Genomic DNA, 56,306 nt, shown 5'->3' with positions numbered 1-56,306 from the left:
TCCAGCGGGGCGATCCGCTATAGCTGGCGGTTGATCCTCTGCCCGCCGGAGGTGCGCCGGGCGACCGTGGCGCATGAGCTGGCGCATCTGCTGCACATGGATCACAGCCCTGCCTTTCACGCGGCCCACAAGCGGATATTGGGCGAAGACCCCCGGCCTGCGCGGGCTTGGCTGCGCACCCATGGGACCGCGCTGCACCGCTTCGTCGGGTGACAGGCCCATGGGCAGGAAGAAGCGCTATCTGACGGCGACGATGCCGGACGGCTATGTGAAGACCATCGGGCCCACGGCGGACGCCTTCACCCATTATTGGCGCATCGTCGCGATACTGGAGAATGGCAGGACGGAGGTTTTCTGGGGCCACAGCCGCTCGCTGGCCGAGGCGAAGAGGAAGCGGACGGCGGCGGAAGAAGGCGCGCGGATGCGCGGCTGGAAACGCTATGCGTTCGAGATAGCGGAACTGGTCGAAACGCCGGCCCGGTGAAGCGCAAGCTGCTCCTGCGAAGGCGGGGTCACGCTATGCCCTGGTCCTTCAGCCCTGGTTCCTGTGCGGCCAGACGCCCGACCCGTCCGCCGCGCAATCATGCGCGGCGTCCCGCACATGCGGCAAGCCGCAGGCCCGGCAGGTGACATAATCGCCCGCCTTCAGCCCATGGCCCACCGCCACGCGCTCGTCGAACACATAGCAGTTGCCCTGCCAAAGGCTGTCCTTTTCGGGCATTTCCTCCAGATAGCGCAGAATGCCGCCGCGCAGATGATAGACCTCCTCAAAACCGCGGGCCCTGACCAGCGCGGTCGATTTCTCGCATCTTATGCCGCCGGTGCAGAACATGGCGATGCGCGGCGTGCGGCCCTCCTCGCGCAGCTTTTCGGCAAAATCGTCGAACCAGGCCGGGAAATCGCGGAAGGAGCGGGTGCCGGGATCGATCGCCCCTTCGAAGCTGCCCACCGACACTTCATAGGCGTTGCGCGTATCGATCACGACCGTGTCCGGATCGGCTATCAGGGCGTTCCATTCCACCGGATCGAGATGCGTGCCCGCCTGATGCGCCGGGTCGAGATCGCCCGCGCCCAGCGTCACGATCTCCGCCTTCACCTTCACCTTCATCCGGGCGAAGGGCGGACTCTCGCCATGGGCATATTTGACGTCGAGATCGGCGCAGCCCGGATATGCCCGGATATGCGAGACCAGCGCCGCAATCGCCCTCTCGCTCCCCGCGACCGTGCCGTTGATCCCCTCCCCGGCGACGATCAGCGTGCCGCAGGTGCCAAGATCGGCGCAGAGCAGGCGCAAATCGCGGGCAATCGCCTCCGGATCGGCGAAGGTCGCGAAACGGTAAAGCGCGGCAATGGTGAAAGCGGATTCCATGGCAGCGCCCATAGCCGCTTCGCTGCCCTCTTGAAAGCGGCGGGGCAAGGGGGCATAGGCAGGCCATGGTTCCCCTTTCGTTCGCGGGTCATGATTTTCTGGCGTTGGCGGAGGCTGCGCTGTTCTGGCCGGCGCGCTCCGCCCTGCTGGTGGCCGACCTGCATTTCGAAAAGGCAAGCTGGTTCGCCCGATCCGGGCAGTTCCTGCCGCCCCATGACAGCCTGGCGACGCTGGACATGATCGAGATGCTGGTGGAACGGACGGGCGCGCGGGCCGTCTGGTCGCTGGGCGACAGTTTTCACGATGCCGATGGCGCGGCCCGGCTCGATCCGGCGGCGCGGGCAAGACTGGCCGTGTTGACGGACAGGCTCGACTGGGTCTGGATCACCGGCAATCACGATGCCGGCATGGCGCGGACGCCCGGCGGCACGCGTCGCACGGACATGCAGGTGGACGGCATCTGGCTGCGGCATGAGGCGGACCCTGCCGACCCCCGGCCGGAAATATCAGGGCATTTCCACCCCAAGTTCCGCCTGTCCGTGCGCGGACGCCACGTGTCGCGGCGCTGCTTCGTCGGATCGCGGACCAAATTGATTCTGCCTGCCCTTGGAGCCCTGACGGGCGGCCTCGATGCCGGTCATGGCGAGATTCGCCGGGTGATGGGATCGGGTGCGGCCGCCCTGGTGCCGGTCGCCGGCCGGCTGCTGCGTTTTCCCATTGCTTAGGCGGACGTAACGGAAACCGGAATTTAAGCTGTCTCCTTTAGGTGACAGTGCATGAGAATCCGGTCACCATGGGGGATCAAAGCCTCTGAAAAGCAGGCATATCTTGCCTTCATCCTGCTGTGGCAGCATAGTTCGACAATAATTCGACGCGACGCAAAGCCGCGCGGATAAGGAGAGGGAGCATCATCATGAAGAAGAGCCTTTGGCTGATTTCTGTCGGTGCCGTTGCATTGGGCAGCAGCGTTCCGGTCGCATGGGCGCAGGACGGTGGAACCGCGGTCGATCCGGAAAGCGTCAACATCATCGTCACCGCCACCCGGCGCGCCAGCCCGCTGTCGGACGTGCCGATCGCCGTGTCCGCCGTGACGGCGCAGGCGATGCAGAATAGCGGCGCGACGGATATTCGCGCGCTCAACCAGCTCGCCCCTTCGCTGCTGCTGTCCTCCACGGGGACAGAGGCCAATGCCTCTGCCCGCATCCGCGGCATCGGCACGGTGGGCGACAATCCGGGGCTGGAAAGCTCGGTCGCGGTGTTCATCGACGGCGTCTATCGCTCGCGCACCGGCGCCGGCCTCAACGAACTGGGTGAGATCGAGCGGGTCGAGGTGCTGCGCGGTCCCCAGGGCACGCTGTTCGGGCGCAACGCCTCCGCCGGCCTCATCAACATCATCAGCAAGGCGCCGGAGTTCAAGCTCGCGGGCAAGGCGGAGATCACTTACGGCAATTATGATTATTGGCGCCTTGCCGGCCGCATCACCGGGCCGATCAGCGATCAGCTGGCGCTGAGCCTGGACGGCGTCTGGTCCAGGCGCGACGGCTTCTACGATCTGGTGAACGCCAGCGGGGCCAAGGTCGGGGAAACCAATGACCGCGACCGCTATTTCCTGCGCGGGCAGGCGTTGTTCGAGCCGAACGACGCGCTCTCCATCCGCCTCATCGGGGATTATACCCATCGCGACGAAAGCTGCTGCGGCGCCGCCTATATGGAGACGCGGGAACGCCGTCCGGTCCCCGGCGGGGGCTACAGCACGGCGCCCTTCAACCGGATCGCCGCCATTCTGGCGGGGCAGGGCAGCGTCTTTGCCGCCGATCCCTATGACCGCGACCTCACCATCACGGCGGGCCGGAATTATGTGAGCAAGCTCAAGGATTGGGGCGTTTCGGGCGAGATCAATTATGATCTGGGCGGCGCCAAGCTGACCAGCATAACCGCCTATCGCGATTACAAGAGCCAGGACTATGGCGATTACGACTATAGCGGGGCCGACCTGCTCTACCGCGATCCCAACACCTATCGCCAGTTCAGGACCTTCACCCAGGAACTCAGGGCGCAGGGATCGGCCTTCAACGATGTGCTCGACTGGCTGGTCGGCGGCTATTATGCGCATGAGAAGCTGACGCTGGAGGATAATATCGTCTTCGGCGCGGACTATGGCCGCTTTGCCGCCTGCCGTCTGATGGCGGGGGCAGGCGTCAACAGCAATTTGACGGCGGCGCAGCTTGCCGCTTGCGGCAGCGGCCTTGCGACGCAGGCGCTGATCGCCGGTACGCAGGCGCAGCTCAACGGCGGCCTCGTCCTTGCCGGCGTTCCAGCCTTGCAGGCCGGGGCGATTTCGACCGGCCTGGGCAATGGTCTCCGCGCGCTGGCGGCGATCCCGTCGGGCACCGGCGACATTGCCTCGCTCTACCATCAGAAGAGCGAGAATTGGGCGTTGTTCACCCATAATATCATCCATATCGCAAAGCAGCTCGATCTGACGCTGGGTCTTCGCTACACCCATGAGAGCAAGCGTTTCTCGGCGGACCTCAACAATAACAACGCCACCTGCGCGGCCTTGCAGGCCTCCAGCCTGCCCGCCATCGCGACCAATGCGCAGCTCGGCAGCGCGGCGGCCCTGGCGGGCGGCATCCTGACCCTGGGCTGTCTCGGCAACGGATCGACCGGGCTGAACGCGCTCGACCTCAATGACAAGATCAGCGATGGGGAGTTTTCCGGCACCGCCGTCCTGTCATGGAAGCCGATCGACGAACTGCTGGTCTATGGCAGCTATTCGAAGGGCTATAAGGCGGGCGGCTACAATCTCGACCGCTTCCAGCTCGGATCGACGGGCCTGAACGCGGTGCCGGCCGTGTTCGCGCCGCGCACCAATGCCGACGTCACCAGCCTGCGCTTCGCCGCTGAAAAGGTCGATGCGTTCGAAGTGGGCCTGAAATATACCCGGCCCAAATGGAGCGCCAACATCGCCGCCTTCCGGCAGGAGTTCAAGAATTTCCAGTTGAACACCTTCAACGGCACCAGCTTCGTCGTCCAGAACATTAATGGCTGCGACGGCGCGCTGACGGCGGCGCGGACCTGCGCAGGCGGCGATGTGGGACCCGGCCTGATCAGCCAGGGCGTGGAACTGGAACTGTCGGCAACCCCGGTGCGGAACGTGCGTGTCGCGGGGGGCTTCACCTATGCCCGCGCCAAATTCGCCAACCGCCTGGTCGGCAGCGGCGACGGAACGGTGCCGCTCGATCCGGCGCTGTTCCTGCTGCCGGGTTCGATCAACTCCCAGGCGCCGGAAGTCGTGACGACGGTCAGCGCGTCCTGGACGCCTTCGCTCGGCTCCAACGGCCTGTCGGCGCTTTTCTATATCGACGGGCGCATGAGCAGCGACTTCAACACCGGATCGGACCTGTTCCCCGAAAAGCGGCAGGACGGCTATGCGGTGTTCAATGCCCGTGTCGGCATTCGCGGGCCGCAGCAGCGTTGGGCGGTTGAATTCTGGGGCCAGAACATCTTCAACCAGGACTATAGCCAGGTCGCCTTCAGCAGCCCGCTACAGTCGAGCAGCCCGTCCACCTCGACCACCGGCCAGTTCGCCCTGGGCGCACCGATGGCGAACCAGTTGATCTCCGCCTATCTGGGCGATCCCCGCACCTACGGCATCACCCTTCGCGGGAGTTTCTGATCATGCCCCTGCCGCTCCCCGGTGCCGGGCGAGCGGCAGGGCGCTCCCCGAACAGGGCCGTGCCGACGCGGATGTGCGTGGCGCCCAGCATGATCGCGGTTTCATAATCCCCCGACATGCCCATGGAGAGCTGTTCCATCCCCTCCTCCCGCGCCATCTTGGCGAGCAGCGCGAAGAAGGGCGCGGGTTCGATGTCGGCCGGCGGCACGCACATCAGGCCCAGCAGCGGAATATCCGCGTCCCGGGCCGATCGGATCAACGCGGGCACGTCGGCAATCGGACAACCGCCTTTTTGCGCTTCCGCACCGATATTGACCTGCACGAAGCAGGGCACCCGCCTGTCCGCCGCGTCCATGGCCTTGGCCAGCGCCGTCAGCATCGACGGCCGGTCGAGCGAATGGATGACATCGAACAGGGCGACCGCGTCGGCCGCCTTGTTCGACTGGAGCTGACCGACGAGGTGCAGTTTAAGGCCCTCATGCTCCTCCCGCAGGGCAGGCCATTTGCTTTCCGTTTCCTGCACGCGATTTTCCCCGAAGACCCGCTGGCCTGCCGCGATCAACGGGCGGATGGCGTCCGCCGCCTGCGTCTTCGACACGGCGATCAGGGTGATGTCGTCGGCGGTGCGGCCGGTAAGGCGGGCGGCGCGGCCCATGGCGTCGCGTATCTCGGCCAATCGGTTCGCGGCCAGCCGGTCTGCGGCTTCGATGCTGTCGGTCGTCATGGCGGCTGCTATAGGCGATGGCCATGCAACGCCGCCACCGCAAAAAATTGCCGACAATCTGGTTGATGACCGACGAACGCATTGGGGAGCCTGCCCTGCTGGCTGCTGTCGCCCGTCTGCCCAAGGGGAAGGCGGGAGTCATATTCCGGCACTATCGCACGGCCGCGGCGGAGCGGCACGCCCTGTTCGATCGGATCGCCCGGATTGCCCGAAGGCGGCGGCTGGTGCTCATGCTGGGCGGCACGGCGGCGCAGGCGCAGGCCTGGCGTGCCGATGGCTGGCACGGACGTGATCGGCGGCGGGCAGGAAAGGTGCTGCTCCACAGCAGGCCGGTGCATGATGGGCGGGAGATGGCGGAAGCCGTGCGCTATGGGGCAAATATCGTCCTGCTCTCGCCACTCTTCCCGACGCGCTCGCACCCCGGTTCACCCCTATTGGGGCGAGCGGGCTTCGCCGCCCTGGCCCGGCTCGCCCCGATGCCGGTAATCGCCCTGGGCGGGGTGAACGCGGCGCATCGGCATATGCTGAAGGCAATCGGCGCTTCCGGCTGGGCCGCCATCGATGGCCTGTCGGGCTGGTGACGGCGGTAAGAGGCGGTGGTCGGCGGGCGACCATCCAAAGGCCGCACCTTACTCTCGCGAGCTGTTTGTCTCCTGCGGATTCCTCCGCAGGGGCATGCCGCGCCGATGGCAGTTCATGACCGATATCCGCCAGCGCTCAGATCAGCCGATCCGCCTCCAACGCCGCCGCCAGGGAATCGCGGCCGCGCGGCATGCGGGCGTGAAGCCGCGCATCGGCTTCCGCCAACCGCTCGACGCCAGTGGTCAGTTGCTCCTCCGATAAGGTGAAGGGCAGGCGGAGGAAGCGCTCGAACGCCCCGCTCACGCCGAAGCGCGGCCCAGGCGCGACACGCACGCCATGACTCTCGGCAATGGCGGCCAGCGCCGTCGCCTCGCCGCGCGGCAGTTCCGCCCAGAGCGACAGGCCGCCGGCAGGGGATTCGGCACGCCAGTGCGGCAGGTGTCGTTCGATCAGCCCCAGCAGATGATCGCGACGCCCCCGCAGGATCGCCGCCCGCGGGCCAAGCCCTTCGTCGCTATCGATCAGATGCGCGACGGCAAGCTGCTCCACCACCGGGCTCGCCATGTCCATCGTCGTGCGCAGCCGTCCCAGCGCCGCGACGGTCTGCGGATCGGCGCGAATCCAGCCGACGCGCAGCCCACCCCAGAAGATCTTGCTGGCCGAACCCAGGGTGATGACCTGCCGCCCGGAAGGATCATGCACGGCGACCGGCGGCGGCGGCATATTGTCCAGACCCATCGCCGCCATGGTCTCGTCGATGATTAGCGGCATATGGCTGCGCGTCGCTGCGGCCACCAGCGCGCGGCGGGTGCCCGGGTCCATGCTGCGCCCCGTCGGATTGTGGAAATCCGCGATGATATAGGCGAAGCGCGGACTGGTCTGGCGGAAGGCCGCTTCCATCGCGTCGATGTCCCATCCCTGCGCGGGCAGGCCGACAGGCACCGGCACGACATGGGCGCGCTGCAAGGCCTGGATCGCATTGTGATAGGTGGGATGGTCGATCACCGCCCGGTCGCCCGGTCCCGCCAGCCAGTGGAGCAACAGCGAAAATCCCTGCTGCGCGCCATTGGTGACGATGATCTGGTCCGGACTGGTGGGACATCCCCGCCGCTCATAATAGGCGGCGATCGCCCGGCGCAGCGGCGGCAGGCCCAAAGGATCGTACCCCAACTCGCCCAGAAAGGCGGGCAGGGCCTCCACCGCGACCTGATAGGCGCGGCCCACGCCCGGCGCGGCCGGCAATGCGGCATGGGTCCAGTTCAGGATATTGCCGCCGTCGATCATGTCGATTTCCGGCAGGGCCTGTTCCATCCGACCGGGCGGCAGGCGGGTGACGCTGCCCGATCCCTGCCGGCTTTCCAGAAAGCCTTCGTCGCGCAGCCGGTCGAAGGCGGCGGCGATGGTCGTGCGGCTGAGGCCCAGCGCGGCGGCCAGTTCCCGTTCCCCGGGCAGGCGGACGTTCAGGCCGACGCGCCCATCCAGCACCAGCATCCGCAGCGCCTGCGCCAATTGGCGATAGGCGGGCTCCGCGCTGTCTTCGGCGCGCCAGGCGCCCAGCAGGCGAAGCAGGGAAGGCGGCCGCAACAGGGAAGTGGACATGACCATGGGTTCCAATCCGGAAAGGGAGGATGCCACTTACCCAATAATGGCCATTTTGTAAAAGGCCATTTCGGGTGATTTCAACCGCCATGATGATGCACCGCCGCCTTTTCCAGCTTTTCTGGGGCCTTGGCCTTTATGGCTTCTCCATGGCCCTGATGCTGCGCGCCGATCTGGGGCTCGATCCCTGGGACGTGCTGCATCAGGGATTGGCGCCGCGCTTGGGTCTGAGTTTCGGCATGACCGTCAATCTGGTCGGGGCGATCGTGCTGTTGCTCTGGTGGCCGCTGCGTCAGCGGCCCGGTATCGGCACGGTCTGCAACATTGCGGTGATCGGCACGGCGGTGGACCTCAGCCTGATGATCCTGCCCACGCCGGAGGGCTATGCCATGCGCTTCGCCTGGTTGGCGGCGGGGATCGTCCTCAACGGCATTGCGGGCGGCGCCTATATCGGCGCGGGATTGGGCCCGGGCCCGCGCGACGGGTTGATGACGGGCTTCTGCCGCCGGACCGGATTGCCGGTCAAATGGGTCCGCACCGGTATCGAGATCGGCGTGCTGGCGGTCGGCTGGCTGCTGGGCGGCACGGTGGGCCTCGGCACCCTGCTCTATGCGGCGACGATCGGCTGGATCGTGCACCATGCCTTGCCCTTCTTCACCATTGTCCCGCGCGAACGCCCCGCGCTTGGCTGATCCGGTTGCCCCCTGACCGGCCGGCATGGAGTCCGCCGGCCGGTCCTTTTATTTCGCGCGGGTATCGACTGTAGCGATCCACGCCATATCTAGGCGCCTCACGATCATGAGGAGAGCCTGGTGGCGACCGACCTGTACGACCTGACCGTTCCCGTCTTCATCCGCGGGCTGCGCAACCTTTCCGCCATTCTGGAGAAGGGCGCCGCCCATGCGGAAGAAAAGGGCATCGATCCACTGACGCTGACGCAGGCGCGCCTGATCGGGGACATGGCTCCGCTCACCGGACAGGTGCAATATGCCAGCGACAGCGCCAAGGGCGCGGTGACACGCATCGGTGGGCTCGATCCGGTTGCCATGCCCGATACGGAGCAGAGCTTTGCCGACCTGCAAGAACGGATCGGCAAGACCATCGCCTTCCTGGAATCCGTGCCTCGCGAGCGGATCGACGGGCGGGAGGATGCGGAAGTGATCCTCAAGGGCCCTCGCGGCGAATTCCGCTTTACCGGACGCAGCCATGCGCTGGGCTTTGCGCTGCCCAATTTCTATTTCCATGTTTCGACCGCCTATGCCCTGCTGCGGCAGGCGGGGGTGCCGCTGAGCAAGATCGATTATCTGGGTGGGATTTAGCGGCCGGGTGGCGATGGCCGTCATAAGGCATTCCCCTCCCGCCTGCGGGAGGGGTTAGGGGCGGGCGCAACCAGCCTCCAGCTTTGCCGTCAGCAAAACCACCGCCGATGTCGCGCCCGCCCGCTCCCGCCTGCGGAGGGACAAGGGCGGCGCATCCCCCTAACCCGCGATCAACCGGATGGCGGCGCTCGACACCCAGCCGCTGGGGCAGGGGCCGTCATAGGGCTGCTTGCGATCCACCGGTCCGGACACGCCGCAATCCACCGGGGCCGCGGCATTGTCGGCAGGAGGATCGGGGACCAGAACGACGCCCAGCCATTTCTGGTCGAGGCTGCGGGTGCAGACCCATGCGCGGCTGCCCTCCGCCATGCGGGCGACTTCTCCGGCGTCCGAAAAGGGCGCGGCCCGGACCGCCGCTCCTCCGGCGCCTACGCGCACCGCCTGGCCCATGGCGCCGCAGGCGTCGAGGCGCGGACCGTCCTCCCCAATGGTCACCGGGCGGACGAGGCGCGATTCCAGACGGGTTTCCGGCACCTCCTCCCGCGGTGCGCCGGCAAGCGAACTGTTGGGCAGTTCCTCCAGCACGTCGCTGCTCTTGGAGCAGGCGGCAAGCATCAGGACCAGGGTCAGGATCATGCGCATAGCCGCCTGATAGACCCTGCCCGGCGCGGGCGATAGCCGCCATGTTTCGCTTTAGTTTGCTGGCCCTTTTCCCTATATGCTCGGATATGAGCGAGGAAAGTCAGAACAACCCCAACAGCAATGCCTATGGCGCCGACAGCATCAAGGTCCTGAAAGGGCTGGATGCCGTGCGCAAGCGGCCCGGCATGTATATCGGCGACACCGACGACGGTTCCGGCCTGCATCATATGGTGTTCGAGGTCAGCGACAATGCCATAGACGAGGCGCTGGCCGGCCATTGCGACCGCATCCTGATCACGCTCAATCCCGACGGATCGGTCAGCGTGGAGGATAATGGCCGGGGCATCCCCACCGACATCCACAAGGAAGAGGGCGTCTCAGCGGCCGAGGTCATCATGACCCAGCTCCACGCGGGCGGCAAGTTCGAGAACACGTCGGACGACAACGCCTATAAGGTGTCGGGCGGCCTGCACGGCGTGGGCGTCAGCGTGGTGAACGCGCTCAGCGAATATCTCGACCTCAACATCTGGCGCGACGGCAAGGAGCATTATATGCGCTTTGCCTATGGCGACGCGGTGGCGCCGCTCAGGGTGATCGGGGACGCGCCCGCGGGCAAGAAAGGGACGAAGGTCACTTTCCTCCCCTCGACCGAGAAAGTGCCCGGCGACGGCGGCACGTTCAAGAACCACACCGAATTCGATTTCGAGAAGCTGGAGCATCGCTATCGCGAACTCGCCTTCCTCAATTCCGGCGTGCGGCTGTTCCTGATCGATGCGCGGCATGAGGAGAAGAAGGAGATCGAGCTGTTCTACGAGGGCGGCATCGCGGCCTTCGTGAAGTGGCTGGACCGCAACAAGCAGCCGCTGATGCCCGATCCGATCGCGATTTCGGGCAGCCGCGACGATGTCACCATCGACGTCGCGCTGGAATGGAACGACAGCTATTATGAAAATGTCCTCTGTTTCACGAACAACATCCCGCAGCGGGACGGCGGCACCCACCTTGCCGCCTTCCGCGCTGCGCTGACCCGGACGCTCAACAATTATGCCGACAAGTCCGGCCTGCTGAAGAAGGAGAAGGTCTCGCTGACCGGCGAGGATATGCGCGAAGGCCTGACCGCCATCGTGTCGGTCAAGCTGCCCGATCCCAAATTCTCCTCGCAGACCAAGGACAAGCTGGTTTCGTCCGAAGTGCGTCAGCCGCTGGAAAGCCTGATGGCCGACAAGATGGCGGAATGGCTGGAGGAAAATCCCCAGCATGGCCGCATGATCGTGCAGAAGGTGATCGACGCCGCCGCCGCCCGCGAAGCCGCGAAGAAGGCGCGCGAACTCACCCGGCGCAAGGGGGTGATGGACATCGCCTCGCTGCCCGGCAAGCTGGCCGACTGTCAGGAACGCGATCCCGCCAAATCCGAACTCTTCCTGGTGGAGGGTGACTCGGCCGGCGGTTCGGCCAAGCAGGGGCGCAACCGGCACAATCAGGCGATCCTGCCGCTGAAGGGCAAGATTTTGAACGTCGAGCGCGCCCGTTTCGACCGGATGCTGTCGTCCAAGGAAGTCGGCACGCTGATCCAGGCGATGGGCACCGGCATCCGCGACGATTTCAACCTGGAAAAGCTGCGCTACCACAAGATCGTCATCATGACCGACGCCGACGTCGACGGCGCGCATATCCGCACGCTGCTGCTGACCTTCTTCTACCGCCAGATGCCGCAGATCATCGAGGCGGGGCATCTCTTTATCGCCCAGCCGCCGCTCTACAAGGCGACGCGCGGCCGGTCGGAGGTGTACCTCAAGAACGAAGCCGCGCTGGAGCAGTATCTGGTCGACAATGGCGTCGAATCCATGGCGCTGGAAACGACCGGGGGCATGCGGTCTGGCGAAGACCTGCGCCACCTGATCGAGCATGGCCGGCGGATGCGCGCGGTGATGCGCTATGTGCCGCGCCGCTACAATCCCGCGATCATCGAAGCGCTGGCGATCAACGGCGCGCTCGATCCGGAACTCAGCCATGACGCGCAGGCCGAACGGTTGACGAACACCGTCCGCTGGATGGATGCGCAGGACGAAGAGGGCAGGTGGACCGGCCGGATCGCGGAGGAGGGCGGCTTCCATTTCGAGCGGCTGTGGCGCGGCGTCACCGACCATCACATGATCGAGGCGGGCTTCATCGGGTCGGCCGAAGCGCGCAAGCTGCACGCCATCGCAACCGAGGAGGCGGACAGCTATCGCACCGCCAGCCGTCTGGTCACGGCCAAGGCGGCCGCCGCCGCCGAGGAGGCGGGGGATGACGATCTGCCGGTCGCGACCAAGGGTTCGACGGCGGTCACGCGGCCCAGCGAATTGCTGGAGGCGATCCTCGCTGCCGGGCGCAAGGGGCTGGCGATCCAGCGGTACAAGGGCCTTGGCGAGATGAATGCGGAACAGCTTTGGGAAACCACGCTGGACCCCGATAATCGCTCGATGCTGCGGGTGGAGGTCGAGCAGGCGGACGTCGCCGACGAGATTTTCACGCGGCTGATGGGCGATGTGGTCGAACCGCGGCGCGAGTTCATCCAGGACAATGCGCTGAACGTCGCCAATCTGGACGTCTGATCCGATGGAGCGGGTCCGTTGCGGTTGGGCTGGATCGGACCCGCTTTATTGCGCCTATCATGACAGCGAATGGGGCGTTCCGGAACGCGATCCGCGGATGCTCTGGGAAACGCTGATGCTGGAGGGCTTTCAGGCGGGCCTCAGCTGGATCACCATATTGCGCAAGCGGGAGACGTTCCGCGCCGCCTTTGCGGGGTTCGATCCGGACAAGGTTGCGCGCTTCGACGGGGCCGATGTCGAACGTTTGATGGGCGACCCCGGCATCATCCGGGCGCGGGCGAAGATCGAAGCGACGATCGCGGGCGCGCGGATTTTCTGCGATATGCGGGAACGGGGCGAGGATTTCTCCGCCTATGTCTGGAATTTCGTCGGGGGCGAGCCGATCCGGAACGATGGCCTGACCTTCCCGGCCAGAACCGACCTTTCCGAAGAGATTTCCCGGGATCTCAAGAAGCGCGGCTTCAAATTTGTGGGCCCCACCATCGTCTATGCATGGATGCAGGCGATCGGGATGGTGAACGATCATGCGGTGGATTGCTTCCGGCGGGATGAGGTCGGCAAGGCGTGAGACGATTCCTGCCGCTGGTCCTGTGTGCGCTGGCGGGGTGTGGCGGCGACGGGATGCCCTCTGCCAATGGCGCGCAGCCTCATGCCTCCGCACCGATCGGGACGCCGGACCCAGCGCCAGGCCAAGACCCTGAAAATATTTCGAAACTGGTTCCACGTGGAACAGAGGCACGTGGAACGGAGGAGAGCCCGCCGGTCAGCTCTCCCGGCGTTAAGCATGCTGTGGACGATGGTTATCGGGCGATCGGGACCGAGCCTTTCTGGGCCGTAACGGTAAAGGGATCGACCGCCGTGCTGGAGCGCCCGGACAGGGCGCCCGTCCGCTACGCCATATCCCGGAACGACGACCCGCGGGCTGTCCGTTTCCTGGGCGAGGGCTTTTCAATGACCGTAACCGAAGGGCCATGCAGCGACGGCATGAGCGATGCGGTCTGGTCCGACCGCGTGGCGGTGGCCTTTGGCGAGGGAACGCTGAACGGCTGCGGCGGCTTGCGGGACGATCAGGGCGAACCGTAGAGCCAATCGACATTCAGAAGATGACGAGCCGAGCCGAAGGCCACCGAAGGTAAAATGGTGGTTTTCCGTGACCCGGAGCGCAGCCTACTCAAAATAGGTGAGCACCGGAAGCACGGAAAAGCGCCATTTGCAGGCCGTCAGGGCTGAATGTCGATTGGCTCTAAAGCCTCCCGGTTGCCGGGCGAAACAGGGCGCTCAGGTCTTTCTGCCGGATGGAGGCTGAACATGCTCCCGCCCCGGACCATGGTTCGGCCTGGACGGGACCAACGCTGGACAAGACAGAAGCCGAGGCAGGCATGATGCCGCTCAACCTCGCCCCTCAAGCCGTTTTAGAATTTGAAGATCGTGCCCAGATAGACGGCCTGCGCGTCCTGCCGGTCGTCGGTCATCGGCGTCAGGCGTCCGGCAAAGCTGTTATTATAGCGAATGCCCGCGGTGACGTTCAGATTGCGCGTCAGCGAATAGGAACTGGCCAGATCCAGCGAATAATCCTTGTCCGCGCTGGGGTTGCGGATCGTCGCGGCCGGCTCGCGGCGGCTCTCGATCAGCACCTTGGTGCTGAAACGGTCCTTGCGGCCCTGATCCAGCGAGAAATTCCTGGCCCCCGCCATCGGCTCGACGGCGACCGGGTCCAGTTCCTTGCGGCCCACCGCTTCGGGCAGGGCGAACTTGCGCCAGTTATGCGCGCTGTTCAGGCTGAAGGCGACGGGCGCGATGCTCACCGGGTCCAGCGTCCGGCTGATCGCGACGCGATCGTTCAGGTCGGCGGCGCGCACCATGACGGTGACCGAGCGCTGACCGCTCAGCGACCCGCTGGTGGGGGTGAAGCGGAAATTCTGACGACTCGCGGACGCGGCGATCTTCGCATAGGCTGCCGCCAGGCGCGGGTCCTTGGTCGTCGGCGTGAAGGAGGAGATGCTGCCCAGCGCACCCAGCGAAACCGGCGTTTCGGCGCGCATGCGGACAAGGTCGGTGGCCGCCCCGATGGCAGGGGACAGCATGAAGCCGGCCACGGCGACCGCCGAGCCTGCCAACGCTATATGTCCCCTTTTCAGGCGCATGTTCCGAATCTCTTCCCCGCCGACTACTTTTCTATGGTCCTTCATATACGCAAGGCTCTGGAATTGGTAGAGCGCCACCGGTTTTTTGTCGGAGCTGTTGCACGGAACACACAGGACTCGCCCCGGTTGCACGGCGGGTCGTCGTCGCGCCGTCCCGGAGTCCCCCTTGCCCATTGCCGCCGGTCCTCTATAGAAGCGGGGCGTTTACTCGTTTGATGGGACAATAATGATGGTCCGCCGCCTTTCTTCGCGCCTTTCCGCCGGTCTGCTGCTGGCTGCACTTCTGCCGCTCGCCGCCTGCGGGGGCGGCGCCAAGGACCGCCCGAAGGCGGACCTCGCCGCATCGAAGGTGACGACCATCGGCGTCAACGCCTATCTGTGGCGCGCCAGCCTCGACACCCTGTCCTTCATGCCGATGGTCCAGACGGATTCGAACGGCGGCGTGATCGTCACCGACTGGTACGCCAATCCGAACAGCCCCAATGAGCGGATGAAGCTGACCGTATCGATCCTCGACCAGGATCTGCGCGCCGACGCGCTGCGCGTCGCCGCCAGCCGCCAGGTCAGCCAGGGCGGCCAGTGGGTCGATGTGCCGGTGCAGGCCCCGACCGTGCAGAAACTGGAAGAGATCATCCTGACCAAGGCCCGCGACCTGCGCCGCATGGCGATTGCGGGCTGATCGCGGCATCGATTTCCGTTCGCCCTGAGCCTGTCGAAGGGCCATATGTTCTTGAAGAGTAGTGCAGGGCTTCGACAGGCTCGGCCCGAACGGCACTTGAGTTAAGGATTATCCATGCAAAGGCGCTTCAACCCGCTTGAGGCCGATGCCCGCTGGCAGGCCGTCTGGGACGAGAAGCAGACGTTCAAGGCGTCCGACAGCAGCGACAAGCCGCGCAGCTATGTGCTGGAGATGTTTCCCTATCCCTCCGGGCGCATCCATATCGGCCATGTCCGCAACTATTCGATGGGCGACGTGCTGGCGCGCTTCCGCCGGATGACCGGGCATGAGGTGCTGCACCCGATGGGCTGGGACGCATTCGGCATGCCCGCCGAAAACGCCGCGATGGAGAAGAAGGTGCATCCCGGCGCCTGGACCCGCTCCAACATCGCGACGATGCGCGCGCAACTCAAGAAGCTGGGCTTCGCGCTGGACTGGAGTCGGGAACTGGCGACCTGCGAGCCGGACTATTACGGCCATGAACAGGCGCTGTTCCTGGACATGCTGGAAGCGGGCCTGGTCTATCGCAAGGAATCGGCGGTCAACTGGGACCCTGTCGACATGACCGTGCTGGCGAACGAGCAGGTGATCGACGGCAGGGGCTGGCGATCCGGCGCGCCGGTTGAAAAGCGCAAGCTGTCCCAGTGGTTCCTCAAGATCACCCAGTTCGCGGACGATCTGCTGGCGGGCCTGAAGACGCTCGACCAGTGGCCGGACAAGGTGAAGCTGATGCAGGAAAACTGGATCGGCAAGTCGGTCGGCCTGCAATTCCGCTTCAGGCTGGACGCGCCGGTCGGCGGAATCGGTGAGCTGGAGGTCTTCTCCACCCGCCCCGACACGATTTTCGGCGCCAGCTTCGCGGCCGTCGCCGCCGATCATCCGATTGCGCTCGCCCTGGCGGAAAAGGATGCGGCGCTCGCCGCCTTCGCGGAGGAATGCCGCCAGACCGGCACCGCCGCCGCCGAGATCGAGACCCAGGAAAAGAAGGGCTATGACACCGGCCGGTCGGTGATCCACCCCTTCACCGGTCGCAAGCTGCCCTTGTTCGTCGCGAACTTCGTGCTCATGGACTATGGCACCGGCGCCGTCATGGCGGTTCCGGGCCATGACCAGCGCGACCTCGACTTCGCGCGCAAATATATGCTGCCGGTCGAGCGCGTCGTCGCCGCCGAAGGCGACGAAGCCAAGGGCATTGGCGACGAGGCCTATGTCGGCCCCGGCAGGCTGGTGAATTCCGACTTCCTCAATGGCCTGGGCGTCGAGGAGGCGAAGGCGCAAGTCATCCGCCGCGCCGAAGAGGGCGGCTGGGGCACCGGCACCACCGTCTTCCGCCTGCGCGACTGGGGCGTCTCGCGCCAGCGCTATTGGGGCACGCCGATCCCCGTCATCCATTGCGAGGATTGCGGCCCCGTGGGCGTGCCCAAGGACCAGCTTCCCGTGGTCCTGCCCGAAGACGTCAGCTTCGACATTCCCGGCAATCCGCTGGACCGGCATCCGACCTGGAAGCATGTCGACTGCCCGAAATGCGGCAAGGCGGCGCGGCGCGAGACCGACACGCTGGACACCTTCGCGGATTCAAGCTGGTATTTCATCCGCTTCGCCAGCCAGCCCAAGGACAGGCCGTTCGACCGGGAAACCGTCGAGAAATGGTCGCCCGTCGGCCAATATATCGGTGGCGTGGAACATGCGATCCTGCACCTGCTCTACGCCCGTTTCTGGACCCGCGCGCTCCAGCATATGGGCCAGATCGGCTTTGCCGAACCGTTCACCGGCCTCTTCACCCAGGGCATGGTGACGCATGAGACCTACAAGGCGGCTGTCCCTCTCCCGGTTCCTGCCGATTATGATGGCTCGCAGCCGGAAATGCATGCTGCAGAGGTTTGGGTTTCGCCCGCTGAGGTCGAACGCCGGGATGGCAAATGCTTCCTTGTCGGGACCGACAGTGAAGTCACCGTCGGCCGCGTCGAGAAAATGTCCAAGTCCAAGAAGAATGTCGTCGATCCGGATGACATCATCGCCCAATATGGCGCGGACGCGGTGCGCTGGTTCATGCTGTCCGACAGCCCGCCGGAGCGCGACCTGCCCTGGACCGAGGCGGGCATCGAAGGCTCCTGGCGCTTCGTCAACCGCCTGTGGCGGCTGTTCGGGGAAGCCGACAAGGCGGCAGAGGGGCAGGACAAGACACTCGACCGCAAGCTGCACCAGACCATCGACGGCGTGGCGAAGGACATTGAGGCGCTGTCCTTCAACAAGGCAGTGGCGAAGATCTACGAACTCACCAATGCAGTCGAAAAGGCCAAGCCCTCGGCCAGCCGCAGCGCGGCGATCCGGGCGCTGGCTTTGCTGGTCGCGCCCATGACCCCCCATCTGGCCGAAGAGGCCTGGGCCGACATGGGTGAGGAAGGTCTGATCGCGGACGCGGCCTGGCCGGCGGTCGATCCGGCATTGCTGGTCGAGGATGAAGTCACCATCGCCTGCCAGGTGATGGGCAAGCTGCGCGACACCATCACCGTTCCCAAGGGCACTTCCAGGGACGAGCTGGAACGTCTGGCGCTTGCCGCGCCCAATGTCGTGCGGACGCTGGACGGCGCGACGCCCAGGAAGGTTATCGTGGTGCCGGATCGTCTGGTGAATTTGGTTATCTGACAACATCCGTTCGGGCTGAGCCTGTCGAAGCCCTTTACTTCTCTTTGGGAAAGAACGGCCCTTCGACAAGCTCAGGGCGAACGGTTAAGGGTAGGTCTTATGAAGCTCTGGCCATTGCTCTTCGTCGCCCTGTCCCTCTCCGCCTGCGGCCTGCGCCCGGTCTATGGCGGGGGCGGCCACGGCCCGGTCGCGCAGGCGCTGGGCAATGTCGAGGTGCAGCCGATCGAGGGCAAGGGCGGCTGGCTGGTGCGCAATGCGCTGAACGACCGGCTGGCGGCGATGAGTGGCACCGGACCCGGTTACAAGCTGGTGGTGAAGCTGGACGACAATATCAGCGGCTTCGGTCTGCGCTCCGACGCCGCCGTCACGCGCGAGCGGCGGACCCTGCGGGCGCGCTATCAGCTTATCGACGGCGCAACCGGCGCGCAGATTCTGGACGATACCGCCGGATCGGACGTCGGCATCGACGTGGTCTCCAGCGAATATGCGACCATCGCGGCGGAAGACACCGCCCTGGAACGCCTGTCGCAGACCATTGCCGACCAGATCGTCGCGCGGCTCGCCCGTTTCGCGGCGCGGGACAAATCCCGTTGAAGGCCAATCGCGGCCAGATCGAAAAGGCGCTCGACGCGCCGCCTGCCGACTGCCGCTTCTTCCTGCTCTACGGACCCGATGAAGCGGGCAGCACGGCGCTCGCCAAGCGGCTGGAGCGCGCCATGGGGCCGGAAGCGGAGCGGGTCGACCTGGACGGACCGACGCTGCGCGACGATCCGGCGCGGCTGGCGGATGAAGCGGCGTCCTTCTCCATGTTCGGGGACAAGCGCTGGATTCGCGTCACCGGCATGGGGGAGGAATCGCTGCCCGCCCTCAACGCCCTGCTGGAGGCGGAGGCGGCGGGCAATCCCGTCATCGCCATAGCGGGCGCGCTCAAGGGCACGTCGAAGCTGCTCAAGCTCGCGCTCGACCACAAGCAGACCATGGCCTTCATATCCTACCAGCCCGACGCGCGGGAGGCGGAGCAGATCGCCATCGCCATCGCGCGGGAAGGGGGGCTGCGCCTTTCGCCCGAACTGGGCCGCCGCATCGCCGATCTTGCCAATGGCGACCGCACGCTGATGGCCGGGGAGGTGGAAAAGCTGATTCTCTATCTCGACGCCGCGCCGGACCGCCCGCGCGAAGCGACGGAGGAGGCGATGGACGCCCTTTCCGCCGACAATCCCGACAGCGACGCCGCGCCGCTGGTGAATGCCGTGCTGGGCGGCGACCTGCGCGGCATGCACCGCGAACTGGGGCGGCTGGCGGAGGCGGGAACGGCGATGGCGGCGGTGCTGCGCCCGCTGCTGGCCCGCGCCATGCTGCTCGCCAATATCCGCACCGATTTCGATGACAGCGGCCGGCTGGAAGGCGCGGTCGAGGCGGCGGGCAAGCAGGTCTTCTGGAAGGAAAAGGGCATCGTCACCCGGCAGGTCCGCATCTGGGACGCGCCCGGCATCGCCCGCGTCATCCACAGGCTCGCCCAGGCGGAGCGCGCCAGCCGGTCGGGCAGGGGGCTGGGCGACCTGATGGTCCGGCACGAACTGCTCGCCATCGCCCGCCAGGCGGCGCGGGAGCGATAGAGGTTTCTCCCGGGCGCTGCCGCCGGCCGCGGGAGCGCCGTTACCCAGATCATGCTAACCGCTTGATCGCACGCCCGCCCACCGCCATATTGCCGGGCATGGACAAGCTCAACCTGACCGACGCCGAATGGCGCGAGCGCCTTTCCCCCGAACAATATCATATTCTGCGGGAGGGCGGCACGGAACGGGCCTTCACCGGCAAATATAACAGCAACAAGGCCGATGGCCGCTATTTCTGCGCGGGTTGCGGCGCCGAACTGTTCGATGCGGACGAAAAATATGACAGCGGATCGGGCTGGCCCAGCTTCACCGCGCCGGTCGACATCGATGCGGTCGATGAAATCCGCGACACCAGCCATGGCATGATCCGCACCGAAGTCCGCTGTTCGAATTGCGGCGGGCATCTGGGCCATGTCTTCCCCGACGGTCCGGGCATCAACGGCCTGCGCTATTGCATGAACAGCGCGTCGCTCGATTTCAAGCCGCGCGACGAAGGCGAGTGATCGTTCATCGCCGGTAAAGCGGCGCTTCCCTTGAGGATGACGGGCGATTTCGGCAGAGGCGAAATCGCGCATGACGGAGAAATTCCGGCTTTTTTGCGCGGCCTGCACGGCTTTTCCACTGGCCGCCTTTTCGTTTAGCGCATATCCGGGCGAACCATGGCACGATCAGGCAAGAGCAGCGAACCGCGGGGCAAAGTGAAGACATGGCTGGTGCGGGGCCTGAAGATCGGCCTCGTCGGCGGCCTCAGCGCGCTTGTCGCGATCGTCGTGGCGGTGGTGATCGCCTATCAGTCTCTGCCCGACTATGAATCGCTGAAATCCTCGCCCAACGGCCAGATGATCCGCGTCCATGCCGCCGACGGCAGCGTCATCGTATCGCTGGGCCCCAGCTTCGGCCGCTGGCTGAGCTACGACCAGATTCCGACCGTGATGGTCGATGCGATGGTGTCGACCGAGGACAAGCGTTACTATCTGCACCCCGGCGTCGATCCCATCGGCATGGCGCGCGCCGCCTGGGTGGCGCTGGAGCGGCGCGGCAGCGGCCGCCGCTGGCAGGGCGCGTCCACCATCACCCAGCAGGTGACGCGCAACATCTTCCTCAACAACAGCTACAGCTGGGGCCGCAAGGTGCGCGAAATGGTGCTGGCCCTCGCGCTGGAGCGCAAATTCTCCAAGCGGCAGATCCTGGAGCTTTATCTCAACAAGGTCTATTTCGGCGGCGGCGCCTATGGCATCGACGCGGCCAGCCGCAAATTCTTCGGCCACCCCGCCACCAGCCTGGACCTGCCCGAAGCGGCGATCGTCGCCGGTCTGGTGAAGGCGCCCTCCAGCTATTCCCCGACCGCCGACGCCGATGCCGCCATCGGCCGCGCGGGCGTGGTGCTGGAACTGATGGAGGAAAATGGCAAGATCAGCGCGGCGGAACGCGCCTCGGCCGGACTCCAGAATGTAAGGATGGCGCCCGAACCGCCGCAGAACAGCGTCCGCTACTTCACCGACTGGGCGCTGCCGCAGCTCGACACGCTGATTGATGAGCCCAATGAGCCGCTGGAGGTCTATACCACCATCGACCTCAACATGCAGAAGGCGGCCACCGCGGCGATCCAGGCCAATGTGCCCAGCGGCACGCAGGGCGCGCTGGTTTCGCTCGACCGCGACGGCGCGGTGCGGGCGATGGTCGGCGGGCTGGACTATGTGAGCTCCAACTATAATCGCGCGACGACCGCGACGCGGCAGCCGGGTTCCGCCTGGAAGATCTTCGTCTACATGGCGGCGCTGGAGGCGGGCTATACGCCCGACACCGGCGTCACCGACAGTCCGGTCGACATCAACGGGTGGAAGCCGCGCAACAGCAATGGCCGCTTTTCCGGCGACATCGATATCCGCACCGCCTTCGCCTATTCGGTCAACACCGTGGCGGCGAAGCTGGGCGTGGAGGTCGGCTTCCCCACCGTGGCGGACATGGCGCGCCGCTTCGGCATCACCACGCCGATCAACACCCATCCCTCGATGGTGCTGGGCACGTCCGACGTGCGCCTGATCGACATGACGCGCGCCTTCGCCTCCATCGCGCGCAAGGGCGTGGCCGTGACTCCCTATGGCATCACCCGGGTGACGACCGCCGAAGGCCGCCTGCTCTACGAACATCAGGACGACACCAGCCGGGTGCTGGTCGCCCCCTGGGTCGCGGCGGGGATGACCGACCTGATGCAGACCGCCGTCAGCACCGGCACCGGCAGGGCCGCGCAGATCGGCCGCCCCGTCGCCGGCAAGACCGGCACCACCAGCAGCAACAAGGACGGCTGGTTCCTGGGCTTTTCCAGCGGCATCACCACCGGCGTCTGGATGGGCCGCGACGACGCCCGCGCGGTGGGCGTCCTCCAGGGCGGCCGGGCGCCGGCCCATGCCTTTGCCGACTATATGAAGGTCGCCGTCGCGAAACGCCCGGTCGAACAGTTCGAAACGCAGGTGACGCTGCCCGAATGGCAGCTCGAACCGGATGAGGAGGCCTATTATGGCCAGCCCGACAGCAGCACGGACAGCGGCATGATGGTCGATGAAAACGGCCTTCCCATAGAACGGGCGCAGCAGCCGCCGGAGGATGAGGAACAGCCGGACGATAGCGGGCAGGCGGCGCCCAATCCCGCCGACCGGCCGCAGCCGCCGCGTCTGGACCAGCAATGGATCGACAATGTGCTGGGCCGCAATCGGCAGCAGCCGGCGCCACATTAGGGCATGGTGCGGAAGGGCCTGTCCTGAGCCTGTCGAAGGGGGCAACCGGTTTTCCGCTTAGACCATGCCTAGAGCGTTTTCCAAGCAGATTAAATCATCTGCTGACCCGGAAAGCGCGACAAAACAAAAACTTAGAGCAGTTGAGCCGATGCAATCGGATCGGAATCTGCTCTAGCCCGCCGCTCTCCGCGCCGTCGCGAAGCGTTTCCGGTCGAGCAGCCCGGTATCCGGCAGCAGGAAGTCGACCTTCCCCCGCCCGAAGTCGATCGCCACCCGGTCGAACAGCTTGAGCGCGTCGATGCCGAGCAGCAGCGCGGGCTTGTCCTGAAGCTCCAGTTCCGCGAAGGGCTGGGCATCCGCGAACATCACCGGCATCTCGTTCAGCGTGACCTGCCCCATGCGCACCCGGTCGATCAGGCCCGCCTGGCCCGACAGCGTCTCTCCCGTCACGCTGGTCAGCGTCACCAGCTTCATCGCGGGCGCCTTCTTCTTGCGCACCAGCTTGTTCATCAGCGCCATATTGCCGACGCTGACCGAAGTGCCGGTGTCCAGGATGATGCTGACCTGCATCCCGTTCACGTCGGAATCGAGCAGGATCAGCTGCCCCTGGCGCCGCCGCGCTTCGACGACGATGACATTGGGGTCGCGCCAGCTCCGCTTGCTGTTGCTGATCTCCATCTGGCCCGTGCGGAAATTCAGCAGCAGCCGCTTGGCGTGCAGGCCGTCCAGTCCCAACAGTCCGGGCGCGCCGATATGCTCGCCTTCCAGCACCGGCGCCTCTATGTCGTCCACCACGGTCTTGCCGAAGCCCAGGCGCGGGACGGCCACCGTGTCCACCTCCGCCCGGCCGGTCATGCTGATCACCGTCACCCGATCCCGCAGCGGCAGCGCAAGCCGTTCGGCCAGGGCGCGGGAAATGACGGTGCGCTGCGATCCGGTGTCGACCACGAAATTCCATGGCCCCCGACCGTCGATCTGGATGGGGATGGTGATGCGGGCGTCGTCGCTGGCAATGGTGCGGATCACCGCCGGCGGCTCTTCGGGGTCCAGCGCCGGGCGATCCTGCGCCGCAAGGGGAGGGCTGGCGATCGCGATCGCGATGCCCAGAGCGGCGCGCCAGCGTCCCATCTCCCGTTCCTCCTAATTTTATTCCTGTATAGCATGAGCGCCCCGGTTCCGCCCATCCCATTTCATTCGCGGCAGGGCGCATATCGGCAATTTCCGTTCAACTGAACGGCTCAGCCACCTTGACTTGGCCTATGGCAGATCGCTAAACGCCAGACATTCTATCCCGCCCGTCCGGCGCGGGTTTCCCCGAGTCATTGCCGGGCAGACCTTCCCCATTTCTCCTTCCTCGTCTCTCATTCCATCGGACTTCACGCGAATGCACCTTAAGGATCTCAAGAAAAAAGCGCCCGCCGAACTCGTGACCATGGCGGAGGAACTGGGCGTCGAAGGCGCGTCGACCCTGCGCAAGCAGGACCTGATGTTCGCGATCCTCAAGGTCGAGGCCGACAATGGCGAGCAGATCATGGGCGAGGGCACGATAGAGGTGCTGCCCGACGGCTTCGGCTTCCTGCGCTCACCCGAAGCGAACTTCCTCGCCGGTCCCGACGACATCTATGTCTCGCCCAACCAGGTCCGCAAATTCGGCCTGCGCACCGGCGACACGGTGGAGGGCGAAATCCGCGCACCCAAGGATGGCGAGCGTTATTTCGCGCTGACCAAGCTCATCTCGGTCAATTTCGACGATCCCGAAGTCGTCCGCCATCGCGTCAATTTCGACAATCTGACGCCGCTCTACCCGACGCAGAAGCTGACGCTCGACGCGACCGACCCGACCGTCAAGGACAAGTCGGCCCGCGTCATCGACATCGTCTCGCCGCAGGGCAAGGGCCAGCGCGCCCTGATCGTCGCGCCGCCCCGCACCGGCAAGACCGTCCTGCTTCAGAACATCGCCAAGGCGATCACCGACAACCATCCCGAAGTCTTCCTGATCGTCCTGCTGATCGACGAACGCCCCGAAGAAGTCACCGACATGCAGCGCAGCGTGAAGGGGGAGGTCGTCTCCTCCACCTTCGACGAACCGGCGCAACGCCACGTCCAGGTCGCTGAAATGGTGATCGAAAAGGCCAAGCGCCTCGTGGAACACAAGAAGGACGTGGTGATCCTGCTCGACTCGATCACCCGCCTCGGCCGCGCCTACAACACGGTGGTGCCGTCCTCGGGCAAGGTGCTGACCGGCGGCGTCGACGCTAACGCGCTCCAGCGGCCGAAGCGCTTCTTCGGCGCGGCCCGCAATATCGAGGAAGGCGGTTCGCTCTCGATCATCGCCACCGCGCTGATCGACACCGGCAGCCGCATGGACGAAGTCATCTTCGAAGAGTTCAAGGGCACCGGCAACTCGGAAATCGTGCTGGACCGCAAGGTGGCGGACAAGCGCATCTTCCCGGCGCTGGACGTCGGCAAGTCCGGCACCCGCAAGGAAGAACTGCTGGTCGACAAGGCCAAGCTTTCCAAGATGTGGGTGCTGCGCCGTATCCTGATGCAGATGGGCACGGTCGACGCGATGGAGTTCCTGCTCGACAAGATGAAGGATTCCAAGACCAACGAGGATTTCTTCGATTCGATGAACCAGTAAGCCGCGGCATGGGTTGTGCTTCTGCCGGAGGCGCGCATCCATTCCATCGCGCCGCCGCGATTTTTCGGGCCGTCGGACTCCGGTCTGGCGGCCCCTTTGTTTTGGGCCATATTTTCAGGGGATAGCAGGCCGTCATGATCGACCTACTCGCAACCGCCGCCGCTGCGGCTCAGGGGATCGGCTCACCCGCCGACATCTGGGCGCACATCGTCAATGATTTCAGCAATATCGGCTCGCCCGCCGCGCTGGCTGCCTTCGGCCAGGTGTTGATGATCGACGTTCTGCTGGCGGGGGACAATGCGATCGTCGTCGGCGCATTGGCGGCGGGCCTGCCTGCGGAACAGCGCAAGAAGGTGATCCTGATCGGCATCATCGCCGCGCTGGTGCTGCGCATCGGCTTCGCGCTGGTGGTGACGCAGCTGATGCAGATCGTCGGGCTGATCCTGGCGGGCGGATTGCTGCTGCTGTGGGTGGCGTTCAAGATGTGGCGCGAACTCCACCCGAAGCGGGGCGGGGACACGCCCGACACCGGCGACGACGACATATCCGGCCTGCGTCCGGCCAAGAGCTTCGCGGGCGCGGCCTGGGCGGTGGCGGTCGCTGACGTTTCGATGAGCCTCGACAATGTGCTGGCGGTGGCGGGCGCGGCGCGCGATCATCCCGGCATCCTGATCATCGGGCTAATTCTGTCCGTGGCGCTGATGGGCATTGCCGCGAACATCATCGCCAAATATATCGAGCGCTTCCGCTGGATCGCCTATCTGGGCCTGGCGGTCATCATCTATGTCGCGATCAAGATGATCTATGACGGCATCGTCGACCATCAGGTCGGCATATTGACGCTCTTCGTCTAGAGAGATTGGGCATCTGTGTTCCTGCGCAGGCAGGAACCCAGTCCCGCCGTTTGAACTGGGTTCCTGCCTGCGCAGGAACACGGCGGGTTATGGCAGGAGGGCTCCATGCATCCTTCAGCGCACCGATCACCCGTCCGCCGCGCCCTTGATGCCCACCGGCCGCCATGGCTGCCTGATCAGGCCAGCAGCCTTGTCGCCCAGCCACCAGCGCAGCGGAATCCGGCGCTCGGCTATGCCGGGCAGGCTCCAGACATCCCATCCCCTGGCCGGCCGGAACGGGTTGCGGCGGCCATAGGCCCAAATCTCGACCCGCGTCGCGGGGGTGCTGGCCGGGCTGCGCGCATGAAAGCCGAATGTGTCGGCGATCAGCAGGGTGTTGGCGGGCACTGAATAGATGCTGGGCTGCGGCAGGCCCAAGGCCGCCAGTTCGCTGACATCGATGCGCAGCGATCCTCGGGCGGAAAGACGGCAATCGCCATCGCGCGCGCTCAGGCTGCGCTGCTTTTCCCAGGCCAGCCGCTGCGGCGTCAACCGGTGCGACCCTTTTACATAGGCGAAGGGACCGGTTTCGACCGGCACGTCCTCCAGGAACAGCCATGCCTTCATCGCCGGATAGAAGGTATCGGCATGGAAGGCGAGTTGCGGATCGGGCGCGGCATCGCGCCGCTGCGGCAGGATGGACTGGACGTAGAGCAGCGGCTCTATGTCGAAGCCGGCGACATAGCGGGACAGCGCCCGCCAGCGATCATCCCGGCGGAAGGCTTCGAAGGCCGGAATGGCGCGCCGGGCGGCGGGGTCCAGCGCCAGCCGCCGCGTGATCGTGTCGCCCTGAACCATTTCCCGCGCCGGTCCGCGGTAGGAAAAGAGCTGTTCCTGGAGGGCGCGGAAGGTTTCTGTGGGCAGGAAATCCCGGATTTCCACGACACCGTCCCGGTCGAAAGTCGTCCGATGCTCGGGATCGACGGCATTGGCCAATCGTTTGCGGCGCCGGGCCGTCATGGCCTGCGCCGCCTGCACGCGCGCCGCGTGCAGCCCCAGCGCATTGAGCCGCGTCGAACCGATCAGCGGATTGTCGACAAAGGATTTGGCGCCGGTGAAAAGCTGGGCGAACCAGAGCGGCGCGAGCAGGGGCGCAAAGGCATTCATCGACCGCGCCTTGCCATTCCGGTGGGGTCCGGTCGAGCGGAATATGCCGCCCGCCTTGAAAAACAATGCGTTTCCAATGATGTGACGTGCACTGTCATCCGACCGATACCGACGCAAACCGCTTCCAGCCCTGCCTGCGGCAGTCAGGGGATCAGGAGCGTGCTTCCCGTGGTTTGCCGCGCCTCCAGCGCGCGGTGCGCGTCGGCGGCATCCGCCAGGGCAAAGCGCTGGCCGACGACGGTCCTTACCACGCCCCGCGCCATGCGGTCGAACAGCCTTTCGGTCGTTCGCGCCAACTCTTCGGGAGTAGCGATATAGTCGAACAGGGTCGGGCGGGTGACATAAAGCGACCCACCCCGGCTGAGTTCGAGCAGGCTGATCGGCGGCACCGCGCCGGACGCATTGCCGTAGCTCACCATCAGGCCGCGCCGCTTGAGCGACGCCAGCGACGCGCTCCAGCTATCCTTGCCCACGCCGTCATAGACGACATCCACTCCACGCCCGCCGGTGATCTCCCGCACGGCGGAGGCCAGGCTGTCGAAGCTCCCATAAAGGCTATGTTCGGCATCCACCTTCGCCGCCTTCTCCGCCGATCCGCAATGGGCGATCACCACCACGCCCTTGTCGCGCAGCCACGGCACCAGCACGGAACCGACACCGCCGGCGGCGGCATGGACCAGCGCGAACTGCCCCGCCTCCAGGGTGACGATGTCCTCCGCCAGATAGCAGGCGGTCATGCCCTTCAGCATCATCGCCGCCGCATCCTGCGTGGTGACGGCATCCGGAATCCTCACCGTCTGGTCGGCGCGCACCATCCGATGCGTGGCATAGGCGCCCAGTCCGACCGCACAGCCCACCTTGTCGCCCACGGCAAAGCCGGTGACGCCCGGACCGACGGCGGCGATCTGGCCCGCACCTTCCGCGCCGATCGGCGTGGGCAACGGCGCGGGATAAAGGCCGCTGCGAAAATAGGTGTCGATGAAATTCAATCCGACAGCATCCTGCGCGATCAGCAATTCGCCTTCACCAGGCAGGCCGGGGTCGAACTCTTCCCGCGCGATCACCTCCGGCCCGCCATGCGTGCGTGCCACCATCCGCCATGCCTGCGTCATGCCTTTGCCTCCCGGTCAGAGATGGGCCGCGAAGAAATCCGCGGTCCGGCCATCGGCAAGCTGCGCCGCCGCCTCGTTGCGGCGCGTGCCCATCTCGGCGGCAAAGCCGTGATCCAGCCCCTCATAATCATGCAGGGTGACATGACGATTGTCCTTCAGCCCTTCATGCATCTTCTGCTGCACCTCGGGCGGAACGAAGCCGTCGGCGGTGGGAACATGCAGCAGCACCGGCTTGCCGATGGCATGCTGTTCCTTCAGCAGGCCGTCGATGCCGACGCCATAATAGGCCACGAACGCATCGCCATCGGTGCGGCAAGCCGACATGAACACCAGCCGCCCGCCCAGGCAATATCCGACCAGCCCGACCTTGCCGCCTTGCCCCAGTTCCTCCCGCGCGGCCTTGATCGTCGCCTCTATGTCCCGAATGCCCTGGTCCTGGTTGAATTTCTGCATATGGCCGATGGCCGCCTGAAAATCCTCCGCTATGTCGGCATCCAGCTCGACATGCGGCTTCTCGCGCCAGAAGAGATCGGGCGAAAGGGCCAGATAGCCGGCCGCCGCCCAGCCATCGCATTTGCGCCGAATCCCTTCGTTCACGCCAAAGATTTCCTGGATCACCACGATCGCGGCCTTGGGCGTTCCCTGCGGCCGGGCAACATAGACATCGAACCGGGCATCGCCCTCCAGCGTGGGGATGGATGTGAATGCTGCCATGGGAAATCCTTTCCTTTTTCCTGACACTGTCGATGGCCGGCATAATGGCGGTTGCGGGGCGGAGTGCAACCATGCTTGCCGTCAAAAAATTTGCCTTGCGCGCCCTTGTTGCGGCATGAGGCGTTGTAAAGGGTGGCTGCAGCAAAGGGTAGCGGGATATGAAGGTAAGCGTGGACGTCGACTGCACTCCTGCGGAGGCCCGGGCTTTCCTGGGGCTGCCGGATGTCACCCCCATTCACGACAAATATGTGAAGACGATGCTCGACAGCTTCGACGGCGTCGCCAATGTCGAGCAGATGGAGACCCTGTTCAAGAGCTTCTCGCCCTTGGGCGATGCCGGAATGCGCCTGTTCAAGCAGATGATGGACATCGGCCTGGCCGGAATGCCGGGCAAGAATGGCGACAAGAATCCGGGCTGATCCTGCTAGGGACGGCGCGCCGTGACGGACACCATCTTTGCCCTATCGAGCGGCGCCCCCCCTGCCGGCATTGCTGTCATCCGGATCAGCGGACCGGCGGCAGGCCGGGCGCTTCTCGCGCTGGCCGGGCAATTGCCGCCGCCCCGGCGGGCCCGGCTGGCGTCGCTGCACGACCCCCGCGACGGCGCCTTATTGGATCGGGTCCTGATCCTGTGGTTTCCCGGACCGGATACGGCGACCGGCGAAGACCTGGCCGAACTGCATTGCCATGGCGGGCGGGCGGTCATCGCCGCGGTCGAGCAGGCGCTGGGCACGCTCGAAGGGTTGCGCCGGGCCGAAGCGGGAGAGTTCACACGCCGCGCCTTCGCCAATGGCCGCATGGATCTGAACGCGGTGGAGGGGCTGTCCGATCTGCTCGCTGCCGAGACACAGCAGCAGCGGCGCGCGGCTTTGTTGATGGCGGAAGGCCATTTTTCACGACGGGTGGAGGGATGGCGCCGAACATTGCTCGATCTTTCCGCCATGACGGAAGCGGCGCTGGATTTCTCCGATGAGGATGATGTGCCCGATCAGGGAATGGAGGCGCGGATCGACCAGGGCGTGCATGGCCTGGCAGGGGAAGTCGAAGCCATGCTCGCCGCGCCATCGGCCGAGCGGTTGCGCGACGGCGTTCGCGTGGTTCTGGCAGGCCCGCCCAATGCGGGGAAGTCGACGCTGCTCAACCGGCTTGTCGGGCGGGAGGCGGCGATTGTATCGGACATAGCCGGGACGACCCGCGACCGGATAGAAGTACCGGCCGCGCTGCATGGCACCGCCTTTCTTTTCACGGACACCGCCGGCCTGCGCGCCGAAACGGACGATGCCATTGAAGCCATCGGCATGGACAGGGCGCGGGGCGCGCTCGACGCAGCGGACATCATCCTCTGGTTGGGTCCGGCGGAGGAGGCTCCCCGCGCGGACGCCATATTGGTTGCCGCACAATGCGACCGGAACATGGCTACGGACCGCCCCGGTATTCGGCTTTCGGCCGTCACAGGCGAGGGGATGGATCGCCTGACATCCATTCTGCTCGAACGCGCCGCCGCTCTCCTGCCGGGTGAGGGCGATTATGCCCTGCACCGGCGGCAGCGGGAAGCCGGGGCGCAATTGAACAGGCATCTGAGCGCCGCCCAGGCATCGGACGATCTGCTGATCGTCGCGGAGGAGTTGCGGCAGGCCCGTCAGGCCATAGACCTGCTGACAGGACGGGCCGGTACGGAGGACATGCTCGACCGCCTGTTTGCCGGATTCTGCATCGGTAAATAGCCATGTTCCACGTGGAACAGTTTTGACCGGGGCGCCCCACTTCTGTTAAGGGGCGCGCATGCGAACAAGCTATGATGTGATCGTGGTCGGCGGCGGCCATGCAGGCTGCGAAGCGGCAGGCGCAGCGGCGCGCAAAGGGGCCGCGGTTGCGCTATTGACCTTCGACAGAGCGACGGTAGGCGCCATGTCCTGCAATCCGGCCATAGGCGGTCTGGGCAAAGGCCATCTGGTGCGGGAGGTCGACGCACTGGACGGCTTGATCGCCCGTGCTGCCGACGCCGCTGCCATTCACTACCGCATGCTCAACAGCAGCAAGGGCGCAGCGGTTCAGGGCCCGCGCATTCAGGCGGATCGCAAACGCTATCGCGCCGAGATTCACCGCCTCCTCGACGCCCAGCCCGGACTGGAGATCGTGGAGGGAGAAGCCATCGGATTGATCCTGACGGGCGGAGCCATCGCCGGATTGTCCCTGGCCGACGGACGGATGCTCAAGGCGCCCGCCGTGGTGCTCGCGACGGGAACATTTCTGGGCGGCAAGCTCTTCCGGGGGGAAGAGACGCAGGCGGGCGGGCGTACCGGGGAGCGGGCGGCGACGGCTTTGGGGGTTCAGCTTCGCGCACTGGACCTGCCGGTTGGAAGGCTCAAGACCGGAACCCCTCCCAGAATCGATGGCCGCACCATCGATTGGGCGCGGCTTGAGGCGCAGCCTTCCGATGGGGCGGCATGGACCATGTCCGCCATGTCGCCGGCGCGGCTGTTGCCGCAATTGAGCTGCGCCATTACGCGCACCAATGAACGCACCCATGCGATCATCCGGGAAGGGCTGGGCCGTTCGCCGTTGTTCAGCGGCGCCATCGAGGGCAGGGGGCCGCGTTACTGCCCATCGATCGAGGACAAGGTGATTCGCTTCGGCGATCGCGACGGGCATCAGATATTTCTTGAGCCGGAGGGGTTGGACGACCATCTGGTCTATCCCAACGGGATCAGCACTTCGCTTCCCGCCGATGTGCAACTGTCTATGGTGCGGTCGATGGCGGGTCTGGAAAAGGCCGAAATCGTCGTGCCCGGCTATGCCGTGGAATATGACCATATCGATCCCCGCGCCCTGGATGCGACCTTGGAAGTGCGCGCCATCCCCGGTCTTTTCTGCGCGGGGCAGATCAACGGCACGACCGGTTATGAAGAGGCGGCGGCTCAAGGCCTGATCGCCGGAATCAATGCCGCAGCAAAGGCCAAGGCGGAGGAACCGCTCATTCTGGATCGGGCCAGCAGCTATATCGGCGTGATGATCGACGATCTGGTCCTGCAGGGCGTGACCGAGCCCTATCGCATGCTCACAGCCCGCGCCGAATATCGGTTGCGGCTGCGCGCCGATAATGCGGGCAGCCGATTGGCCCCGCTCGGTATCTATCATGGGGTGCTCGGCAAAGAACGGACCGCCTATTATGCGGAACGCGCCGATCAGCGCTCGCTCGTGGAAGAAGAACTAGGCCGTTCCTTCTCGGCTACTGAAATGGCCAGATCGGGCGCATCCGTCCGGCAGGATGGCGCGCGCCGCACCCTGTTCGAATGGGCGAGATTTCCGGAGGTGGGGCAGGATCTGCTCTTCGCACTCGCGCCGGCATTGGCCCGAACATCCGCCGACCTGCGCGACGAGATTCTGGAAGACGCGCATTATGCGCCCTATCTGGAAAGGCAGGAGGCGGAGATTGCGGAGATGCGCCGCAATGAACGTGTCGCTATTCCGGCCGATTTCGACTTCGCTTCTATCGGCGGGCTCTCGACGGAAATGATCGAACGACTGGATCTGGCGCGGCCAGATACGCTTGCGGCGGCTGGGCGCATTCGCGGCATAACGCCCGCGGCACTGGCGGCCCTTCTCGTTCACGTCAGGCGGCGCGCCGCGTGACGGAAGAAGAAGCACGGCAATGGTTGCAGGCTCGCTTCGATGTTTCACGTGGAACATGGGAGCGGCTGGAGAGCTATGTTGCGATCCTTCTGAGCGAGATGGAGCAGCAGAACCTGATCGCTGAATCGACCCGCGCCCATATATGGGCACGGCACATTGTCGATTCCGCGCAACTCCTGCCTTTGGCGGCGAAGGCCGGGCAGGGCAGGTGGGTCGACTTGGGTTCGGGTGCCGGCTTGCCGGCCATAGTCATTGCGATCCTCCATGAACGCCCCATCCAACTGGTGGAGTCCCGGCGCAAGCGGATCGACTTTCTGAACGACGTCATCGCAGAGCTTGGCCTCTCCCATGCCCAGGTCTTTGGCGGTCGGGTAGAGACCGTTCCCGCTTCGGCGGCAGCCATCATCAGCGCCCGCGCCTATGCGCCTCTGCCCCGGCTGCTCGAATCCGCGCATCATCTGGCCGATGAAAAAACCATTTGGGTGCTTCCAAAAGGACGAAATGCGCAGAATGAACTGGAGGCGGCGACTCGATCATGGCAAGGTGCGTTCCACGTGGAACGCAGCGTGACCGATGCCGACAGCGCCATCATCGTCGCGGAGGCGGTCCGATCCGTCAGGAGGAAAGCCCGAGGATGATCCGTATTGCCATTGCCAATCAGAAGGGCGGCGTCGGAAAAACCACGACCGCCATCAATCTGGCCACAGGTCTGGCGGCCACTGGTCTTCGCGTGCTGCTGGTCGATCTCGATCCTCAGGGCAATGCGTCCACCGGACTCGGCGTCAACCAATCGGATCGCGTCCAGTCGAGCTACGACCTGCTCCTCGGCAATTGCGCGCTTGAGGATGCGGTTCTCGGCACGCGGGTTCCCAAGCTCGACATCGTTCCCGCGACACAGGATCTGTCGGGCGCGGAGATCGAACTGATCGAATATGAGGAGCGGACGCATCGGCTGGAAAGGGTCCTCGCCGAAGCCCAGCCGGGCCGTTGGGACATCTGCCTTATTGACTGCCCGCCTTCGCTCGGCCTGCTGACGATCAACGCCATGGTCGCGGCGCAGTCGCTGCTCGTGCCGCTGCAATGTGAATTTTTTGCGTTGGAAGGGCTCTCGCAACTGCTCCAGACAGTGGAACGGATTCGTGGCCGCTTCAATCCCGGCCTGTCGATCATGGGCGTGGCGCTCACCATGTACGACCGCCGCAATCGCCTGACGGATCAGGTTGCCGACGATGTGCGGGCCTGTCTGGGCGATCTCGTCTTTTCCACGGTCATCCCGCGCAATGTCCGCCTGTCGGAAGCGCCCAGCCACGGCGTGCCGGCCCTGATCTACGATTTCCGCTGCTCGGGATCGGAAGCCTATATGCGTCTGGCGCGTGAGTTGATCGCGCGCCTGCCCCGGCAGGAGGTTGCTGCTTGAATAACGAAAATGCCATGAAGTCGGTGAAGCGCCCCCACGGCCTTGGCCGGGGGCTGTCGGCACTGTTGGGAGACGTGGCGCGGGAAGAACCCGTCGCGCCGACGGCGGCCACGCCGCCGTCCACCAAGGCGATCCAGAGCATCGAAGTCGCGCTGATCCAGCCCCATCCGGAACAGCCGCGCCGCCATTTCGATGAGGGCGCGTTGCAGGAACTGGCGGACAGCATCGGCAAGCGGGGCGTCATCCAGCCGATCATCGTTCGGCCCCATGGCGGCGGTTTCCAGATCGTCGCGGGCGAGCGTCGCTGGCGCGCGGCCCAGCGCGCCCAGCTTCACCGCATCCCTGCCATCGTGCGCGATTTCGATGAGGCGGAAACGCTGGAAATCGCCCTTATCGAAAATATCCAGCGCGAAGACCTCAACCCGATCGAAGAAGCGGAAGCCTATCGCAAGTTGATCGCGGAGTTCCAGCACAGCCAGGAAGCGCTGGGCCGTCTGGTCGGCAAGTCGCGCAGCCATGTCGCGAACTTGATGCGCCTTCTCGATCTGCCCGCGCCCGTTCAGCAGCAGGTGATCGAACAAAAGCTCAGCATGGGCCATGCCCGTGCGCTGATCGGCGTGCCGGACTGCGAAAATCTGGCCCGCACCGTGGAAGCCAAGGGCCTGTCGGTTCGCGATACGGAACAACTGGTGCGCCGCGCGAAGAAGGGCGATGACGCGCCGGGCCGCAGACGGGCGGCCGCCCCGAGGGAAAACGATCCCGACATCGCGGCTCTGGAGCAGCATCTTGCCGACATATTGGGGGTGAAGGTCGACATCGACTATATGCAAGGCGGCAACGGCACGCTTTCGCTGCATTATTCGACGCTCGACCAACTGGACATGCTGTGCCAGCGCCTCTCGGGCGAGCGTATCTGAAGCTTCGCCAAAGGACCGGCGGCCAACGCATTTAGGCGCGGCGGCCACTGGTCTTTTCCCCCTCAACTGCCTAGCCTGCACGCATGGCAGACAATTCCTCCTCCCTCACCGTGCCCCATATCGTCCGTCGCGAGGACTATCGGCCGCCGGACTGGCTTGTTCCCGACATCGCGCTGGATTTCGATCTCGACGCCGCTGCAACGCGCGTCCATGCAACCTTGTCGGTCACGCGAAATGGCGATCATGACCGGCCGCTGAAACTGGATGGCGACGGCCTCCTGCCGCTGGAGATCAGGGTCGATGGCAACCCGCTCGCCCCGGACCAATGGTCGATGGACAGCGGCGCGCTGGTCATCGCGCTTCCCGACGCCGTTCATATAGTTGAAACGCTCGTGGAGATTGCGCCTCAGGACAACAGCAAACTGATGGGGCTTTATGCCAGCGGCGGCCTCCTCTGCACACAATGCGAGGCGGAGGGTTTCCGGCGCATCACCTTCTTCCCCGACCGGCCCGATGTGCTGTCGCGCTATTCGGTGCGCATGGCGGCGGACAAGGCGCTCTACCCGGTGCTGCTCGCCAATGGCGATCCCGTCGAGCAGGGAGAGTTGCCCGGCGGCCGCCACTGGGCGCGCTGGAACGATCCCTTTCCCAAGCCCTGCTATCTGTTCGCGCTGGTCGCCGGCGACCTTGCCTGCAATGCCGACCGCTTCGTCACGATGAGCGGGCGGGAGGTGCAACTGGGCATATGGGTCAGGGAAGCGGATCTGCCCCGCACCGCCCATGCGATGCAGGCGCTCAGGAACAGCATGGCCTGGGACGAGCGCGTCTATGGCCGTGAGTATGATCTGGACGTGTTCAACATCGTCGCCGTTGCCGATTTCAACTTCGGGGCGATGGAGAACAAGGGCCTCAACATCTTCAATTCACGCTACATATTGGCCGATCCGGAAACCGCGACCGACATCGACTATGACGGCGTCGAGGGGGTGGTGGCGCATGAATATTTCCACAACTGGTCGGGCAATCGTGTCACCTGCCGCGACTGGTTCCAACTCAGCCTGAAGGAAGGCTTCACCGTCTTCCGCGACCAGAATTTCTCCGCCGACATGGGATCGCATGCGGTCAAGCGGATCGAGGACGTCCGAATCCTTCGCGCGGCGCAGTTCCAGGAGGACAGCGGACCGCTCGCCCATCCGGTTCGTCCGGAATCCTACATGGAAATCAGCAACTTCTACACCGCGACCATCTACAATAAAGGCGCGGAGCTGATCCGAATGATGGCGCTGATGCTGGGTCCGGAGCGCTTCCGTGCCGGAACGGACCTCTATTTCGACCGGCATGATGGCGAGGCAGCGACCTGCGAGGATTTCGTGCGGGCGATGGAGGAGGGGGGAGAGATCGACCTCGGCCAGTTCCGCCTCTGGTATGAGCAGGCCGGCACGCCTCATGTCCGCGCCCTGCTGACCCACGACCCGGTTGCGCGCAGCGTGACATTGCTGCTGGAGCAGACGGTCCCGCCCACGCCGGGCCAGCCCGAAAAACGGCCCATGGCCATCCCGCTGCGCACGGCTCTGTTCGATCCGGAAACGGGTGAGAACCGGGGCGATGAGCTGCTGATGCTGACCGAAGCGCGGCAGAGCTTCACCTTCCAGGGCTGGACGACCGCGCCCATCCTTTCGATCAATCGCGGCTTTTCCGCCCCGGTCATTGTCGAAACCAATCGCAGCCAGGCCGATCTTGCCTTCCTCTCGGCCCATGACGACGATCCCTTCGCCCGTTATGAGGCGATGCAGCAACTCATGGTGAATGTGCTGGTCGGCCGGATCGGCGGGCAGGCGGTCGATGAGGATGCGGTGATCGCCGCGATCCGCAACGCCGCCACCGATCCGCTGCTCGACCCCGCCTTCGTCGCGGAGGCCATCCGCCTGCCGAGCGAAGCCTATCTGGGCGATCAGATGGCGGTGGTCGATCCCGACGCGATCCACGCGGCGCGGGATGCGCTGCAACGGCGCATCGGCGCCGAACTGGAGCCGCTCTGGCGCGATATTCACGCCCGGACCCGGGCCAATGCCTTCGCCCTGTCGTCAGCCGCCAAGGGCGCCAGGAAGCTGCGCAACACGGCGCTGCTCTATCTTGCAGCTTCCGGCGCGGTGGATGGTCCGACCGTCGCCTTCGGCCAGTTCAGCGAGGCCGACAATATGACCGAGCGGCAGGCAGCGCTCGCGACATTGGCGAACGGCACCAGCGCGGAACGGGAAGCGGCGCTCGACATCTTCTACAACCGCTATCGCGACGATGCGCTGACGCTGGACAAATGGTTCCAGACCCAGGCCTTCGCCTTCCATCCCGATACGGTCGATCTGGTCGAGGAACTGGGCAGGCACAAGGATTTCACCCTGACCAACCCCAACCGGGTGCGCGCGCTCTATGGCGCCTTCGCAGGCAATCAATGGGCGTTCCATCACCCGTCGGGCAAGGGCTATCGTCTGGTGGCGGATTGCATCATCGCGCTCGACAAGCTGAACCCCCAGACCGCCGCCCGGCTGGTGCCGCCGCTCGGCCGCTGGAAACGGTTCGATGAACCACGCGCTGCGCTGATGCGGGCGGAATTGCAGCGCATCCTGCTTGAGCCGGGACTGTCGAAGGATGTGACGGAGCAGGTAAGCAAGAGTTTGGAGTAAAGACGTCCTTCCACCCTGCGCGCCACCCCAGCGAAAGCTGGGATGACGGCCAGGAACGGCGCCCTACCTTCCCGAAGTCGCCAGCCAGGCGGCCACATCCGCCGCCACCTTGTTCGCGGCGGCATTGAGCGGAGCGCCCACGCTGCTGGCGTCGATCTTGCCCCCGATCGGCGCGCTGGCGGTGAAGCGCTGCTTGGCGATGGCCGTGCCGCCCGGCCCGGTGAGCATCGCGTCATAGGTCACGACCGCGCTGTTGCTCGCCTCATCCACGCCGAAATCGACCAGCTCGCCCATCAGCCGCTGCCCGGCGTCGGCGGAATATTGGCCGGGGTCGAGCACGATGCGGTTGCTGGTGGCGGCGATGGTTTCGCCCAGCAGCTTCTGGAACAGGTGGCGCGGCGTGTCCGCCCATTGCACCTTCGTCACATAGGCGACCGACGTGGGGGAGGTGATCACCGGCACCCGCACCGTATCCAGCATCTTGGGCGCTTCGGGATCGGCCACCGTGATGGATGCGCCCGCCGATGCGCTGCGCAGCGTGCCCGGGGCGACCTTCTGCGCGGCGTTGAGCGACAGCAGCCGTTCGGGGGGCTTGCCGCCAAAGGACACGCAGCCGGCCAGCATCAATGCGCCGAGGGCCATGGGCATCAGGCCAAGTTTCCTGTGAAACATCATCATGTCCCTCTTATCGCTTGTAATCGGGCAATTTGGGCGATCCGACGATCGATCCCGCACCCTGCTGATCCAGTTTTTCCGCCACGCCGCGGAAGGAGCGCGACATTTCGCGCAGGTCGCGGACCAACTGGTTCACCTCCGGCATGGTCTGGTTGCTGAAGGCGTGGACGCCCGGCTGCGCCTCCGCAATGGTCTTGTCGAGCGTGTCGATGCTGCGCGTGGCCGACTGGATGCTCTTGCGCAGGTCGGCCAGCAGCGGACGGCCCTCATCATTGACCATGGCGTCGGTGGACGCGGCCAGCTTGCCGATCTGTTCGGCGGCGATGCCGGTGCGCTGCACGGCGATGCGCGCCTCGGCCAGCGTTGCCGCGATTTCGGGGCTGCGGTCGGCCAGCGAGCCGGAAATCCGCTCCACATTGGCCAATATGCCGGCGATGGACTGCTGATTCTTGTCGTTCAGCAATTCCGTCAGCCGCTCGGTCAGCGTCGACAGCCGCTCCAGCAACTGCGGCGCATTGTTGAGCAGCTCGCCCAGCGCCCCCGGCTTGGTCGGGATCACCGGTACGCCATCGGGGCAGGAGGCGAGGGGGTTTTCCGCCGGGCAGGTGATCGGCGGCGCGCCCTTGACCGCGCCGTCCAGCACGATTTCCGACACGCCGGTAAAGCCCACCCCGGCAATGGTCGCGGTGGTCCCTTGCAGGATCGGCGTCCCTTCCTTCACCGAAATGCGCACCTTCACGAAGCTGGGATCGCGCTTCCACAGCTCGATCTTCTCGACCTGACCGGACGGCACGCCGGAATAGTTGACGCTCGATCCCTTGGCGAGGCCGTTGACCGACTGTTTGAAGAAGATGTCATATTCCATATTGTCGCCCTGGGAGAGGCGCGAAAACCAGAAAGCCGCGATCATGATCGCCGCCAGCAGCAGCAGCGTGACCGTGCCCACCAGCACATGGTTGGAGCGGGTTTCCATATCCTATCGCCTCTTGTCCTTTTCGCGAGCGACCGCCGCCGTCGCGGCGCGCCCGCGCGGGCCGTTGAAATATTCCTGAATCCACGGATGATCGGTCGCCAGCAGCTCATCGATGGTGCCGACCGCCGTCACCTTCCTGTCCGCCAGCACCGCCACCCGGTCGCAGATCGAATAGAGCGTGTCGAGATCATGGGTGATGAGGAAGACGGTGAGGCCCAGCGTCTGCTGCAATTTCCGCGTCTGGTCGTCGAAGGCGGCCGCGCCGATGGGATCAAGCCCGGCCGTGGGTTCGTCGAGGAACAGCAGGTCGGGATCAAGCGCCAGCGCGCGCGCCAGCCCAGCGCGCTTCTTCATCCCGCCCGACAGTTCGGCGGGATATTTGGGGCCCGCCTCGGCGGGCAGGCCGGTCATGCGGATCTTGTAGGCGGCAATCTCGTCGCGCAGCTTGGGGCCGATGTTCGGATAATATTCGCGGATCGGCACCTCGACATTCTCCGCGACCGTCAGCGTCGAGAACAGCGCGCCGCCCTGGAACAGCACGCCCCAGCGCTTGCGGATCGCCAGCGCCTCATCGTCCAGCCGGCCGATCATCGATTCCCCGAAGACGTGGACCTCGCCCTCATCGGGGGTCTGGAGGCCGATGATGGAGCGCATCAGCACCGACTTGCCCGTCCCCGACCCGCCGACCACGCCCAATATCTCGCCCTTGCGCACGTCGAGGTTCAGCCCCTCATGCACGACCTGGTCGCCGAAGCTGTTGCGCAGGTTGCGGACCGATATGGCGACATCATCGCGCTCCAGCGCCTTTTCGACCCGCTCTTCCTCCGCGCTCATCGCTTCTTCGGGCGTCATCAGTTCCAGCCCACCCAGGTGAAGAAGACGGCAAAGAAGGCGTCGAGCACGATGACGAGGAAGATCGCCTGCACCACCGCCGACGTCGTGCGCAGCCCCACTTCCTCGGCATTGGCCTTGACCTGCATGCCCTGGAAACAGCCGGCGAGCGCGATGATGACGCCAAAGACCGGGGCCTTGATCAGCCCCACCCACAGGTCGTGGATCGGCACCACCTCCCGCAGCCGCTGGACGAAGGTGATGGGCGGAATGTCGAGCGACACCGCGCAGAGGAACCCGCCGCCGACGATCGCGACGATGGAGGAATAAAAGCCGAGCAGCGGCATCATCACGACGACGGCCAGCGTGCGCGGCAGCACCAGCGCCTCCATGGGCGACACGCCGATGGTGCGCATGGCGTCGACCTCCTCGGTCAGCTTCATCGTCCCCAGTTGCGCGGCGAAGGCGGAACCGGACCGGCCCGCGACCATGATCGCGGTCATCAGCACGCCGAGTTCACGAAAGGTGAGGCGCCCGACCAGGTTGATCGTCAGCATCTCCATGCCGAACTGGCGGAGCTGTACCGAACCCTGCTGGGCGATGACGATGCCGATCAGGAAGCTCATCAGGCCGATGATGCCGAGCGCCGATACGCCCACCACCTCGAACCGCTGGACCACCGCGTTGATGCGGAACCGGCTGGGATGGCGGATGACGTTCCACGTCGCCACCAGCGTTCCGCCGAAAAAGCCGAGCAGGCCCAGCATGGTGCTGCCCGCATTGACCACCGCTTCCCCGATCTGGCCGACGACGCGCTGCCAGGGCGGCACATAGTCGGGGCGGATGTTGACCGGTTCATCGACGCGGCCGACCGCCGCGATCAGCCGTTCCGCATCGCATTTGTCGCCCGTGATCTTGCAGTTCCAGCGCTTGATCGTGCGGTGCAGCACCCAGGCGCCGATCGTGTCCATATGTTCCACGCCCGACAGGTCGATGGTGTCGACCGGACCCTCTATCGCTTCCAGCCGGTCGGGCAGATGGTTGAGGCAAGCGATGGACATATTGCCCGAAAGCCGAATGACCGTCTCGCCGTCGCGGACTTCCTGAGCAAGATCAGCGGCTTTGTTCATCAAGGCGGTGGTGTGGTCCATTATCGGTTGCACGGCAAGCCGAAACGGCCCATCCGCACGATCAAACGAAGGGGCACCGCAAAAAGTTTCGGACATGGCATGACGCACAGGCTCGCAATCTACGATATGGACCGCACGGTCACCTTCAGCGGCACCTATACCGGCTTTCTGGTGCATGTCGCGAAACGCATGGCGCCGTGGCGTCTGGCGCTGTTTCCCGGCGTCGTCCTGCTGATGCTGGCCTATGTGCTGAAGCTGATCAGCCGGCAGCGGCTGAAGGAAATGAACCAGGCGCTGATGATCGGCCATAATGTCGAGCGTGCCCGGCTGATGCCGCATGTGGAAAGCTATGCGGCGAAGGTGGTGGCCCATAATGTCCGTGCGGGCGCGTTGGCGCAGATCGCGAAGGACAGGGCGGACGGCTATCGGCTGGTTCTCGCTACCGCCTCCTACCGCCTTTATGTCGAGCCGATTGCCCGGCGGCTGGGCTTCGATGCGGTGATCGCGACCGATCATCTCTCGCAGGATCTGCGCTATGTCCGCGCCAGGATCGCGGGCGAGAACTGCTACGACACCGGCAAGCTGCGCATGATCAAGGCGTGGATGGCGGCCGAGGCGATCGACCGCACGCAGGCGCATATCCGCGCCTATTCCGACCATGTGTCCGACGCGCCCATGCTGGAGTTCGCGGATATTCCCTTCGCGTCCAATCCGCACAAGCCGCTGGCGAAGCTGGCGGCGGAACGGGGATGGAAACGGGTGGACTGGGCGTAAGGCTCGATGGCGGCATAGGATGACGTGCTCCAGCCTTTGCAGGAGCATGATGCGCCGTTAAATCACCGGAGAAACCAGCGCCTTCCCGGCAAAATGCGCGGCGAGATTCGCCAACAGCATGTCCCGCATCCGCCCGACCGCCTCATAGGTCGCGCCGCCTGTATGCGGGGTCAGCACGATATTCGGCACATCGGCCCAGCGCGCCGCGGGCGTAGGCTCGCTCTCGAACACGTCCAGCGCCGCTCCGCCCAGCCGTCCCTCGCGCAGAGCCGCGATCAGTGCATCCTCATCCACCAATTGCCCCCGCGCGACATTCACCAGCAGCCCTTGTGGCCCCAGCGCGTCCATCACGGACGCATCGATCATCCCGCGATTCTCCTCGGTCGCCCTGGCCGCCACCACCATGACGTCACTGTCCCGCGCCAGCGCCGCCAGACTTTGCGCCCGTGGCCAGCGCAGTTCCGGCTTGTCTCGTGGCCCCCACCATCCGACCCTCATCCGCATCGCCCCGGCCCGTTCGGCCAAGGCGACCCCGATGCTCCCCATGCCGACGATGCCGATCCCCGCGCCCGCCATGGATCGGGTGAGCATCTTCGCGCCCGCGCTCCATTCACCCGACCGCACCTGCCGGTCGCCCAGCACGATCTGCCGCCGGTGCGCGAGGATCAACCCCAGGGCATGATCCGCGACATCCGCCGCATTGGCGTCCCCCGCATGGGTCACGGCCACGCCGCGCGCCCGTGCCCGGTCGAGATCCACCCCGTCATAGCCCACGGTGAAACAGGCGATCAGCCGCAGCGCCGCCATCCGCTCCAGCATCGCCGGGTCGAGCCGGAACTCGCCCGCCGTCACCAGCGCTTCGGCCTCCGCCAGCCGCGCCTGCCCGCTCTCCTCCCACAAGGCCATGACGTCATAATCGGGGGCCAGCACGTCCAGCAGCGGCGCCAGATGCGGCTGCGCCACCAGGATCACGGGGCGCGCTTCCCTCATCCCACCGCCCGCAAGGCCTGGGCGAAGTCCGCGATCAGATCTTCCGCATCCTCGCAGCCGATGGAGATGCGCACCATATTGTCGCTGATCGCCAGCGCCTTCTTGCGTTCGACGGGGACGGACAGATGCGTCATCGCCGCCGGATGGCTCGCCAGCGTCTCTGTCCCGCCCAGGCTGACGGCCAGCTTGGCGATCTTCAGCGCGTCCAGAAAGGCGAAGGCCTCCGCCTCGCCGCCCTTCAGGTAAAGCGAGAAGGTCGATCCTGCGCCCGTGCAATGCCGGCGGTAGATGTCCGCCTGTCGTTCGGTCTCCGGAAAGCCGAGATAGACGACCTTCTCCACCTGCGGCTGGTCCTTCAGCCAGGCACAGACCTTGGCCGCATTCTCGCCCGCGCGGCTCATGCGCAGTTCCAGCGTCTCCAGCGACCGCAGCAGCATCCAGGCGGAATGCGGGTCCAGGATCGTGCCGATGGTGTTCCGCATCAGCCGGATGGTGTTGATCAGCGTATTGGACCCCAGCACCCCGCCCGCGACCAGATCGCTGTGCCCGCCTGCATATTTGGTGAGGCTGTAGATGACGAGATCCGCCCCATGGCTCAGCGGATGCAGCCAGAGCGGCCCCAGGAAAGTATTGTCGATGGCGATGGGCGGTCGATATTCTTCGCCTGCGAAGGAAAAGTCGCGCCGCGCAACTACCGCCTCCAGATCGACGAGGACATTGGTCGGATTGGCCGGGCTTTCCAGATAGATCAGCGCCACGCGGCCCAGCGCCTTGGCCCGGTCGATCACCGCGCCGATCTCCTCCTCGCTCGCGCCCGCGGGGAAATCCAGCCACTGCACGCCGAACTTGCCGAGGATGCGTCCGATCAGCGATTCGGTCGCGGCATAGAGCGGCGCCGAATGGACGATCACGTCGCCCGGCTGCACCAAAGCCAGCAAGGTCGTTGCAATGGCGGACATGCCGCTGGAAAAGAGCAGGGCGTCCTCCGCCTCTTCCCAGACCGACAGCCGGTCCTCCGCAATCTCCTGATTTGGCCCATTGAAGCGCGAATAGACGAGGCCTTCGGCGCCGCCGGGGCGGATGCCAGTCACCCCCTCGAAATGCCGCTTGCCCGCTGCGGCGCTTTCGAAGGCGAAGGTGGAGGTGAGGAAGATCGGCGGCTTCAGCGAGCCTTCGGACAGAGTGGGATCATAGCCATGGCCCATCATCAACGTCGCGGGCTTCAGCTTGCGGCCTTCGATTTCCATGATCGGTTGCTTGGGGCGGCGGCGGTTGCGCGTGGGTTCCGCGCCCGTGAGGTCGGCTTCGGTTTCGCCGGTCATCGATGATCTCCTGCATGTTTGCGGCGTCTGTTGCGCCGCTGCGATGGCAGGGAGTGTAACGCTTTCGGGGGGGAAGGAGCCAGAGCGGATTGTTAGATTATTTCATGAAACCGAAGTTAAATTACTATGCGCTCCATATTCCTGCGCAGGAGCGCGGAGCGTTTTGAGGCGAGGTAGCGTTGAACAGGATGACGTTTATGTCTTCTCATCCTACATCCTCCCCATGAACCAACGCCTACCCGAACCGCTGGAGCAATGGTTCACGTCACGCGGCTGGGCGCCCCGCCGCCACCAGATCGACATGCTGAGCGCTGCCCGATCCGGCGACCACGCGCTGCTCGTCGCGCCCACCGGCGCGGGCAAGACCCTCGCCGGCTTCCTGCCGGCCCTGGCCGACCTCATCGAAAATCCCGGTGAGGGTCTCCACACCCTCTATGTCTCGCCCCTCAAGGCGCTCGCCGTCGACGTGCGGCGCAACCTTCTGACGCCCATCGAGGAAATGGGCCTGCCGATCCGGGTGGAAACCCGCACCGGCGACACCCCTTCCGACCGCAAGGCGCGCCAGCGCGCGCGCCCGCCGCAAATCCTGCTCACCACGCCGGAATCGCTGTCGCTGCTGCTGAGCTATCCCGACAGCTTCCTGATGTTCCCAGGCCTGAAGACGGTCATCATCGATGAGGTCCACGCCTTCGCCACGCAAAAGCGCGGCGACATCCTCAACCTTTCCCTGTCCCGCCTCCAGAGCATCAATCCGGGCCTTCGCCGCGTGGCGCTGTCGGCGACCGTCGCCGATGTCGACGCCTATCGGGCCTGGCTGGCCCCGGACGGGGACATCGGCGCCGTCACTCCGGTCTTGGGAGAGGCGGGCGCCGATCCCCATGTCGCCATCCTCATCCCCGAAGGGCGCATTCCCTGGTCCGGGCACTCCGGCAAATATGCCGCCCGGCAGGTGATGGAGGAGATCGAGCGCCGCGCCACGACATTGGTCTTCTGCAACACGCGCGGCCTGGCGGAACTGATCTTCCAGGAACTCTGGTCGGTGAACGAGGCGAACCTGCCCATCGCCATCCATCATGGCAGCCTTTCCATCGAAGCGCGAAGGAAGGTGGAGGCGGCGATGGCGGCCGGCAGGCTGCGCGCGCTGGTCGCCACCGCCTCGCTCGATCTCGGCGTCGACTGGGGCAATGTGGACTGCGTGATCCAGATGGGCGCCCCCAAGGGCAGTTCGCGCCTGCTCCAGCGCATCGGGCGGGCCAATCACCGCCTCGACATGGCGTCCGAGGCGATCCTCATCCCCGGCAACCGTTTCGAATATCTCGAAGCCCGCGCCGCGCTGGACGCGGTGGAGGCGGGCGAGCGCGACACCGACGATTTCCGTCCGGGCAGCCTGGACGTCCTTGCCCAGCATGTCATGGGCCTCGCCTGCGCAGCGCCCTTTCGGGCGGAAGATCTGCTGGCGGAAGTCCGGTCGGCCACCCCCTATGGCGCGTTGACGGAGGAAGCCTTTGCCAATGTCCTCCATTTCATCGAGGGCGGCGGCTATGCCCTGCGCGCCTATGACCGCTTCAAGCGGCTGACGCTTGGACCTGACGGTCTATGGCGCGTCTCCCATCCGCGCTTCATCCAGCAGCATCGCCTCAACGCCGGCATCATCGTCGACCAGCCCGCGCTCGCCGTCCGCTTCGCCAATGGGCGCAAGCTCGGCACGGTGGAGGAGGGCTTCGCCGCCACCTTGAGCCCCGGCGACTGCTTCTTCTTTTCCGGCACCGCATTGGAAGTGGTCCGTATGGACAGCACCGACCTCATCGTCCGCGCGACGTCCAGGCAGGCACGCATCCCGAGTTGGGGCGGCACGCGCATGGCCATGTCCACGCGGCTGGCCGACCGCGTCCGCCACTTCCTGGCCGAACCGGAGCGATGGTCCCGCTTTCCCGACGATGTGCGCGAATGGCTGGAGGTGCAGAAATATCGCTCGGCCCTGCCCGAACCGGGGCAATTGCTGATCGAGACATTCCCGCATGAGGGGCGGCACTATCTCGTCTGCTACAGTTTCGAAGGCTGGAACGCGCATCAGTCGCTGGGCATGCTGCTGACCCGCCGCATGGATGCGCAGGGCTTGATGCCGATGGGCTTCGTTTCCAACGACTATGCGCTGGCCGTCTATGGGCTGAAGCCGATCACGGACCCGCAGAGCCTCTTTTCGGCCGACATATTGGATCATGAATTCATCGAATGGGTCGAACAGTCGAGCCTGCTCAAGCGCGCCTTTCGCGACGTGGCCGTCATTTCCGGCCTGATAGAGCGCCAGCATCCCGGCAAGCGCAAGACGGGTCGGCAGGTCACTTTCTCGACCGACCTCATCTACGACGTGCTGCGCAAATATCAACCCGATCATCTGCTGCTGAAGGCGGCGTGGGCCGATGCCCGCGCACGGATGACCGACGTGGGACGGTTGGGCGACCTGATCGACCGCGCATCGGCCACCATGCTGCATGTCAATCTCGACCGGGTGAGCCCGCTCGCCGTCCCCGTGCTGATCCTCATCGGACGCGAGCAGGTCGCCCAGCATGAGGTGGAGGATGCCCTGCTCATCGAGGCCGAAGCCCTTGTTGCGGAAGCCATGCGCCCGGATTGAATGGGTGGTGGAGGCAGCCGGTCATTACGGCATTCATCGCCTCTGTCTTTGGGGAGTGGCGCAGCGGACGGCCATCTTCACCGATTCCAACGCACGGCGCTTCATGGATCAGACAAAATGAAGAGGGGCCGCGCAGATAAGCTACGCGGCCCCTCTTTCGTTCAGTATTTCGCAGCGCTTCAGGCGGCCTGCTTCTCAGCCTTGTAGCGTTCGATCGCTTCCAGGGTGATGCGCTTGGCGTCTTCCGCGCCGCCCCAGGTGCCGATGCGCACCCACTTCTTCTTTTCCAGATCCTTATAGTGGGTGAAGAAATGCTCGATCTGCTCCATGACGATGCCGGGCAGGTCGTCCTTCTCACCAACGTTCGAATAATAGGGGAAGACCGAATCCGCCGGCACGCAGACCAGCTTTTCGTCGCCGCCCGCTTCATCCTCCAGGTTCAGCACGGCGATCGGGCGGGCCGCGACCACGGCGCCGGGAATGAAGGGCGAGCGGGCGATGACCAGCGCGTCCAGCGGATCGCCATCGGGCGACAGCGTGTGCGGCACAAAGCCGTAATTGGCCGGATAGCGCATCGGCGTATGCAGGATGCGGTCCACGAACAGCGCGCCCGACGCCTTGTCGAACTCATATTTGACGGGCTCGCCACCGACCGGAACCTCGATGATGACATTCAGGCTGTTGGGCGGATCGTCGCCCACCGGGATCAGTTCGATATTCATGGGACTTCAAGCCTTTTTCGATACGCGTTGGCGCTACGGGTGATTATGTTTTCGGTTTCAGCAGCCGGTCCAGGCTGCCTTCACCCTCTCCTGTCTTTTCGAGGCGCGGATAGCGCAGGCCGCCGGAATATGCGAGGGTCAAAGTGCGATAATATTTGTCCTGCTTCACTATGATCTGGAGCGGCTTTCCGGACTTGATCGCCGCCTTGAACACATCGCCCGAATATTCATCGCCATTGATCGCGAGGATCTTCGATCCGGTCGCCAGGCCAGCCTTGAAGGCCGGACTGTCCCAGACGACGTTGCTGATCTCGCCGTCATTCTTGACGATCATGCCGATGCCGAAGCTCTGGTCGGTGAACTTGCCCGATCCTTCGACCGCCTTGGTGATGGCCCCCGGCGTGTCGCCATAGACCAGCCTGTAGCCGCCCAGCGTGAAGCCGCCCTTGGGTGTCTCCCTGGTCGTGCTGTCGACATATTTCTGGAAGAAGCCCGCCCAGTCATAGGGCGCGACTGCGTTGAGCGTCTTGATGACGTCGCCGCGATTATAGACGACCTGTCCCCAATCGCCCGGATTGATGCCGAAAAAGGCCCTGGCGAAATCGTCCAGGCCCTTGGCGCCCCTGGTCTGCTGGCGGATGATCGCATCCGCTTCCAGCCAGATCATCAGGCCTTCATTGTAATAATCCTCCGACCGCTGCCAGCTCGACCAGCCCTTGGGACGGCGGGCGGAGATGATGGGATCATGGGTGGTGTCCTCCATCGGCCGCCACTCGCGGCCCCGCGCCGTATCCAGCTTGGCCGCGATATGGGCATAGGCGTCCAGCGTTTCCTGCTTGGAGAACAGCCCGGACCGCGCGCCCAGCACATAGCCCCAGAACTGCGTCTGCCCTTCATAGACCCACAGCAGATTGTCCTGCATCGGCACGTTGAAATCGGGTGTCCACAGCAGGTCCGGACGGCGGAACTTGCCGTCCCAGCTATGGGTGAATTCATGCGGCAAGAGGTTGCGGTCCAGCAGCGCATCGCCGTCGCCCCATTTCTTGAAATAGCCCGGCTCGACCTGATTCTCCGACGACCGGTGATGCTCCAGCCCGATGCCGCCCATCTCGTCGGTGATGGCGAACAGGAAGTCATAATGGTCGAAATGATAGGTGCCGAACAGTGCGCCCGCTTCATCGACCAGCTTCTTGTGCCTGGCGATCTGGTCGGGTTTGGCGTCCAGTTCGTCGGCATCGTCCGCGACGATGTTGAGCGTCACATTATGGCCCAGGTCCACGGGCTTGAAATGAAGGCCCGCGAACACCGGCGAATCCTGCAAGGCTTCATAGTCGATCGTCTCATAGGCAACGGTCGATCCGGTCTTCTTGCCCCGCAAGGCTGTCGCGGCCTGCCAGCCGTCGGGATAGGTCACGGTCGCCTGGATCGGAATCTGCCGCGTATAATAGCCCGCCGGATAGAGCGACACCGACTCCCACTGGATATTGAGCATCTTGGGCGTGACGACGACGCGGCCCTGATTGGGCTGGGTGGCGGACAGGAACTGAAAGGATGCGACGACCTGTTTCGTCCACTGCGGCACGTCGATCACAAAGCCATAGACGTTGAGCGGATCGCGCTTCCACGCCAGCGGCTTGCCGTCGGCCGTGAAGCTGAGGCCGGTCAGCTTCTCGATCTGTCCGCGCGGCGCATGGTTGCCCGGCAGCCATTGCGGCATCAGCAGCGTCATCGGACCGGCTGCGGCGACGGGGATGGTTTCCTTCACCCGGAAGATGCGCTGCACCGTATCGGTGGCGTCGACCTCCAGCCTGATCGTGCCGCCGGGATAGGGCGCATCCTTGGGCGCCGGCGCGGCATAGTCGACCGGCAGCGCCGTAGGTTTGGAGCGGATCGCATCCTGCGCGATCAGCGGGGTTGCGATCGCCGTGGAAAGGAAAAGGGCGGCAGCAAGGCTGCGGATCATGAACATCTCCGAAAAAGCGTGCGGTCGAACGACCGTATAACAACAGCATGGCGAGCCATTCCGCTCTCGTCCACCCCCAACTCTTCTTGGCATATTTTACGACAAAAAAGCGCGTTTCCTTGAGCCGTCTTTATCGTTAAAGGCGCTGCCCCATGGCGAAGATCGAAACCCCGCGCCCGGTGCGCGGCACGCAGGACATGCTGGGCGGCACGAGTGAAGCGTTTCAGGAACGTTTCGCCCATGTGGTCGCGACCTTCGACCGGGTGCGCAGGCTCTACGGATTCCAGCGGGTGGAAGTGCCGGTGTTCGAATCGACGGCGGTGTTCGCCCGGTCGCTGGGCGAAAGTACGGACGTCGTTTCCAAGGAAATGTACACGTTCGAGGATCGCGGCGGCGACAGCATCACCCTGCGCCCGGAATTCACGGCAGGCATTTCCCGCGCCTATATCACCGAGGGTTGGCAGCAATATGCGCCGCTGAAGGTCGCGACCCACGGCCCGCTCTTCCGCTACGAGCGTCCGCAAAAGGGCCGCTTCCGCCAGTTCCACCAGCTCGACGCGGAGATCATCGGCGCGGGTGAGCCGGGCGCGGACGTGGAACTGCTGGTGCTGGCCGACCAGTTGCTGCGCGAACTGGGCGTATCGGAAGGCGTGACGCTCAACCTCAACACGCTGGGCGACGGGCCGAGCCGCGAAGCGTGGCGCGCCGCGCTGATCGCGCATTTCGAGGCGCATCGGGATCAGCTTTCGGAAGAGAGCCTTGATCGCCTGCACCGCAATCCGCTGCGCATCCTCGACAGCAAGGACCCACGCGACCGTCCGGTGGCGGACAGCGCGCCGGACATCGACGCCTATCTGACCGAGGAAGCGCGGACCTTTTTCGAGAAGGTGACGGCGGGTCTCGACGCGGCGGGCGTGGCGTGGGAGCGCAACGCCCGGCTGGTGCGCGGCCTCGATTATTACCGCCACACGGCGTTCGAATTCATCACCGACCGGCTCGGCGCGCAGGGCACGGTGCTGGGCGGCGGGCGCTATGACGGGCTGATCGAGAATCTCGGCGGCCCCTCGACCCCGGCGGTCGGCTGGGCGGCGGGGATCGAGCGGCTGGCGATGCTGGTGGATATGCCGGAGATTGCCGGCCCGACCGTCGCCGTCATACCCATGGGCGAAGCCGCCGAAGTCAGGGCCACCGGCATCATCGCCGACCTGCGCCGCGCGGGCATTGCCTGCGACATGGGCTATCGCGGCAACATGAAGAAGCGGATGCAGCGGGCCAATGCTTCGGGCGCGGCCTGGGCGGTGATCCTGGGGGACGACGAACTGGCGCGGGGGGAGGCGGCCGTCCGCAATCTCGGCACGGGCGAACAGGAAGCCGTCGCCCTAGATGCGCTGATCGGGAAACTGGCAACGCGCTGATGCATATCTCCGCCGAACGCATCGCGCAGATCGAAGCGCGCCGGGACGAGGTGCAGGCGTCGATGACGCGTGCCGACCTCGCGCCGGAGGAGTTCGTGCGGCTGTCCAAGGAATATGCCGAGATCGAGCCGGTGGCCAGGGCCGCGCACGAAGTCCGCCGGCTGCGCCAGGAACTGAGCGCCCTCGAATATATGGCGGGCGGCGAGGATGCGGATTCCGATCCGCTGATGCGCGAAATGGCGCAGGAGGAGATGCAACTGATCAAGAGTCGGTTGCCCGATGCCGAACGCGCCCTCGCGCTGCAATTGCTGCCCAGGGATGCCGCCGACGCGCGCCCGGCCATGCTGGAAATCCGCGCGGGGACGGGCGGCGACGAAGCGGCGCTGTTCGCGGGCGACCTGTTCCGCATGTATCAGCGCTATGCCGACGCGCAGGGCTGGAAGATGGAACTCATTTCCGCCAACGCCTCCGAAGTCGGTGGTTATAAGGAGGTCGTCGCCAGCGTCACCGGCACCGGCGTCTTCGCCAAGCTGAAGTTCGAAAGCGGCGTCCACCGTGTCCAGCGCGTTCCGGTCACGGAAAGCGGAGGACGCATCCACACCTCCGCCGCCACCGTCGCGGTGCTGCCGGAGCCGGAGGAGGTCGATGTGCAGATCGCGGACAGCGACCTCAAGATCGACATCTACCGGGCGTCCGGCGCGGGTGGCCAGCACGTCAACACCACCGATTCCGCCGTGCGCATCACCCACTTGCCCTCCGGCATCGTGGTGACGCAGCAGGACGAGCGATCCCAGCACAAGAACAAGGCGAAGGCGATGCAGGTGCTGCGCGCCCGCCTGTATGAGATGGAACGCGAGCGCGCCCAGAGCGAACAGGCCGGTGCGCGCAAGGCGATGGTGGGCTCCGGCGATCGGTCCGAACGCATCCGCACCTATAATTTCCCGCAAGGGCGGGTGACGGACCATCGCATCAACCTGACCCTGCACCGCCTGCCCGAAATCCTCGAAGGACCGGGCTTGTCCGAAGTCATCGACGCGCTGGTGGCGGAGGACGAAGCCGCCCGCCTCGCCCAACTGGATGGCGTGGCGTGATGCCGTCGCCCTCTCAACACCATCCGTCATTCCCGCGTAGGCGGGAATCCATCTCCCATAAGTTGCGACTTGGTGCAGCGTCTGGAGATGGGTTCCCGCTTTCGCGGGAATGACAAATATGGGGGTCGCTCCAGCCTTGCGTCAGGCAACCGAGCGCCTCGCCCTCATCAGCGCGACCCCGCGCCTCGACGCGGAACTGCTCCTCGCCCATGCGCTGGAGATCGATCGCAACGAGATGCTGATGCGCCAGCGCGACCTCAGCGTCCCGCCCGGTTTCGAAGCGCTGCTCCAACGCCGCCTGACCGGCGAACCCATCGCCTATATCACCGGCGCGCGCGATTTCTGGACGATCAGCCTGCGCGTCACGCCCGATGTCCTCATTCCCCGTCCTGACAGCGAGACGCTGATCGAGGCCGCTCTCGACCATTTCGGCGCGCGGAGTCCCGCCCGCATCCTCGACCTCGGCACCGGTTCCGGCGCGCTGCTGCTTGCGGCGCTCAGCCAATGGCCGCAGGCAAGCGGGGTGGGCGTCGATATTTCCCCGGCGGCGCTGGCGGTCGCCCGGGGCAATGCCGATCGGCTGGATCTCAGCGAACGCGCCTATTTCCGGATGGGCGACTGGGCGGAGGGAATGGACGGCTCCTTCGACCTGATCCTGATCAATCCACCCTATATCGCCCGCGACGTTGCGTTGGCGGGCGACGTCCTCCATGAGCCCGAAAGCGCCCTTTTCGCAGGCGCGGACGGGCTGGACGACTATCGCCGGATCGCGCCGATGCTGCCCCGGCTGCTGGCGCCGGACGGGATGGCCGCCATCGAGATCGGCTACGACCAACGGCTCAGCGTCTCCACCCTGCTTGCCGATCAAGGACTTAGCGTCGGGGTCCGCCACGATCTCGCCGGTCATGACCGCTGCCTGATCGCAACCTTGGCTCCATCCGTCTGACCCGGCGAAGGATTTGCGCCGGCACAAGCTAAAATTGCTTGGTTTATGGCCGGGAAGCCACTACATGGAGCTTAGGGACGGCACTATCCTGAGGATCTGCCCTGTGGGGCCGCGACAAGAAAAGGCCGTTTTCCCGCTCCTTCAAAGTCACGACGGCGCTGCTGCGCAGGCGCCTCTGGCAGGTCAAGGGCATAGGCCGATCGCTCGGCCCCTGCCTGGCGGAGCCTTATCCGGCCTGATGGTCAGGCCGTGCTGAAGGATGGCGACTGAACAGTGTTTTTCCGTGAATGATGGCAAAGTGAACGCAAGGATCAGCTCTTGATCAACAACAGGCAGGCCGGTCGCCGGAATCGCGGCCGGAACAACAATAATGGCCGGCCCAACGGTGGCAATCGGGGCGGCGGTGACAATGGCAACCGGATCGACAGCCGCGCACGCGGCAATGCGGCCCAGCTTCTTGAAAAATACAAGAATATGGCGCGCGATGCCCAGATGGCGGGCGATCGGGTGAATGCGGAATATTATCTGCAGTTTGCCGATCATTATTTCCGCGTGCTGGCCGACAATCGCGCCCGTCAGGAGGAGCAGCAGCAACGCTTCCGCCCGCGCGACGAAAGCTTCGACGAGAATTTCGACGATTTCGATGCCGGGGACGAAGCGGGCGAGGACGGGCGCGCCGATCAGGCGAGCGACCGCGGGCAGGACTTCGATCGCCGTCGGGACGAGCAGCGCGATTATCGCGAAGGCCGGAACGACCGCAATCGGCGCGATCGCAATGACCGTAACGATCGTAACGAACGGCGCCGGGAACGGCCGCCGGTAGAGGAAGTGGCCATCGAGGAAGCCGTGGAACAGCGGCAGCCCGAAACCGCGCCTCAGCCGTCGGCCCCCATGCAGGCCGCTCCGGAATCGCAGCCCGAGGCTGAGGCTCCCCGCGCCCGTCGCGGACGTCCGCGCAAGGCGGCGGCCGCGCAGGAGGAAGGCCAGGGCGGTCTGGATCTGGCGGTGCTGCCGCCCTCGATCGCGCGCGCCGACAATGATGCGGAACCTGCCGCTGAAGCCCCGCGCAAGCGCACCCGCCGGGCCCGGCCTGCTGCTGAAGCCGCCGAATAGGCGCCGGTTCCGCCCGGATGGGCGGGGGACGAGCGTCAAGAAAAGGGGACAGTGCCGCTGCGCTGTCCCCTTTTTCATGCTTCCGGCTCGGCCTTGACGGGATCAGGCAGTGGGCAGCGGACGCGGCCGGTGATTTTCATCCAAAGCGACGAAGGTGAACAGGCCGCTGGTCAGTTCGACCTTCGTCTCCTGCGGTCCCCGCGTCGCGACGACATCGATCCGGATGGCGACCGATGTCCGTCCCCGCCTTTCCTCATGGGCATAGACCGACACGATGTCGCCCAGCAGGATCGGGGCAATGAACGTCATGCCCTCTATCGCGACGGTCGCTACGGCGCCCCGGGCGATCCGGGCGGCGATGATGCCGCCGGCAATGTCCATCTGGCTCAACACCCAGCCGCCGAAAATATGCCCATTGGCGTTGATGTCCGTGATGTGCGGCACCACGCGCAACACCACTTCGCCCTTTTCGTCAGTCATCACTGGAAACCTCATCCTTCATCCGGTCGATGACCTGTTCGTCATGTCCCGTTCCGCTCGACAAAAATGCCAGCGCCATCAGACCCGTCCCCAACATGAACGTCAACCAGACGCCCAATATGGTGGCGATGACCATATGGATCGGCATGGGGCCCGCCCACCAGCGCAGGAAGAGCAGCGCCGCCCCGACGCACAATGCGCCGCTCAGCGCCATCCATCCCATGATGCGGCGGAACCGCCGCCATGCGACCTGCGCGACCTGCGGGTCATCAAGTCCTTGTCTGTGCGTCATCCCTTTCCTTTGGAGTGTGAAAGTGGGATCATCAAGGGACTGAGGCATTTAGCCGGCAGGCAGGGAGACGGACCATGACGATCGCGGCGATTCTGCAACGCAAGGGACAGGATGTCGTCCAGGCGCAATCGGGCGACACGGTCCTGTCGGTGGTGCAATTGCTGGCCGAGCGGCGGATCGGCTGCGTCCCGGTGGTGGATGACGGCAAGGTGGTCGGCATCTTTTCCGAACGCGACCTGGTCTATCGCGTGGCGCAGGAGGGCGCGGGGGTTCTGGAGCGTCCGGTGGGGGAGATCATGACGGCTCCGGCGATCACCACGGACGAGCGGACGCCCGTCATCCACTGCCTGTCGCTGATGACGAAGCGGCGCATCCGGCATCTGCCCGTCGTGGTCGACGGCGCGCTGGTCGGACTGGTGTCGATAGGCGATCTGGTGAAGTTCCGCATCGATTCGATCGAATCGGAAGCGGCCGCCCTGCGCGACTATATTCAGACCGCCTGACCCGTTTCACGCGGGCGCCTCGACCGGCGGGGCCCGCCGAACGACAAGCGCGACCAGCTCCATCAGCGTCCCCCGTGCGCACAGCATCAGCGCGGCCAGAAAGGCCAGGCCCCCCGCCGGAACCAATATCCCCAGCCGGATCGGCGCGGCGAGGGGCGGCAGCAACCGGTCGACCGCCATCACCGCCGCAGCCATCAACAGCGAGCAGCCAAGCCCCGGTGCGGTCGCCCGCATCAGGTCGATCAGCCGCAACCCCATCGGCGCGCCAGCCAGCCGGGCGGTGATGAGCGTGAGTATCGGAAAGGCGCACAGCCACGCCCAGGCCAGCCCAATCGCTCCGAAACGAATCCCGATCAAGAAGGCCGCCGGCATCAGCACCGCGCCCACCGCCGCCACCCGCGCCGTCGTCCCCGGCCGGCCCAGCGCATTGCTGACCGGCGCGAACATCACCTGCAACGTCATGAACGGCATGGCGAGCGCCAGAATCGCGACGAAAGGCGCCATGTCCCGCCACTTCGCGCCGAACAGCGTCTCGACCAAAGGCCCCGCTGTCGCCGCCATGCCCAGATAGACCGGGCAGCTGATCAGCAGCAGCAGCCGCACCGCCTTGCAGAAGGACCATGCGATTCGCGACGGGTCCTTCTGCATCCGCGCATAGGCAGGGAAGGCCACGTCGTTGAGCGGCGGGATGAATTTGCTGACGAAGATCTGCGTCAGGAACAGCGCTTCGGCATAAAGGCCCAGTTGATGCGGCTCCAGCACGCGCCCGCCGATGAAGATGTCGGCCTGACTCTGCACGATCCAGAAAAGCTGCCCCCCCAGCAGCGACGCGCCATAGGCCACCATCGCTCCGGTCCCGCGGAAATCGAAGCTGGGAATCGGCATGAACCCGGTCGCCAGCACATAGCCTATGCCCTTGACCCAGAATCCCGCAATCGGCGCGAACACCAATGTCCAGACGCCCCAGCC

53 protein-coding genes (2 of these 53 running past the window's edge) are annotated in these 56,306 nt (G+C 65.2%); 33 read left to right on the top strand and 20 right to left on the bottom strand.

The genetic code is table 11. From position 1 onward, the window contains the following. Both LDB29_RS16970 and LDB29_RS16965 read left to right on the top strand, forming a co-directional pair. Positions 1–213, top strand: the 3' portion of a protein-coding gene (locus LDB29_RS16970) for a M48 family metallopeptidase (protein WP_257554882.1). The gene continues 498 nt to the left of window position 1, outside the view; only the last 213 of its 711 coding nucleotides appear in the window; the start codon falls outside the window, past its left edge; the stop codon is at positions 211–213. 7 nt (positions 214–220) lie between these two features. Beyond that, positions 221–484, top strand: coding sequence for a hypothetical protein (locus LDB29_RS16965; protein WP_025549628.1), 264 nt, complete (start codon positions 221–223; stop codon positions 482–484). Between the two features lie 48 nt (positions 485–532). Here the strand turns inward: LDB29_RS16965 and LDB29_RS16960 are convergent, their stop codons facing one another. Next, complete coding sequence (locus tag LDB29_RS16960) at positions 533–1,381, bottom strand: rhodanese-related sulfurtransferase (protein WP_257554881.1); 849 nt, start codon at positions 1,379–1,381, stop codon at positions 533–535. Positions 1,382–1,434: 53 nt separating this feature from the next. On the opposite strand from LDB29_RS16960, the gene pdeM reads away from it, so the two are divergent. Together pdeM and LDB29_RS16950 are read left to right on the top strand one after the other, a co-directional pair. Beyond that, on the top strand, positions 1,435–2,094 hold the full coding sequence (gene pdeM, locus LDB29_RS16955) for a ligase-associated DNA damage response endonuclease PdeM (RefSeq protein ID WP_025549630.1): 660 nt from the start codon (positions 1,435–1,437) through the stop codon (positions 2,092–2,094). A 188-nt stretch (positions 2,095–2,282) separates the two neighbouring features. Then, positions 2,283–5,048 carry a TonB-dependent receptor gene (locus LDB29_RS16950; RefSeq protein ID WP_025549631.1) on the top strand — a complete coding sequence of 922 codons (2,766 nt, stop codon included), beginning with the start codon at positions 2,283–2,285 and terminating at the stop codon, positions 5,046–5,048. Here LDB29_RS16950 and LDB29_RS16945 read toward each other — a convergent pair. Beyond that, on the bottom strand, positions 5,026–5,772 hold the full coding sequence (locus tag LDB29_RS16945) for a YggS family pyridoxal phosphate-dependent enzyme (RefSeq protein WP_025549632.1): 747 nt from the start codon (positions 5,770–5,772) through the stop codon (positions 5,026–5,028). The genes LDB29_RS16950 and LDB29_RS16945 overlap by 23 nt on opposite strands. A 17-nt stretch (positions 5,773–5,789) precedes the next feature. Here LDB29_RS16945 and LDB29_RS16940 point away from each other — a divergent pair, with 17 nt between their 5' ends. Next, on the top strand, positions 5,790–6,353 hold the full coding sequence (locus LDB29_RS16940) for a thiamine phosphate synthase (RefSeq protein WP_025549633.1): 564 nt from the start codon (positions 5,790–5,792) through the stop codon (positions 6,351–6,353). 136 nt (positions 6,354–6,489) lie between these two features. Here LDB29_RS16940 and LDB29_RS16935 read toward each other — a convergent pair whose 3' ends face one another. After that, positions 6,490–7,953, bottom strand: a complete 1,464-nt coding sequence (locus tag LDB29_RS16935; RefSeq protein ID WP_025549634.1) for a PLP-dependent aminotransferase family protein — start codon at positions 7,951–7,953, stop codon at positions 6,490–6,492. An 89-nt stretch (positions 7,954–8,042) separates the two neighbouring features. Between LDB29_RS16935 and LDB29_RS16930 the strand changes: the two genes are divergently transcribed. After that, complete coding sequence (locus tag LDB29_RS16930) at positions 8,043–8,645, top strand: YitT family protein (protein WP_025549635.1); 603 nt, start codon at positions 8,043–8,045, stop codon at positions 8,643–8,645. Positions 8,646–8,765: 120 nt separating this feature from the next. Beyond that, positions 8,766–9,272, top strand: a complete 507-nt coding sequence (locus LDB29_RS16925) for a DUF1993 family protein (RefSeq protein ID WP_025549636.1) — start codon at positions 8,766–8,768, stop codon at positions 9,270–9,272. A 159-nt stretch (positions 9,273–9,431) separates the two neighbouring features. Here the strand turns inward: LDB29_RS16925 and LDB29_RS16920 are convergent, their stop codons facing one another. Beyond that, positions 9,432–9,914 carry a hypothetical protein gene (locus tag LDB29_RS16920; RefSeq protein WP_025549637.1) on the bottom strand — a complete coding sequence of 161 codons (483 nt, stop codon included), beginning with the start codon at positions 9,912–9,914 and terminating at the stop codon, positions 9,432–9,434. An 86-nt stretch (positions 9,915–10,000) separates the two neighbouring features. Between LDB29_RS16920 and gyrB the strand changes: the two genes are divergently transcribed. From gyrB to LDB29_RS16905, 3 genes are read left to right on the top strand one after another with little or no spacing between them, the layout of a single operon-like run. Continuing rightward, on the top strand, positions 10,001–12,508 hold the full coding sequence (gene gyrB / locus LDB29_RS16915) for a DNA topoisomerase (ATP-hydrolyzing) subunit B (protein WP_099185548.1): 2,508 nt from the start codon (positions 10,001–10,003) through the stop codon (positions 12,506–12,508). A 4-nt stretch (positions 12,509–12,512) separates the two neighbouring features. Continuing rightward, complete coding sequence (locus LDB29_RS16910; protein WP_025549638.1) at positions 12,513–13,076, top strand: DNA-3-methyladenine glycosylase I; 564 nt, start codon at positions 12,513–12,515, stop codon at positions 13,074–13,076. An 8-nt stretch (positions 13,077–13,084) separates the two neighbouring features. Then, positions 13,085–13,591, top strand: coding sequence for a COG3650 family protein (locus tag LDB29_RS16905; protein WP_025549639.1), 507 nt, complete (start codon positions 13,085–13,087; stop codon positions 13,589–13,591). 329 nt (positions 13,592–13,920) lie between these two features. Here the strand turns inward: LDB29_RS16905 and LDB29_RS16900 are convergent, their stop codons facing one another. Further along, on the bottom strand, positions 13,921–14,652 hold the full coding sequence (locus tag LDB29_RS16900; protein WP_025551889.1) for a hypothetical protein: 732 nt from the start codon (positions 14,650–14,652) through the stop codon (positions 13,921–13,923). A gap of 229 nt (positions 14,653–14,881) precedes the next feature. Here LDB29_RS16900 and LDB29_RS16895 point away from each other — a divergent pair, with 229 nt between their 5' ends. From LDB29_RS16895 to LDB29_RS16870, 6 genes are all read left to right on the top strand, one after another. After that, positions 14,882–15,331, top strand: a complete 450-nt coding sequence (locus LDB29_RS16895) for a DUF3576 domain-containing protein (protein ID WP_257557047.1) — start codon at positions 14,882–14,884, stop codon at positions 15,329–15,331. A gap of 114 nt (positions 15,332–15,445) precedes the next feature. Then, positions 15,446–18,016 (top strand): leucine--tRNA ligase, encoded by a 2,571-nt coding sequence (gene leuS / locus LDB29_RS16890; protein WP_257554875.1) that lies wholly within the window; start codon positions 15,446–15,448, stop codon positions 18,014–18,016. A 99-nt stretch (positions 18,017–18,115) separates the two neighbouring features. Further along, the gene (gene lptE, locus LDB29_RS16885; RefSeq protein WP_025551884.1) at positions 18,116–18,610 is read left to right on the top strand and encodes an LPS assembly lipoprotein LptE; all 495 of its coding nucleotides are present in this window, start codon (positions 18,116–18,118) and stop codon (positions 18,608–18,610) included. Next, positions 18,607–19,632, top strand: coding sequence for a DNA polymerase III subunit delta (gene holA / locus LDB29_RS16880; protein WP_025551882.1), 1,026 nt, complete (start codon positions 18,607–18,609; stop codon positions 19,630–19,632). Before lptE ends, holA begins: the two co-directional genes overlap by 4 nt. A gap of 98 nt (positions 19,633–19,730) precedes the next feature. Continuing rightward, positions 19,731–20,135: a peptide-methionine (R)-S-oxide reductase MsrB gene (gene msrB, locus LDB29_RS16875; RefSeq protein WP_025551880.1), complete on the top strand. Its 405-nt coding sequence runs from the start codon at positions 19,731–19,733 to the stop codon at positions 20,133–20,135. A gap of 156 nt (positions 20,136–20,291) precedes the next feature. Beyond that, a complete protein-coding gene (locus tag LDB29_RS16870; RefSeq protein ID WP_025551878.1) occupies positions 20,292–22,367 on the top strand; it encodes a transglycosylase domain-containing protein in 2,076 nt (691 codons plus the stop codon). A gap of 171 nt (positions 22,368–22,538) precedes the next feature. On the opposite strand, the gene LDB29_RS16865 is transcribed toward LDB29_RS16870, so the two are convergent. Continuing rightward, entirely contained in the window at positions 22,539–23,495 is a 957-nt protein-coding gene (locus LDB29_RS16865; protein ID WP_025551146.1) for an aspartyl protease family protein, read from the bottom strand. A gap of 256 nt (positions 23,496–23,751) precedes the next feature. Between LDB29_RS16865 and rho the strand changes: the two genes are divergently transcribed. Both rho and LDB29_RS16855 read left to right on the top strand, forming a co-directional pair. Continuing rightward, positions 23,752–25,008, top strand: coding sequence for a transcription termination factor Rho (rho, locus tag LDB29_RS16860; protein ID WP_007689303.1), 1,257 nt, complete (start codon positions 23,752–23,754; stop codon positions 25,006–25,008). Between the two features lie 134 nt (positions 25,009–25,142). Next, a complete protein-coding gene (locus tag LDB29_RS16855; RefSeq protein ID WP_025551148.1) occupies positions 25,143–25,862 on the top strand; it encodes a YjbE family putative metal transport protein in 720 nt (239 codons plus the stop codon). Between the two features lie 126 nt (positions 25,863–25,988). Here the strand turns inward: LDB29_RS16855 and LDB29_RS16850 are convergent, their stop codons facing one another. The 3 genes from LDB29_RS16850 to LDB29_RS16840 form a co-directional block, all read right to left on the bottom strand. Further along, a complete protein-coding gene (locus LDB29_RS16850; RefSeq protein WP_025551150.1) occupies positions 25,989–27,008 on the bottom strand; it encodes a phytanoyl-CoA dioxygenase family protein in 1,020 nt (339 codons plus the stop codon). A gap of 143 nt (positions 27,009–27,151) precedes the next feature. Continuing rightward, the gene (locus LDB29_RS16845) at positions 27,152–28,120 is read right to left on the bottom strand and encodes a quinone oxidoreductase (protein ID WP_025551152.1); all 969 of its coding nucleotides are present in this window, start codon (positions 28,118–28,120) and stop codon (positions 27,152–27,154) included. 15 nt (positions 28,121–28,135) lie between these two features. Continuing rightward, positions 28,136–28,834 (bottom strand): dienelactone hydrolase family protein, encoded by a 699-nt coding sequence (locus tag LDB29_RS16840; protein WP_025551154.1) that lies wholly within the window; start codon positions 28,832–28,834, stop codon positions 28,136–28,138. Here LDB29_RS16840 and LDB29_RS16835 point away from each other — a divergent pair. From LDB29_RS16835 to pepN, 8 genes are all read left to right on the top strand, one after another. After that, positions 28,825–28,953 (top strand): hypothetical protein, encoded by a 129-nt coding sequence (locus LDB29_RS16835; RefSeq protein ID WP_257554871.1) that lies wholly within the window; start codon positions 28,825–28,827, stop codon positions 28,951–28,953. The two genes, LDB29_RS16840 and LDB29_RS16835, sit on opposite strands and share 10 nt — an antisense overlap. Before the next feature lie 39 nt (positions 28,954–28,992). Then, the gene (locus tag LDB29_RS16830) at positions 28,993–29,253 is read left to right on the top strand and encodes a DUF6489 family protein (RefSeq protein WP_025551156.1); all 261 of its coding nucleotides are present in this window, start codon (positions 28,993–28,995) and stop codon (positions 29,251–29,253) included. Between the two features lie 21 nt (positions 29,254–29,274). Next, positions 29,275–30,558: a tRNA uridine-5-carboxymethylaminomethyl(34) synthesis GTPase MnmE gene (mnmE, locus tag LDB29_RS16825; protein ID WP_025551158.1), complete on the top strand. Its 1,284-nt coding sequence runs from the start codon at positions 29,275–29,277 to the stop codon at positions 30,556–30,558. 58 nt (positions 30,559–30,616) lie between these two features. Beyond that, positions 30,617–32,467 carry a tRNA uridine-5-carboxymethylaminomethyl(34) synthesis enzyme MnmG gene (gene mnmG, locus LDB29_RS16820; RefSeq protein WP_025551160.1) on the top strand — a complete coding sequence of 617 codons (1,851 nt, stop codon included), beginning with the start codon at positions 30,617–30,619 and terminating at the stop codon, positions 32,465–32,467. Next, positions 32,464–33,105, top strand: a complete 642-nt coding sequence (rsmG, locus tag LDB29_RS16815) for a 16S rRNA (guanine(527)-N(7))-methyltransferase RsmG (protein WP_025551162.1) — start codon at positions 32,464–32,466, stop codon at positions 33,103–33,105. The genes mnmG and rsmG overlap by 4 nt, the downstream gene beginning before the upstream one ends. Then, entirely contained in the window at positions 33,102–33,884 is a 783-nt protein-coding gene (locus LDB29_RS16810) for a ParA family protein (protein ID WP_025551164.1), read from the top strand. The genes rsmG and LDB29_RS16810 overlap by 4 nt, the downstream gene beginning before the upstream one ends. 14 nt (positions 33,885–33,898) lie before the next feature. After that, positions 33,899–34,801 carry a ParB/RepB/Spo0J family partition protein gene (locus LDB29_RS16805; protein ID WP_373886350.1) on the top strand — a complete coding sequence of 301 codons (903 nt, stop codon included), beginning with the start codon at positions 33,899–33,901 and terminating at the stop codon, positions 34,799–34,801. 83 nt (positions 34,802–34,884) lie between these two features. Beyond that, a complete protein-coding gene (gene pepN, locus LDB29_RS16800) occupies positions 34,885–37,482 on the top strand; it encodes an aminopeptidase N (protein ID WP_025551168.1) in 2,598 nt (865 codons plus the stop codon). A 63-nt stretch (positions 37,483–37,545) separates the two neighbouring features. On the opposite strand, the gene LDB29_RS16795 is transcribed toward pepN, so the two are convergent. From LDB29_RS16795 to LDB29_RS16780, 4 genes are read right to left on the bottom strand one after another with little or no spacing between them, the layout of a single operon-like run. Further along, positions 37,546–38,160, bottom strand: coding sequence for an ABC-type transport auxiliary lipoprotein family protein (locus LDB29_RS16795; RefSeq protein ID WP_257554866.1), 615 nt, complete (start codon positions 38,158–38,160; stop codon positions 37,546–37,548). A 7-nt stretch (positions 38,161–38,167) separates the two neighbouring features. Next, positions 38,168–39,130 carry an MlaD family protein gene (locus tag LDB29_RS16790; protein ID WP_044660606.1) on the bottom strand — a complete coding sequence of 321 codons (963 nt, stop codon included), beginning with the start codon at positions 39,128–39,130 and terminating at the stop codon, positions 38,168–38,170. Between the two features lie 3 nt (positions 39,131–39,133). Continuing rightward, the gene (locus tag LDB29_RS16785; protein ID WP_044660607.1) at positions 39,134–39,982 is read right to left on the bottom strand and encodes an ABC transporter ATP-binding protein; all 849 of its coding nucleotides are present in this window, start codon (positions 39,980–39,982) and stop codon (positions 39,134–39,136) included. Beyond that, positions 39,982–41,091: an ABC transporter permease gene (locus LDB29_RS16780; protein ID WP_025550762.1), complete on the bottom strand. Its 1,110-nt coding sequence runs from the start codon at positions 41,089–41,091 to the stop codon at positions 39,982–39,984. The genes LDB29_RS16785 and LDB29_RS16780 overlap by 1 nt, the downstream gene beginning before the upstream one ends. Before the next feature lie 99 nt (positions 41,092–41,190). Here LDB29_RS16780 and LDB29_RS16775 point away from each other — a divergent pair, with 99 nt between their 5' ends. Further along, entirely contained in the window at positions 41,191–41,865 is a 675-nt protein-coding gene (locus tag LDB29_RS16775; protein WP_025550761.1) for an HAD family phosphatase, read from the top strand. A gap of 57 nt (positions 41,866–41,922) precedes the next feature. Here the strand turns inward: LDB29_RS16775 and LDB29_RS16770 are convergent, their stop codons facing one another. Then, entirely contained in the window at positions 41,923–42,855 is a 933-nt protein-coding gene (locus tag LDB29_RS16770) for a 2-hydroxyacid dehydrogenase (RefSeq protein WP_257554859.1), read from the bottom strand. After that, on the bottom strand, positions 42,852–44,177 hold the full coding sequence (locus LDB29_RS16765) for a cystathionine gamma-synthase family protein (protein WP_025550758.1): 1,326 nt from the start codon (positions 44,175–44,177) through the stop codon (positions 42,852–42,854). Before LDB29_RS16765 ends, LDB29_RS16770 begins: the two co-directional genes overlap by 4 nt. A 223-nt stretch (positions 44,178–44,400) precedes the next feature. Here LDB29_RS16765 and LDB29_RS16760 point away from each other — a divergent pair, with 223 nt between their 5' ends. Next, positions 44,401–46,812, top strand: coding sequence for a ligase-associated DNA damage response DEXH box helicase (locus LDB29_RS16760; RefSeq protein ID WP_025550756.1), 2,412 nt, complete (start codon positions 44,401–44,403; stop codon positions 46,810–46,812). A 179-nt stretch (positions 46,813–46,991) separates the two neighbouring features. On the opposite strand, the gene ppa is transcribed toward LDB29_RS16760, so the two are convergent. Then, positions 46,992–47,534, bottom strand: coding sequence for an inorganic diphosphatase (gene ppa, locus LDB29_RS16755; RefSeq protein WP_025550754.1), 543 nt, complete (start codon positions 47,532–47,534; stop codon positions 46,992–46,994). Positions 47,535–47,577: 43 nt separating this feature from the next. Then, entirely contained in the window at positions 47,578–49,497 is a 1,920-nt protein-coding gene (locus LDB29_RS16750; protein WP_025550752.1) for a M61 family metallopeptidase, read from the bottom strand. Positions 49,498–49,649: 152 nt separating this feature from the next. Here LDB29_RS16750 and hisS point away from each other — a divergent pair, with 152 nt between their 5' ends. The 4 genes from hisS (at position 49,650) to LDB29_RS16730 (ending at position 54,062) form a co-directional block, all read left to right on the top strand. Next, positions 49,650–50,912, top strand: coding sequence for a histidine--tRNA ligase (gene hisS, locus LDB29_RS16745; protein WP_025550750.1), 1,263 nt, complete (start codon positions 49,650–49,652; stop codon positions 50,910–50,912). Continuing rightward, complete coding sequence (gene prfA, locus LDB29_RS16740; RefSeq protein ID WP_025550749.1) at positions 50,912–52,003, top strand: peptide chain release factor 1; 1,092 nt, start codon at positions 50,912–50,914, stop codon at positions 52,001–52,003. Before hisS ends, prfA begins: the two co-directional genes overlap by 1 nt. A 118-nt stretch (positions 52,004–52,121) precedes the next feature. Further along, positions 52,122–52,949 carry a peptide chain release factor N(5)-glutamine methyltransferase gene (gene prmC / locus LDB29_RS16735; RefSeq protein ID WP_257554854.1) on the top strand — a complete coding sequence of 276 codons (828 nt, stop codon included), beginning with the start codon at positions 52,122–52,124 and terminating at the stop codon, positions 52,947–52,949. A 318-nt stretch (positions 52,950–53,267) separates the two neighbouring features. After that, positions 53,268–54,062 (top strand): DUF4167 domain-containing protein, encoded by a 795-nt coding sequence (locus LDB29_RS16730; RefSeq protein ID WP_025550745.1) that lies wholly within the window; start codon positions 53,268–53,270, stop codon positions 54,060–54,062. Between the two features lie 102 nt (positions 54,063–54,164). On the opposite strand, the gene LDB29_RS16725 is transcribed toward LDB29_RS16730, so the two are convergent. After that, the gene (locus tag LDB29_RS16725; protein WP_025550743.1) at positions 54,165–54,542 is read right to left on the bottom strand and encodes an acyl-CoA thioesterase; all 378 of its coding nucleotides are present in this window, start codon (positions 54,540–54,542) and stop codon (positions 54,165–54,167) included. Beyond that, positions 54,535–54,834 (bottom strand): hypothetical protein, encoded by a 300-nt coding sequence (locus LDB29_RS16720; RefSeq protein WP_025550741.1) that lies wholly within the window; start codon positions 54,832–54,834, stop codon positions 54,535–54,537. Before LDB29_RS16720 ends, LDB29_RS16725 begins: the two co-directional genes overlap by 8 nt. A gap of 74 nt (positions 54,835–54,908) precedes the next feature. On the opposite strand from LDB29_RS16720, the gene LDB29_RS16715 reads away from it, so the two are divergent. Then, the gene (locus LDB29_RS16715) at positions 54,909–55,337 is read left to right on the top strand and encodes a CBS domain-containing protein (protein WP_025550739.1); all 429 of its coding nucleotides are present in this window, start codon (positions 54,909–54,911) and stop codon (positions 55,335–55,337) included. Positions 55,338–55,343: 6 nt separating this feature from the next. Here LDB29_RS16715 and LDB29_RS16710 read toward each other — a convergent pair whose 3' ends face one another. Continuing rightward, positions 55,344–56,306, bottom strand: partial view of a lipopolysaccharide biosynthesis protein gene (locus LDB29_RS16710; protein WP_025550737.1) — the 3' portion only. The gene runs 525 nt beyond the window's last position; only the last 963 of its 1,488 coding nucleotides appear in the window; its start codon lies off the right edge, out of view; its stop codon occupies positions 55,344–55,346.

Source organism: Sphingobium sp. CFD-2 (assembly GCF_024611135.1).
Lineage (GTDB): Bacteria > Pseudomonadota > Alphaproteobacteria > Sphingomonadales > Sphingomonadaceae > Sphingobium > Sphingobium fuliginis.
This window is presented reverse-complemented; position numbering and strand designations above follow the sequence as displayed.

Excerpts from the sequence above, each read along its gene's own strand:
- LDB29_RS16830 (WP_025551156.1), top strand. The coding sequence starts at position 28,993 with ATGAAGGTAAGCGTGGACGTCGACTGCACTCCTGCGGAGGCCCGGGCT.
- LDB29_RS16785 (WP_044660607.1), bottom strand. The coding sequence starts at position 39,982 with ATGACGCCCGAAGAAGCGATGAGCGCGGAGGAAGAGCGGGTCGAAAAG.
- LDB29_RS16790 (WP_044660606.1), bottom strand. The coding sequence starts at position 39,130 with ATGGAAACCCGCTCCAACCATGTGCTGGTGGGCACGGTCACGCTGCTG.
- LDB29_RS16765 (WP_025550758.1), bottom strand. The coding sequence starts at position 44,177 with ATGACCGGCGAAACCGAAGCCGACCTCACGGGCGCGGAACCCACGCGC.
- pdeM (WP_025549630.1), top strand. The coding sequence starts at position 1,435 with ATGGTTCCCCTTTCGTTCGCGGGTCATGATTTTCTGGCGTTGGCGGAG.
- LDB29_RS16930 (WP_025549635.1), top strand. The coding sequence starts at position 8,043 with ATGATGATGCACCGCCGCCTTTTCCAGCTTTTCTGGGGCCTTGGCCTT.
- pepN (WP_025551168.1), top strand. The coding sequence starts at position 34,885 with ATGGCAGACAATTCCTCCTCCCTCACCGTGCCCCATATCGTCCGTCGC.
- LDB29_RS16935 (WP_025549634.1), bottom strand. The coding sequence starts at position 7,953 with ATGTCCACTTCCCTGTTGCGGCCGCCTTCCCTGCTTCGCCTGCTGGGC.
- LDB29_RS16950 (WP_025549631.1), top strand. The coding sequence starts at position 2,283 with ATGAAGAAGAGCCTTTGGCTGATTTCTGTCGGTGCCGTTGCATTGGGC.
- LDB29_RS16715 (WP_025550739.1), top strand. The coding sequence starts at position 54,909 with ATGACGATCGCGGCGATTCTGCAACGCAAGGGACAGGATGTCGTCCAG.
- LDB29_RS16835 (WP_257554871.1), top strand. The coding sequence starts at position 28,825 with ATGCTGCCATGGGAAATCCTTTCCTTTTTCCTGACACTGTCGATGGCC.
- gyrB (WP_099185548.1), top strand. The coding sequence starts at position 10,001 with ATGAGCGAGGAAAGTCAGAACAACCCCAACAGCAATGCCTATGGCGCC.
- LDB29_RS16870 (WP_025551878.1), top strand. The coding sequence starts at position 20,292 with ATGGCACGATCAGGCAAGAGCAGCGAACCGCGGGGCAAAGTGAAGACA.
- LDB29_RS16795 (WP_257554866.1), bottom strand. The coding sequence starts at position 38,160 with ATGATGATGTTTCACAGGAAACTTGGCCTGATGCCCATGGCCCTCGGC.
- LDB29_RS16840 (WP_025551154.1), bottom strand. The coding sequence starts at position 28,834 with ATGGCAGCATTCACATCCATCCCCACGCTGGAGGGCGATGCCCGGTTC.
- LDB29_RS16895 (WP_257557047.1), top strand. The coding sequence starts at position 14,882 with ATGGTCCGCCGCCTTTCTTCGCGCCTTTCCGCCGGTCTGCTGCTGGCT.
- lptE (WP_025551884.1), top strand. The coding sequence starts at position 18,116 with ATGAAGCTCTGGCCATTGCTCTTCGTCGCCCTGTCCCTCTCCGCCTGC.
- LDB29_RS16810 (WP_025551164.1), top strand. The coding sequence starts at position 33,102 with ATGATCCGTATTGCCATTGCCAATCAGAAGGGCGGCGTCGGAAAAACC.
- LDB29_RS16920 (WP_025549637.1), bottom strand. The coding sequence starts at position 9,914 with ATGCGCATGATCCTGACCCTGGTCCTGATGCTTGCCGCCTGCTCCAAG.
- LDB29_RS16910 (WP_025549638.1), top strand. The coding sequence starts at position 12,513 with ATGGAGCGGGTCCGTTGCGGTTGGGCTGGATCGGACCCGCTTTATTGC.
- LDB29_RS16805 (WP_373886350.1), top strand. The coding sequence starts at position 33,899 with ATGAAGTCGGTGAAGCGCCCCCACGGCCTTGGCCGGGGGCTGTCGGCA.
- LDB29_RS16960 (WP_257554881.1), bottom strand. The coding sequence starts at position 1,381 with ATGGGCGCTGCCATGGAATCCGCTTTCACCATTGCCGCGCTTTACCGT.
- LDB29_RS16720 (WP_025550741.1), bottom strand. The coding sequence starts at position 54,834 with ATGACGCACAGACAAGGACTTGATGACCCGCAGGTCGCGCAGGTCGCA.
- LDB29_RS16775 (WP_025550761.1), top strand. The coding sequence starts at position 41,191 with ATGACGCACAGGCTCGCAATCTACGATATGGACCGCACGGTCACCTTC.
- LDB29_RS16770 (WP_257554859.1), bottom strand. The coding sequence starts at position 42,855 with ATGAGGGAAGCGCGCCCCGTGATCCTGGTGGCGCAGCCGCATCTGGCG.
- LDB29_RS16865 (WP_025551146.1), bottom strand. The coding sequence starts at position 23,495 with ATGGGACGCTGGCGCGCCGCTCTGGGCATCGCGATCGCGATCGCCAGC.
- LDB29_RS16945 (WP_025549632.1), bottom strand. The coding sequence starts at position 5,772 with ATGACGACCGACAGCATCGAAGCCGCAGACCGGCTGGCCGCGAACCGA.
- LDB29_RS16855 (WP_025551148.1), top strand. The coding sequence starts at position 25,143 with ATGATCGACCTACTCGCAACCGCCGCCGCTGCGGCTCAGGGGATCGGC.
- msrB (WP_025551880.1), top strand. The coding sequence starts at position 19,731 with ATGGACAAGCTCAACCTGACCGACGCCGAATGGCGCGAGCGCCTTTCC.
- ppa (WP_025550754.1), bottom strand. The coding sequence starts at position 47,534 with ATGAATATCGAACTGATCCCGGTGGGCGACGATCCGCCCAACAGCCTG.
- LDB29_RS16760 (WP_025550756.1), top strand. The coding sequence starts at position 44,401 with ATGAACCAACGCCTACCCGAACCGCTGGAGCAATGGTTCACGTCACGC.
- LDB29_RS16750 (WP_025550752.1), bottom strand. The coding sequence starts at position 49,497 with ATGATCCGCAGCCTTGCTGCCGCCCTTTTCCTTTCCACGGCGATCGCA.
- LDB29_RS16845 (WP_025551152.1), bottom strand. The coding sequence starts at position 28,120 with ATGACGCAGGCATGGCGGATGGTGGCACGCACGCATGGCGGGCCGGAG.
- LDB29_RS16780 (WP_025550762.1), bottom strand. The coding sequence starts at position 41,091 with ATGAACAAAGCCGCTGATCTTGCTCAGGAAGTCCGCGACGGCGAGACG.
- prmC (WP_257554854.1), top strand. The coding sequence starts at position 52,122 with ATGGGGGTCGCTCCAGCCTTGCGTCAGGCAACCGAGCGCCTCGCCCTC.
- rho (WP_007689303.1), top strand. The coding sequence starts at position 23,752 with ATGCACCTTAAGGATCTCAAGAAAAAAGCGCCCGCCGAACTCGTGACC.
- LDB29_RS16900 (WP_025551889.1), bottom strand. The coding sequence starts at position 14,652 with ATGCGCCTGAAAAGGGGACATATAGCGTTGGCAGGCTCGGCGGTCGCC.
- LDB29_RS16850 (WP_025551150.1), bottom strand. The coding sequence starts at position 27,008 with ATGAATGCCTTTGCGCCCCTGCTCGCGCCGCTCTGGTTCGCCCAGCTT.
- prfA (WP_025550749.1), top strand. The coding sequence starts at position 50,912 with ATGCATATCTCCGCCGAACGCATCGCGCAGATCGAAGCGCGCCGGGAC.
- LDB29_RS16725 (WP_025550743.1), bottom strand. The coding sequence starts at position 54,542 with ATGACTGACGAAAAGGGCGAAGTGGTGTTGCGCGTGGTGCCGCACATC.
- mnmG (WP_025551160.1), top strand. The coding sequence starts at position 30,617 with ATGCGAACAAGCTATGATGTGATCGTGGTCGGCGGCGGCCATGCAGGC.
- LDB29_RS16940 (WP_025549633.1), top strand. The coding sequence starts at position 5,790 with ATGGCCATGCAACGCCGCCACCGCAAAAAATTGCCGACAATCTGGTTG.
- LDB29_RS16965 (WP_025549628.1), top strand. The coding sequence starts at position 221 with ATGGGCAGGAAGAAGCGCTATCTGACGGCGACGATGCCGGACGGCTAT.
- leuS (WP_257554875.1), top strand. The coding sequence starts at position 15,446 with ATGCAAAGGCGCTTCAACCCGCTTGAGGCCGATGCCCGCTGGCAGGCC.
- hisS (WP_025550750.1), top strand. The coding sequence starts at position 49,650 with ATGGCGAAGATCGAAACCCCGCGCCCGGTGCGCGGCACGCAGGACATG.